58 protein-coding genes and 1 pseudogene (1 of these 59 running past the window's edge) are annotated in these 57,671 nt (G+C 44.4%); 51 read left to right on the forward strand and 8 right to left on the reverse strand.

Annotated features, from left to right (window positions below; translation table 11 throughout):
- From srlA to CI597_RS06390, 8 genes are all read left to right on the forward strand, one after another.
- Nucleotides 1–437 (forward strand): PTS glucitol/sorbitol transporter subunit IIC (srlA, locus tag CI597_RS06355; protein WP_143266063.1); only part of this gene is annotated, 437 nt, incomplete at its 5' end.
- Between the two features lie 18 nt (nucleotides 438–455).
- Nucleotides 456–1,448, forward strand: coding sequence for a PTS glucitol/sorbitol transporter subunit IIB (srlE, locus tag CI597_RS06360; RefSeq protein WP_024729212.1), 993 nt, complete (start codon nucleotides 456–458; stop codon nucleotides 1,446–1,448).
- 38 nt (nucleotides 1,449–1,486) lie between these two features.
- Nucleotides 1,487–1,855: a PTS glucitol/sorbitol transporter subunit IIA gene (locus CI597_RS06365; RefSeq protein ID WP_024729213.1), complete on the forward strand. Its 369-nt coding sequence runs from the start codon at nucleotides 1,487–1,489 to the stop codon at nucleotides 1,853–1,855.
- Between the two features lie 41 nt (nucleotides 1,856–1,896).
- Complete coding sequence (locus tag CI597_RS06370) at nucleotides 1,897–3,216, forward strand: NAD(P)H-dependent oxidoreductase (RefSeq protein WP_095142898.1); 1,320 nt, start codon at nucleotides 1,897–1,899, stop codon at nucleotides 3,214–3,216.
- Nucleotides 3,217–3,313: 97 nt separating this feature from the next.
- Nucleotides 3,314–4,150 carry a class II fructose-bisphosphate aldolase gene (locus CI597_RS06375; protein ID WP_024729215.1) on the forward strand — a complete coding sequence of 279 codons (837 nt, stop codon included), beginning with the start codon at nucleotides 3,314–3,316 and terminating at the stop codon, nucleotides 4,148–4,150.
- A gap of 29 nt (nucleotides 4,151–4,179) precedes the next feature.
- Nucleotides 4,180–4,701, forward strand: a complete 522-nt coding sequence (locus tag CI597_RS06380; protein WP_024729216.1) for a YjbQ family protein — start codon at nucleotides 4,180–4,182, stop codon at nucleotides 4,699–4,701.
- An 11-nt stretch (nucleotides 4,702–4,712) separates the two neighbouring features.
- Nucleotides 4,713–5,408 carry a triose-phosphate isomerase gene (locus CI597_RS06385; protein ID WP_330675580.1) on the forward strand — a complete coding sequence of 232 codons (696 nt, stop codon included), beginning with the start codon at nucleotides 4,713–4,715 and terminating at the stop codon, nucleotides 5,406–5,408.
- 157 nt (nucleotides 5,409–5,565) lie between these two features.
- Nucleotides 5,566–6,270 (forward strand): ComF family protein, encoded by a 705-nt coding sequence (locus CI597_RS06390; RefSeq protein WP_024729218.1) that lies wholly within the window; start codon nucleotides 5,566–5,568, stop codon nucleotides 6,268–6,270.
- 246 nt (nucleotides 6,271–6,516) lie between these two features.
- On the opposite strand, the gene CI597_RS18110 is transcribed toward CI597_RS06390, so the two are convergent.
- Entirely contained in the window at nucleotides 6,517–9,888 is a 3,372-nt protein-coding gene (locus CI597_RS18110; protein WP_024729219.1) for a leucine-rich repeat protein, read from the reverse strand.
- 353 nt (nucleotides 9,889–10,241) lie between these two features.
- A complete protein-coding gene (locus CI597_RS06400) occupies nucleotides 10,242–10,847 on the reverse strand; it encodes a recombinase family protein (RefSeq protein ID WP_024729220.1) in 606 nt (201 codons plus the stop codon).
- Between the two features lie 85 nt (nucleotides 10,848–10,932).
- Here CI597_RS06400 and CI597_RS06405 point away from each other — a divergent pair, with 85 nt between their 5' ends.
- The 8 genes and pseudogenes from CI597_RS06405 to rhuM all read left to right on the forward strand — a co-directional run.
- The gene (locus tag CI597_RS06405) at nucleotides 10,933–11,340 is read left to right on the forward strand and encodes a YbhB/YbcL family Raf kinase inhibitor-like protein (protein WP_024729221.1); all 408 of its coding nucleotides are present in this window, start codon (nucleotides 10,933–10,935) and stop codon (nucleotides 11,338–11,340) included.
- 6 nt (nucleotides 11,341–11,346) lie between these two features.
- Nucleotides 11,347–11,532, forward strand: coding sequence for an aromatic acid exporter family protein (locus CI597_RS19365; RefSeq protein WP_235824565.1), 186 nt, complete (start codon nucleotides 11,347–11,349; stop codon nucleotides 11,530–11,532).
- A 436-nt stretch (nucleotides 11,533–11,968) separates the two neighbouring features.
- Entirely contained in the window at nucleotides 11,969–13,021 is a 1,053-nt protein-coding gene (gene mutY / locus CI597_RS06415) for an A/G-specific adenine glycosylase (RefSeq protein ID WP_024729222.1), read from the forward strand.
- Nucleotides 13,022–13,071: 50 nt separating this feature from the next.
- Complete coding sequence (locus tag CI597_RS06420; RefSeq protein WP_024729223.1) at nucleotides 13,072–13,887, forward strand: MetQ/NlpA family ABC transporter substrate-binding protein; 816 nt, start codon at nucleotides 13,072–13,074, stop codon at nucleotides 13,885–13,887.
- Nucleotides 13,888–13,926: 39 nt separating this feature from the next.
- On the forward strand, nucleotides 13,927–14,724 hold the full coding sequence (locus CI597_RS06425; RefSeq protein ID WP_024729224.1) for a basic amino acid ABC transporter substrate-binding protein: 798 nt from the start codon (nucleotides 13,927–13,929) through the stop codon (nucleotides 14,722–14,724).
- A 25-nt stretch (nucleotides 14,725–14,749) separates the two neighbouring features.
- Nucleotides 14,750–15,427 (forward strand): amino acid ABC transporter permease, encoded by a 678-nt coding sequence (locus CI597_RS06430; protein WP_024729225.1) that lies wholly within the window; start codon nucleotides 14,750–14,752, stop codon nucleotides 15,425–15,427.
- Nucleotides 15,414–16,136: an amino acid ABC transporter ATP-binding protein gene (locus CI597_RS06435; protein ID WP_024729226.1), complete on the forward strand. Its 723-nt coding sequence runs from the start codon at nucleotides 15,414–15,416 to the stop codon at nucleotides 16,134–16,136. Before CI597_RS06430 ends, CI597_RS06435 begins: the two co-directional genes overlap by 14 nt.
- 259 nt (nucleotides 16,137–16,395) lie before the next feature.
- Nucleotides 16,396–16,578: pseudogene (rhuM, locus tag CI597_RS19370) on the forward strand (RhuM family protein); the annotation flags it as partial.
- 79 nt (nucleotides 16,579–16,657) lie between these two features.
- Here the strand turns inward: rhuM and gdhA are convergent.
- Complete coding sequence (gdhA, locus tag CI597_RS06445; RefSeq protein WP_024729227.1) at nucleotides 16,658–17,992, reverse strand: NADP-specific glutamate dehydrogenase; 1,335 nt, start codon at nucleotides 17,990–17,992, stop codon at nucleotides 16,658–16,660.
- A gap of 236 nt (nucleotides 17,993–18,228) precedes the next feature.
- On the opposite strand from gdhA, the gene CI597_RS06450 reads away from it, so the two are divergent.
- The 19 genes from CI597_RS06450 to CI597_RS06540 all read left to right on the forward strand — a co-directional run bounded on the left by CI597_RS06450 (nucleotide 18,229) and on the right by CI597_RS06540 (nucleotide 37,172).
- Nucleotides 18,229–18,969: a glycosyltransferase gene (locus tag CI597_RS06450; RefSeq protein ID WP_024729228.1), complete on the forward strand. Its 741-nt coding sequence runs from the start codon at nucleotides 18,229–18,231 to the stop codon at nucleotides 18,967–18,969.
- A complete protein-coding gene (locus CI597_RS06455; protein ID WP_024729229.1) occupies nucleotides 18,944–21,502 on the forward strand; it encodes a YfhO family protein in 2,559 nt (852 codons plus the stop codon). The genes CI597_RS06450 and CI597_RS06455 overlap by 26 nt, the downstream gene beginning before the upstream one ends.
- A 244-nt stretch (nucleotides 21,503–21,746) precedes the next feature.
- On the forward strand, nucleotides 21,747–22,622 hold the full coding sequence (locus tag CI597_RS06460) for a DUF1002 domain-containing protein (protein ID WP_024729230.1): 876 nt from the start codon (nucleotides 21,747–21,749) through the stop codon (nucleotides 22,620–22,622).
- Nucleotides 22,623–22,685: 63 nt separating this feature from the next.
- Nucleotides 22,686–22,952, forward strand: a complete 267-nt coding sequence (locus tag CI597_RS06465; RefSeq protein ID WP_024729231.1) for a pro-sigmaK processing inhibitor BofA family protein — start codon at nucleotides 22,686–22,688, stop codon at nucleotides 22,950–22,952.
- 208 nt (nucleotides 22,953–23,160) lie between these two features.
- The gene (locus CI597_RS06470) at nucleotides 23,161–25,236 is read left to right on the forward strand and encodes a BglG family transcription antiterminator (protein ID WP_235824566.1); all 2,076 of its coding nucleotides are present in this window, start codon (nucleotides 23,161–23,163) and stop codon (nucleotides 25,234–25,236) included.
- Complete coding sequence (locus CI597_RS06475; protein ID WP_024729233.1) at nucleotides 25,230–25,505, forward strand: PTS sugar transporter subunit IIB; 276 nt, start codon at nucleotides 25,230–25,232, stop codon at nucleotides 25,503–25,505. The genes CI597_RS06470 and CI597_RS06475 overlap by 7 nt, the downstream gene beginning before the upstream one ends.
- 25 nt (nucleotides 25,506–25,530) lie before the next feature.
- Nucleotides 25,531–26,811, forward strand: a complete 1,281-nt coding sequence (locus tag CI597_RS06480) for a PTS ascorbate transporter subunit IIC (RefSeq protein WP_095142899.1) — start codon at nucleotides 25,531–25,533, stop codon at nucleotides 26,809–26,811.
- Nucleotides 26,812–27,528, forward strand: a complete 717-nt coding sequence (locus tag CI597_RS06485) for a tryptophan synthase subunit alpha (protein WP_095142900.1) — start codon at nucleotides 26,812–26,814, stop codon at nucleotides 27,526–27,528. It abuts the gene before it with no gap.
- Between the two features lie 37 nt (nucleotides 27,529–27,565).
- On the forward strand, nucleotides 27,566–28,063 hold the full coding sequence (locus CI597_RS06490; protein ID WP_024729236.1) for an A24 family peptidase: 498 nt from the start codon (nucleotides 27,566–27,568) through the stop codon (nucleotides 28,061–28,063).
- A complete protein-coding gene (locus CI597_RS06495; RefSeq protein ID WP_024729237.1) occupies nucleotides 28,060–28,917 on the forward strand; it encodes a hypothetical protein in 858 nt (285 codons plus the stop codon). The genes CI597_RS06490 and CI597_RS06495 overlap by 4 nt, the downstream gene beginning before the upstream one ends.
- Nucleotides 28,896–30,128 carry a CpaF family protein gene (locus CI597_RS06500; RefSeq protein WP_024729238.1) on the forward strand — a complete coding sequence of 411 codons (1,233 nt, stop codon included), beginning with the start codon at nucleotides 28,896–28,898 and terminating at the stop codon, nucleotides 30,126–30,128. The genes CI597_RS06495 and CI597_RS06500 overlap by 22 nt, the downstream gene beginning before the upstream one ends.
- Nucleotides 30,073–30,852, forward strand: coding sequence for a type II secretion system F family protein (locus tag CI597_RS06505; protein ID WP_024729239.1), 780 nt, complete (start codon nucleotides 30,073–30,075; stop codon nucleotides 30,850–30,852). The genes CI597_RS06500 and CI597_RS06505 overlap by 56 nt, the downstream gene beginning before the upstream one ends.
- A 2-nt stretch (nucleotides 30,853–30,854) precedes the next feature.
- Nucleotides 30,855–32,156, forward strand: coding sequence for a type II secretion system F family protein (locus CI597_RS06510; protein WP_024729240.1), 1,302 nt, complete (start codon nucleotides 30,855–30,857; stop codon nucleotides 32,154–32,156).
- A gap of 15 nt (nucleotides 32,157–32,171) precedes the next feature.
- Complete coding sequence (locus tag CI597_RS06515; RefSeq protein ID WP_081723925.1) at nucleotides 32,172–32,333, forward strand: Flp1 family type IVb pilin; 162 nt, start codon at nucleotides 32,172–32,174, stop codon at nucleotides 32,331–32,333.
- Nucleotides 32,330–33,790, forward strand: a complete 1,461-nt coding sequence (locus CI597_RS06520; RefSeq protein ID WP_024729241.1) for a DUF5702 domain-containing protein — start codon at nucleotides 32,330–32,332, stop codon at nucleotides 33,788–33,790. Before CI597_RS06515 ends, CI597_RS06520 begins: the two co-directional genes overlap by 4 nt.
- 27 nt (nucleotides 33,791–33,817) lie before the next feature.
- The gene (locus tag CI597_RS06525; RefSeq protein ID WP_024729242.1) at nucleotides 33,818–34,669 is read left to right on the forward strand and encodes a pilus assembly protein TadE; all 852 of its coding nucleotides are present in this window, start codon (nucleotides 33,818–33,820) and stop codon (nucleotides 34,667–34,669) included.
- Nucleotides 34,648–35,055, forward strand: coding sequence for a hypothetical protein (locus CI597_RS06530; protein WP_024729243.1), 408 nt, complete (start codon nucleotides 34,648–34,650; stop codon nucleotides 35,053–35,055). Before CI597_RS06525 ends, CI597_RS06530 begins: the two co-directional genes overlap by 22 nt.
- Nucleotides 35,048–36,202, forward strand: a complete 1,155-nt coding sequence (locus CI597_RS06535) for a DUF6382 domain-containing protein (RefSeq protein ID WP_024729244.1) — start codon at nucleotides 35,048–35,050, stop codon at nucleotides 36,200–36,202. Before CI597_RS06530 ends, CI597_RS06535 begins: the two co-directional genes overlap by 8 nt.
- A 40-nt stretch (nucleotides 36,203–36,242) precedes the next feature.
- Nucleotides 36,243–37,172, forward strand: coding sequence for a rhomboid family intramembrane serine protease (locus tag CI597_RS06540; protein WP_024729245.1), 930 nt, complete (start codon nucleotides 36,243–36,245; stop codon nucleotides 37,170–37,172).
- Here the strand turns inward: CI597_RS06540 and CI597_RS06545 are convergent.
- On the reverse strand, nucleotides 37,138–37,818 hold the full coding sequence (locus CI597_RS06545; RefSeq protein WP_024729246.1) for a sensor histidine kinase: 681 nt from the start codon (nucleotides 37,816–37,818) through the stop codon (nucleotides 37,138–37,140). The genes CI597_RS06540 and CI597_RS06545 overlap by 35 nt on opposite strands.
- 166 nt (nucleotides 37,819–37,984) lie before the next feature.
- On the opposite strand from CI597_RS06545, the gene dnaX reads away from it, so the two are divergent.
- The 13 genes from dnaX to CI597_RS06610 all read left to right on the forward strand — a co-directional run bounded on the left by dnaX (nucleotide 37,985) and on the right by CI597_RS06610 (nucleotide 50,354).
- Entirely contained in the window at nucleotides 37,985–39,583 is a 1,599-nt protein-coding gene (gene dnaX / locus CI597_RS06550) for a DNA polymerase III subunit gamma/tau (RefSeq protein WP_024729247.1), read from the forward strand.
- Nucleotides 39,584–39,612: 29 nt separating this feature from the next.
- Nucleotides 39,613–39,966, forward strand: coding sequence for a YbaB/EbfC family nucleoid-associated protein (locus tag CI597_RS06555; RefSeq protein ID WP_024729248.1), 354 nt, complete (start codon nucleotides 39,613–39,615; stop codon nucleotides 39,964–39,966).
- Between the two features lie 15 nt (nucleotides 39,967–39,981).
- Nucleotides 39,982–40,578 (forward strand): recombination mediator RecR, encoded by a 597-nt coding sequence (gene recR / locus CI597_RS06560; protein WP_024729249.1) that lies wholly within the window; start codon nucleotides 39,982–39,984, stop codon nucleotides 40,576–40,578.
- 822 nt (nucleotides 40,579–41,400) lie between these two features.
- Nucleotides 41,401–41,817: an HIT family protein gene (locus CI597_RS06565; RefSeq protein ID WP_024729250.1), complete on the forward strand. Its 417-nt coding sequence runs from the start codon at nucleotides 41,401–41,403 to the stop codon at nucleotides 41,815–41,817.
- 4 nt (nucleotides 41,818–41,821) lie between these two features.
- Entirely contained in the window at nucleotides 41,822–42,421 is a 600-nt protein-coding gene (locus tag CI597_RS06570) for a flavin reductase family protein (protein WP_024729251.1), read from the forward strand.
- Entirely contained in the window at nucleotides 42,399–42,908 is a 510-nt protein-coding gene (locus tag CI597_RS06575) for a shikimate kinase (protein ID WP_024729252.1), read from the forward strand. The genes CI597_RS06570 and CI597_RS06575 overlap by 23 nt, the downstream gene beginning before the upstream one ends.
- A gap of 182 nt (nucleotides 42,909–43,090) precedes the next feature.
- The gene (locus CI597_RS06580) at nucleotides 43,091–44,386 is read left to right on the forward strand and encodes a UDP-N-acetylglucosamine 1-carboxyvinyltransferase (RefSeq protein ID WP_024729253.1); all 1,296 of its coding nucleotides are present in this window, start codon (nucleotides 43,091–43,093) and stop codon (nucleotides 44,384–44,386) included.
- An 18-nt stretch (nucleotides 44,387–44,404) separates the two neighbouring features.
- Entirely contained in the window at nucleotides 44,405–45,043 is a 639-nt protein-coding gene (locus tag CI597_RS06585) for a phosphate-starvation-inducible PsiE family protein (RefSeq protein ID WP_024729254.1), read from the forward strand.
- 82 nt (nucleotides 45,044–45,125) lie between these two features.
- Nucleotides 45,126–46,316: a methionine adenosyltransferase gene (gene metK, locus CI597_RS06590; protein ID WP_024729255.1), complete on the forward strand. Its 1,191-nt coding sequence runs from the start codon at nucleotides 45,126–45,128 to the stop codon at nucleotides 46,314–46,316.
- A 9-nt stretch (nucleotides 46,317–46,325) separates the two neighbouring features.
- A complete protein-coding gene (gene ade, locus CI597_RS06595) occupies nucleotides 46,326–47,996 on the forward strand; it encodes an adenine deaminase (RefSeq protein ID WP_330607072.1) in 1,671 nt (556 codons plus the stop codon).
- Nucleotide 47,997: 1 nt separating this feature from the next.
- Nucleotides 47,998–48,861, forward strand: coding sequence for a polysaccharide deacetylase family protein (locus CI597_RS06600; RefSeq protein ID WP_024729257.1), 864 nt, complete (start codon nucleotides 47,998–48,000; stop codon nucleotides 48,859–48,861).
- A 186-nt stretch (nucleotides 48,862–49,047) separates the two neighbouring features.
- Nucleotides 49,048–49,575, forward strand: a complete 528-nt coding sequence (locus CI597_RS06605) for an N-acetylmuramoyl-L-alanine amidase (protein ID WP_024729258.1) — start codon at nucleotides 49,048–49,050, stop codon at nucleotides 49,573–49,575.
- 95 nt (nucleotides 49,576–49,670) lie between these two features.
- Nucleotides 49,671–50,354, forward strand: a complete 684-nt coding sequence (locus CI597_RS06610) for an AraC family transcriptional regulator (protein ID WP_024729259.1) — start codon at nucleotides 49,671–49,673, stop codon at nucleotides 50,352–50,354.
- Nucleotides 50,355–50,403: 49 nt separating this feature from the next.
- On the opposite strand, the gene CI597_RS06615 is transcribed toward CI597_RS06610, so the two are convergent.
- Nucleotides 50,404–51,447, reverse strand: coding sequence for a ribonucleotide-diphosphate reductase subunit beta (locus CI597_RS06615; protein WP_009290011.1), 1,044 nt, complete (start codon nucleotides 51,445–51,447; stop codon nucleotides 50,404–50,406).
- Nucleotides 51,448–51,468: 21 nt separating this feature from the next.
- Entirely contained in the window at nucleotides 51,469–53,760 is a 2,292-nt protein-coding gene (locus CI597_RS06620; protein WP_024729260.1) for a ribonucleoside-diphosphate reductase subunit alpha, read from the reverse strand.
- 335 nt (nucleotides 53,761–54,095) lie between these two features.
- On the opposite strand from CI597_RS06620, the gene CI597_RS06630 reads away from it, so the two are divergent.
- Nucleotides 54,096–55,652: an alpha-glucoside-specific PTS transporter subunit IIBC gene (locus CI597_RS06630; protein WP_024729261.1), complete on the forward strand. Its 1,557-nt coding sequence runs from the start codon at nucleotides 54,096–54,098 to the stop codon at nucleotides 55,650–55,652.
- Between the two features lie 29 nt (nucleotides 55,653–55,681).
- Nucleotides 55,682–56,164 carry a hypothetical protein gene (locus tag CI597_RS06635; RefSeq protein ID WP_024729262.1) on the forward strand — a complete coding sequence of 161 codons (483 nt, stop codon included), beginning with the start codon at nucleotides 55,682–55,684 and terminating at the stop codon, nucleotides 56,162–56,164.
- Between the two features lie 128 nt (nucleotides 56,165–56,292).
- Here the strand turns inward: CI597_RS06635 and CI597_RS06640 are convergent, their stop codons facing one another.
- Nucleotides 56,293–56,532 (reverse strand): hypothetical protein, encoded by a 240-nt coding sequence (locus CI597_RS06640; protein WP_024729263.1) that lies wholly within the window; start codon nucleotides 56,530–56,532, stop codon nucleotides 56,293–56,295.
- A gap of 128 nt (nucleotides 56,533–56,660) precedes the next feature.
- Complete coding sequence (locus tag CI597_RS19025) at nucleotides 56,661–56,873, reverse strand: hypothetical protein (RefSeq protein WP_024729264.1); 213 nt, start codon at nucleotides 56,871–56,873, stop codon at nucleotides 56,661–56,663.
- Between the two features lie 299 nt (nucleotides 56,874–57,172).
- On the opposite strand from CI597_RS19025, the gene CI597_RS06650 reads away from it, so the two are divergent.
- Nucleotides 57,173–57,671: the 5' end (the start) of a 6-phospho-alpha-glucosidase gene (locus CI597_RS06650; RefSeq protein ID WP_024729266.1), read on the forward strand. The gene runs 836 nt beyond the window's last position; only the first 499 of its 1,335 coding nucleotides appear in the window; it begins with the start codon at nucleotides 57,173–57,175; its stop codon lies beyond the right edge, outside the window.

Here is a 57,671-nt window from a genome sequence, read left to right on the forward strand (position 1 = left end):
TCATCCCGCTGGTTGTCTGCCTGATGACAGCCGTTAACTCAGTGATCAAGCTGATCGGAGAGGAGAGGGTGGAACGCTTCGCACAGAAGCTGACCAGATTTGCAGTACTTCGCTATACACTGCTTCCGATCATCGCGGTGCTCTTCTTGGGAAACCCGATGTGCTATACCTTCGGACGTTTCGTAGATGAAAAATATAAACCTGCTTATTATGACTCCTGTGTAAGTTTTGTACATCCTGTTACCGGACTTTTTCCACATGCAAACCCCGGCGAACTGTTCGTATACACCGGTATCTCAGCCGGTATCACGAAGCTCGGCCTGTCTATCGGAGGACTTGCCGTGAGATACTTTATCGTCGGTGTGATCGTTATTCTGATCCGCGGATTGCTGACAGAGCAGATCTACTTCAGAATGACCGGAAAAGCAAGCAAGTAACGGAAAGGGGGATCCAGTATGTATAAAACAATTACAATCAAGGCCGGAGACGGCGGATGGGGTGGACCATTAACAATCACCGCAACTGAAAAATGCCACAAGATCTTAAGTGTAACCGGCGGAGGAATCCACCCGGTAGCTCAGAAGATCGCAGATATGACCGGCGGAGAAGCGTTAGACGGATTTAAGACAACGGCGCCGGACGAAGAAGTGCTGGTAGCGGTAGTAGACTGCGGAGGAACCGCAAGATGCGGCGTTTATCCGAAAAAAGGTATCTTTACCGTCAACCTGATGCCGGTAGGGCAGGCAGGACCGCTCGCACAGTTTATCACTCCCGAGATTTACGTCTCTGCAGTAACAGAGAAAAATATCTTTGAATCTGATTATAAAGGAGACGCAGCTTCGACAAAACCGGCTGCAGCAGATGAACCGAAAAGCAAAGACCGGGCGAAAGAAGAGATCGCCGCTGCAAACAGCGGCAAAAAAGAAGGAATCATCGTCAAGATCGGAAAAGGCGTTGGAAACGTAGTCAGCAAGTTTTTCCAGGCCGGCCGTGAGACCATCGAGATGATCATCAAAAACGTGCTTCCATTCATGGCATTTACAAGTACCCTTCTGGGTATCATCAGTGCCAGCGGACTTGGAAATGTCATCGCAAAGACGATCTCCCCACTGTGCAGTACCCTGCCTGGAATGCTTGGTATCTCTTTCGTGTGTGCCCTGCCGTTCTTATCCCCGATTTTGGGGCCTGGAGCCGTTATCGCACAGGTAGTCGGAACTCTTTTGGGAGCACAGTTTGCTCTTGGAAACATCCCGCCGCAGTATGCACTGCCGGCATTGTTTGCTATCGATGCACAGGTTGGTGCCGACTTCGTACCGGTTGGACTGAGTCTCGGAGAATCAGAACCGCAGACCATTGAGATGGGTGTTCCGGCAGTGCTGTTCTCAAGGATCGTAACCGGACCTTTGGCCGTATTGATCGCATTTGCATTCAGTATTGGAATGTATTAAGAAATATAGAACCAAAAATGGAGGGTAGAGACGAACATATGAAATATCAGTCAACCATCACAGGCTTAGGGCCGGACGCATTAGCGTTTCTCTCGGATGCCGATATGAACTTTATCATTATCTTTAATGAAGATGCTCCGCCGGAACTTGCTGAACTGTCAGTTTTACATACAAAGGCGGAACTTACAGAAGAACCTGCGGCAGGAGATACCATGACGATCTGCGGCAAAGATTTTAAGATCAGCGCTGTGGGCAGTGAAGCACCGCATACCTTAAAGGAACTTGGACATTGTACATTAAGCTTTAAGGGCGGAACCGAGGCAGAACGCCCGGGATGCATTATGCTGGAAGGCAATGCACTGCTGCCGGAGGACTTGAAAGCCGGCGGCACAATTGAAATCAGGTAACAATCTAACAATCATACATAGAATTTAAGGAGATTGATGTTATGTTAAACATGGACCAAAAACTTATCAAAAGACAGGAAGATGGACAGATTATTAAAACCGGTATCGTAGGAGCCGGCCAGATGGGACGCGGAATGGTAACCCAGATGGTTTTGATGAACGGTATGATGCCGGCCATCGTTTCCGACATTAAAGTAGAAAACGCAGTCAATGCATTCAAATATGCAGGTGTAAAAGATGATGATATTGCAGTGGCAAAAACTCTTGCTGATGCAAACGCAGCTATGGAAGCAGGGAAATATGTAGCTTGTGAAGATGCAAACTTCGTATCCCAGGCGAACTTAGTAGAGTGTGCCATCGACGCAACTGGAGTGCCGGATGTAGGTGCAAAAGTCGCAACTGACGCAATGAAGAACAAAAAGCATGTGGTTATGCTGAACGTTGAGACTGACGTAGTCATCGGACCTTACTTAAAGAAGATGGCAGAAAAAGAAGGGGTTATCTATACAGGTTCCGCAGGAGATGAGCCGGGAGCTGTCATGGAACTTTACAGCTTTGCGAAAGCCATGGGAATGAATGTAGAAGTCATGGGTAAAGGAAAGAACAATAAACTGGACTATGACTGTAACCCGGATACCGTATTAGAAGAAGCAACCAGAAGAGTCATGAGCCCCAAGATGCTCTGCGCATTCAAAGACGGAACAAAGACGATGGTAGAGATGACCGCAATGTCCAACTACACAGGACTGGTACCGGATGTGATCGGAGGACACGGACCACAGACTTCTCCGGGAACCGAAGGCATCAAAGAGTTAAATGATATCCTGAAGCTTAAAAAAGACGGCGGAATCTTAAACAAACATGGAGTTGTAGAGTATGTAAACGGAGTTGCTCCTGGAGTGTTCGTAACCGTATCCACACCGAACGAAGAGATCGCATACCAGATGGCATACCACAGCATGGGACCTGGACCGCTCTGGACCTTATACCGTCCATACCACTTATGTAACTTAGAGACACCGCTTACGGTAGCGAAAGCAGTTATCGACGGAGAAGTGACCTGTGTACCGATCGACGGATTAGTATCAGAGTGTATCACAAGAGCGAAGATCGACCTGAAAGCAGGCCAGACTATCGACGGAATCGGAGGATTCACAACACACGGATCTATCGCGGAAGCAAAAGAATCTGATGCGAAGGGATACGTACCGTTTGGACTTGTGACAAACAAGGCAGTGATGAAGAGAGATGTGAAGAAGGGTGAACTTTTGACATACGATGATGTGGAATTAGATAAGTCTACGCTGATCTACCAGCTGAGAAAAGAGCAGGACGCAATGTACGGAAGAAACGTTTTATAGTTTAACAGCTAGGAACAGAAAGAAGATGTCCCGGAGGTCTGTGTTCGTTTGACGGACCTGACCTTTGAGACATTCTCAATTAAGGAGGAAAGAGAAGATGCTTGTAACTTCAAAGGAACTGTTTAAAAAAGCGCAGGAAGGGAAATTCGCGATCCCTGCACCAAACTTTATTGATCTTGAGTCTCTCCGCTGGCATGTGGAAACAGCCGAAAGACATAATCTCCCGCTGATCCTTGCACTGGCTGAGGCACATATCGGAGAAAACATTACATTAGAAGACGCTGCTTTGGTAGGAAAGAAATATGCCGAGGAAGCAAAAGTACCGGTTGTACTTCATCTTGATCACGGAACTACACCGGAAGTGATCAAAAAGGCAATCGATCTTGGATTTTCATCTGTCATGATTGACGCTTCACAGGATACTTTTGAAGAAAATGTAAGAAAAACTAAGGAAATCATTGACTATGCACATCCAAAAGGAGTGGTAGTTGAAGCAGAGATTGGTCATGTAGGAGCCGGTGAAAACTATGAGAACCATGAGACATCAGATTCTCAGTATACAACGGTAGAAGAGGCAAAGAAGTTTGCCGAGGAGACAGGCGTGGATTCACTTGCAATCTCCATCGGTACAGCACATGGAATGTACAAAGGCATTCCGGAAATTAATTTTGACAGACTGAAAGAAATCGCCGCGGCTGTTGACACTCCGCTTGTCCTTCACGGAGGATCTTCTTCAGGAGATGAAAACTTAAACCGCTGTGCAACAAATGGAATTACGAAAATCAATATCTTCTCTGACCTGTTAGTGGCGGCAAAAGAGGAGATTGACAATAATAAACCGGAAACGTATCTGGATGTAAAGGCATTGTCAAAACAGGGAATGCAGAAATGTCTGGAACACTATTATGCAGTATTTGAAACAAGGGAAGCTTAATTTCCAAGCTGTAAGGAGGAAAATCAATTATGACCGTATATAAAGAACAAATCAGCCTGAACTCTCATGGCACGACACCGACTTACCTGGATATCACCCCTCAGGTAAAGGAAGCAATCAAAAACAGCGGGATCAAGAGCGGAACCTGCACCGTCATCTCACCTCATACAACCTGTTCTGTTTTCTTTGAAGAATTTGTACACGATTACAATGAGGCAGGAGATGAGTTCCTTCAGGAAGACTTAAACAATGTACTTGAAAAGATTATTCCGAACCAGGATTCTAAAGAGCTCTACATTTATCCGGGAGAAAAACATTATGAGGCCGTGGAGGCATGGCCGAACGCTGCAGAATATCTTCCGGACGGGGACAGAAAAGCCCTCTGGAACTGTGATGCTCATCTGAAGGCTACTATGCTCGGCTCCAGCCAGGTATTTGACGTAGAAGACGGAAAATTAGGCGTCGGTTCCACCGGATATGTTTACTTTGTAGACTTTGACCGCACACGTGCCCGCACAAGAAAATGCAAGATCATTGTAATGGGTGAATAAGAAGGGATGGCATGAGCATGAAGAAAGAATTGAGAGTACCATTTTTAATTGTCAATCCGAAAGCATATATTTATGGAGAAGAATCCTTAGAGCTTGCAAAAGTCTGTGACCAGCTTGCTGAGGAATATGACATTGATATTATTTTTACAGGACAGCATGTGGACTTAAAACAGATCGCACAGGAGACGAAGAACCTGATCGTTACAACACAGCATATGGACGGATTAGTTCCGGGAAGAGGAATGGGATTCATCCTTCCGGATGCGCTGAAAGCAGCCGGAGTGGACGGTGTGATCTTAAACCACGCAGAGCATCCGCTTTCTATGTGTGACCTGGATAAGACCATCAAACGTGCAAATGAACTGGATATGATCACGATTGTGTGCTCAGATTCAGTGGAACAGACAAGGGCGGTTGCAGAGCTTGGACCTGATGTTATGATCTGTGAACCTACCAGCCTGATCGGAACAGGAAGCACAAGTGATGACGCATACATAGAAGCTACAAATGAAGCAGTGAAGTCAGTAAATCCTGATATCAAGATCATTCAGGCTGCCGGAGTCAGCACAGGGGATGACGTATACAGAGTCGTAGTGGGTGGAGCTCACGGAAGCGGCGGAACAAGCGGAATCCTGAATGCTCCTAGCAGAAAAGGAAAGATTGAAGAAATGCTTCAGGCGCTTGTAAAGGCGAAAAAAGAAATCTAAGAATCAAATATAATACCATCATGAATAAATCCTCAGAAAAGTTCCGTATCCTGAAAAGATACGGGACTTTTTTGAGCATGCAAGGAATTGTTTTTTTATAAGATTTGCGGTATGATCCATATATAAGGAATCGTCCTGCTTTCGGAAAGGATTTTTTATGTTATCTTTATTCCTGTCTTGCTTATTTCCGAGGCGCTGCCCGATCTGTCAACATATCTTAAAAAACCAGCAAAGTCTTATTTGTCCAAAATGCTGTCAGAGAGTCGTCTTTGTGCAGGAGCCGGCCTGTTTTTGCTGTGGAAAACCGCTTGAAAAAGACGAAACGGAATACTGCAGTGACTGCAGAAAGCATCCGAAGACATTTCAAAAAGGGATGGCACTGTGCGTATACAATGATGAAGTGAGGGATTCCCTTGCGGCGATCAAATATCAAAATCATAAGGAGTATGCAGACTTTTATATTATGGAAATAAAAAAGAGGAAATTAAAGCGGCTGAGAGATTTGGGAATTGATCTGATACTGCCTGTTCCGCTCCACAAGAGAAAAAAGAGACAGCGGGGATTTAACCAGGCGATGCTGTTTGCAGAAGGCATTGGAGAAATGCTCCATGTACCGGTCAGGGACTGCGTGCTGTTTAGAACCAAATATACAAAGCCTCTGAAGTCGTTAAATCCAAGGGAGCGTCTGGTATCTATGGAACACAGTTTCTGGGCTTCGGATGAGGTGAAAGGAAAGAGAATCCTCTTGGTAGATGATATTTATACCACAGGGGCCACTGCGGAAAGCTGTACGAGAGCTTTGAAAGCGGCAGGTGCAGAAAATGTGTGGGTGTTTTGTGTGGCAATCGGATATGGAATATAAAGGGCTAAAGCAGACGATATAAATCCTGATTGGATTCTATGATCCAGTCTATGTGAGCCACGCAGATTGCTATTTTTAATATCCTTATAGATACTATATATTTAAGTAGTTTTATGATTTAAAAATCACTCATTTTACCACAATGGACTTTCACTATAGAATACGGGCATGTCCGTCATACTGAAATAAAGCTCGTACAAAACATATAGTCTGTACGAGCCGATTAAAGCCCTCCCACAACGGTTATCAGCTTTTACGTGATTTCCTTACCGCAAATGAGCCAGCAAGCAGACCAAGAGAAACTATCATCAGCGCAAGCCATGCCGTTATATTGGCGGTATCGCCAGTCTCAGGGTTGTCAGATGCTGTCAGCTTATCCGTATTTGCTGGTTTCTTATCTGTATCAGTGCCAGTTGGCTTCTTGTTGGTGTCCGTTGCTGGCTTTTGTGTTTCTTTTTCCTTGATGGTAACAGTAATCGCCTTTGTGACGGAAGCTCCCTGACTATCTGTTGCCTTGTAAATTACTTTGTATGTTCCAGCTTTTGAAGTATCTACGTTATTGCTAATAACCTCAATGCTCTTTGTAATATCTCCGTCCTCTTTGTCTGTAGCCGTAACGTTCGCCTTTGCGTCGAATTTATCACCAATGGTTAAAACTACATCATTTGCTTTGATGGTAGGAATGCCATTCCATTTTGCATATAAAGTAATATCTTGCGTAATCGGTGTCTTAAAATCAAATACCTTTGTACATTCTTTATTCGTATACCACCCAACAAAGCGATAACCTTCTCGAGTTGTTTCAGGTTCACTAATTTCCTTGTTGTATTCAGCATTTGTTTCGTTTACTTTAGAACCGCCATTTGTATCAAAGATTACCTGATGAATCGGGCATACTATACTTTCCCCATTAACAACCTCATAATGATCGTTATCATCTGGTGTAAATGTCCATTTATAGGCAGTTCCAGCCTGTACCGTTTGAGTTCCATTTTCCCACGTAAATGTTCCAGTGACTGTTTTTCCAATCTTATTTTTCATTGTTCCACTGAGTTGAACATCTGACAATGTCTTTCCACTTTCAATGAAATTAAATGTAGGATATCCTTTTGGACTACCCTTAATAATTCTATAACGACGTGATACATAACAATAAGTCTTTGTATAGTTATTATATCCATTCACAACGAATGAGTAGACACCTAATTCTTTTGGAGCGATTGCTTTTAAAGCATCTGTAGTCAGTTCCGTATTTTTAACTTTAGTTAAGTGTGTACCACTAAAGGCTGTTCCCTCCTCAACTGCATGAAAATGAGCAGTAAATTGTGTGATCGTGTTAGTAGTGGTTTCACCCTTGGTATATAAGGTAGTTAAATCTCTCGTAGTAGGAACAATGCCTTCACCAGTATATTCATACTCTTGACGCTCATCAAAGGTGTCTAATGGGTTCTCATCTCCCTCAAGATACATATCTACCTCAACCATACCCTTTTCATAACAAGTGACATATAATATAATTGTATCTTCTGGTTTCCAATTCGTACCAACAGTAGTGAAACGATAGTTTGGATTCTTTAGTTGCATTTTTACACGAATACTATGAGGATTCCCCTTTTCATCAACAGTTGGATGAGTTGGTAAAGTATCAGTAGTAATTTGGTTATCACTAACATCATTTACATAGGTATATTCCACATCGCCGTCTGCTCCCATACCAGGTTTAAGTGTAATCTTTGACTTAGAAGTATCTGCTTCATAAGTACCAGATTCTCCATGTTTCTCTTTTACCGGATAGAATCCTAAAATATCACTAATCTTAGGTGCTGTCCCATCTTCATTTAATGAATATACAATATATGGCCGACCGTCTTCTGTTTCATCTGGTGAACCATAGATAATTCTCATAGGAGTTACTTCTATATTGACCGTTAGGGTTCCAGTACTGCCATGGTCATCTGTAGCAGTGGCAGTGATGGTAGTTTTACCAACCTTATTTGCCTTTAGCTTTTTACCCTCAATAGAGACAATGGTTCTATCGCTGGATTCCCAGTTGGAAAGAGTGACATCAGCAATGGTCGGAAGCGCCTTAGTAGAGCCATACTCCATGGAAACATCATCCGTTTTCAGTTCGATCCACTTGGCGTAGTAGGTTTCGCCTGTTGTTGGCATGGTAACTTTATCGCCCCAATCGTTGTTTGTGCCGTCTTTGGTGTACCAGCCCTTAAAGATGCTACCCGATTTAGAAGGGACGGCCAGCTTTCCTTGTTCAAATACTGTATCGTCAGCAAAAGTACCGCCATTGGTAACCGCAAGAGCAGTTTTAGTTGTATCAAAGCCATTTGATGTCGAATCTAAATTACCAGAATTCTGTAGCATTAATGCAATTAAAGATTTATTGCCCAAATAAATCACGCTGTTCGACGACATTCCTTTAAATATCTGATTATTGGCATTTATTCCTTGAGGAATATTCTTTACTGACGACGGGATGTAGGCAGCTACCAGTGAAGAAGCTCCGTAAAACGCTTTAGAACCGAATGTAGTGAGTTGATTGGGCAGTATCACTTTTTCTAAACTTGAACATCCTTCAAATGCTGAGTTCTCAATTTGAATAACAGAATCAGGAATAAAAAGAGAAGACAGTTTCGAACAGTTTTTAAATGTATCTTTGTTTATTTTTATAAAGTTTGAATTATCAGGAAGCGCAATCTTTGTAAGGTCGCTGCAGTTCATAAAAGCCTGAGCTCCTATCGTTGTTATCGTATTTGGCAACTGTATTTCTTTTAACGACTTACACTCCTGAAATGCTGAAGTCCCGATTTCAGTAATAGCTCCCTTGAAAACTATCTCCTCAATATTTGTTTTGCCAAAGGCATAGGTGGGAATCGAAGTAACCCTACTCGGAACAGAAAGACTTCCTGACAAAGAACTATTATAAAAAGCTTGTTCTTCAATAGTTTCTAAATTTTCAGGAAGATTAATTGAAGCAATAGCAGAGCCATAAAAAGAATCCTTACCTATCCTAAGAAGTGAAGAAGGCAAACTTACTAGTTTCAGATTTTTATAGTTTTTGAAAGACTTCGCTCCTACAGATGTAACTCCACTTTCAATTACAACTTTTTCAATTTGGTTAGAATAGGCATCCCACTCTGGTGCACCGCTGTTGATATTATTAGGATATCCAGTATACGCATCTCCCATAGGACCAGAACCAGAAATAATAAGAGTATACATGTTTTCGCTTGAAGTAGATGAGTCAAGTCTCCACGTCACAGTATTCGTATATCCATTTATAGAATATGGTCCACAATTTCCGCGTATAGTATCATTGGACTGTGGTGTAATCTCTGCTTCTGGTTCAGTTTCCGCAATACTACGGTTCATTATTTCAGAACTGCTCTCTGTTTTTGTGTTCACATCATCTTCGCCCGTTGTGTCTGTATTTTTGGTATCGTCCGTTGTTGCACCAGTCGTATCATCTGTCGTAGAGTCAGCTACATTTTCCTGCGCTATGGTATCATCATTTTCCTGTGCGAAAGCAAGATTAGACTGTACACCAAATAACATACATAAGACAAGCACACAGGCAAGTATGCTTTTTAATTTTTTTAGCTTCATCTTATTTATCTCCTTTTTTATTTTTCATATTTGTGGAGGTCTTGAACCAGACAGGGCAAATCCTGCATCTCCATGAGCCGTTGTTTCTCTGGTTCGCTCTCCCGATTTCTCATTATGAAAAATCTTCGTTTTGCCGTTATCTCGTTTTCCCCCCTCCCCTCAATGTAGATTTATGATATTCACATCAGGATAAATGGATTGAATGATTTGAAGTACACACGGCACAAAAAGCAGACTTTTTGTGCCGTGTGTGTTATCATTTAGTACAGGATAATTTTGGATAAAAATAGCGGTTTTAAACTTAAATCAGTACAAAAAAACAAAGTTTAGAAGTGGTGTAGAAAGTCTACTTTTTATGCCTTTTGTTGTTGGTAACGGGCTATCCACCTCGCAAACGTAGTGTGATGAGTGTTTAGTCGTCGTCCACCCTCACGCATACTGATTTCCCCAGTTTCCCACAGTTGATAAATTTCTTCAAATTGCTCTGGGAAATCATGCTTTGGTCGTCCAAATTGTACGCCTTTTTCCTTTGCGATACGTATTCCTTCCGCTTGCCTTTGCTTCGTATTCTCTCTTTCTATCTGGGCGACATAGGAAAGTATCTGCAATACCAAATCTGCTATGAATTTTCCTGTAACGCCATTCACTTGATTTCTGGTATCAAGCAGAGGGAAATCCAATACAATCAGTTCAATGTCTTTTACTCTTGTTAGATAACGCCATTGCTCCAGTATTTCATCATAATCACGTCCCAGACGGTCTATGGACTTAATATAAAGCTCGTCGCCTGCTTTCAGTTTCCTCACCAGCCTTTGATAATTCTTGCGTATAAAATCCTTTCCTGATTGTTTATCAATATACATCTGCTTCTTTGTCAGTCCAATTTCCTGCATGGCTTCCACCTGCCTTGCGATATTCTGGTCTTTGCTTGAAACTCGGATATATGCGTATTTCGCCATAATAAATTCCTCCTTTGTTATTATCCACAAAGGAGATTATAATCAAGGTAGTAGGATAAAAGATGAATAAATAGCAGGGGAGAGCGTGCAGACTTACAAAAAATGCACGCTGTTAAAAATCTATCCTACAATCTTCCAGTTACTATCCTTAGATAAAGACGCATATCCAGTTACAGGCTTTATCTGGGTACATTGGATTGGTGCAAATTTGACAAGGCATGAATTGAAAGAAAATGAAAGTCAAACGGCAGTTGACTTTATTCAAAGTGCAAATAGTTGGATAAGTGTACAGGGAAATCAACAATCAATAGAGTTATCAAGTTGTTATGGTGGTATGACACCACCTGATAAGTCACATACATATGAGTTGCATATTTATGCGTTAGATAAAATCCTTGATTTGAAGAACGGTTTCTTTCTCAATGAGCTGTATGAAAGTATGGAAGGACACATACTAGATGAAGCAATTCTAAAAGGAATATATGAAAAGTAAAATATTATGATTGGATTAAGAGCTATCAAAACAGTAATTTCTGTATTCCTGTGTTTTGTGATAGACGGTTTAAGGGGGGATAGTGTTTCATTTTATGCTGTCATTGCTTCAATATTATGTATGCAATCAGATATGGAAAGTACCCTTATTGTAGCCAAAATCGAGAAATCGCTACAATTATCGGAGGAATAGAGGGAATGTGCTTTTTGATAGTAGAAAGAATGTTCAGACCTATAAGTTCCGAAATTATAAGAGAATTAATTTTGTCTATTACCCTTATGCCAATTATCTATTTATCAGTGGTCTTAAAGCAACAGAAAGGAACTTTTTTAATGTGTGTCGTATTTTTGTGTGTTACAGTAACTCACAATACCGATACAAGTCCCCTAGCATTTGCTATAAATAGAATTGTTGATACATCACTTGGGATAAGTGTTTTTCTATACGGTAAAATGTTTGAAAATATAATAATTATGCGGATAATCGAAAATAAGATATAAAATTTCATTTAATACAATTTAATGTTTTGAAACCTTTCCATAAATCTCAAGGTAGAAATCTGCCTGGTTCCCTGATATAATAAAACGTCAGGATTGCTGACCATTTTATTGCTAGAAGGGACTTTGTAATGGAATTGACAAAAGAAATCGGAGAAGCACTGCTTTTCTGGTATGACCATAATGCAAGAATCCTGCCCTGGCGGGCGGACAAGAATCCATACCGCATCTGGGTTTCTGAGATTATGCTCCAGCAGACCAGAGTGGAGGCAGTGAAGCCCTATTTTGACCACTTTATGGAGGAACTGCCGGAGGTAAAGGATCTGGCAGAAGTGGATGAAGAAAAACTTATGAAACTGTGGGAGGGGCTGGGCTATTATAACCGGGCCAGAAACTTAAAAACCGCGGCTCAAACCATCGTAAAACAGTATGATGGAAAACTTCCGGATGACTATGATAAACTGCTTTCGTTAAAAGGGATCGGTATGTACACGGCGGGAGCCATCGCCTCTATCGCTTATGACATCAGAGTTCCGGCCGTTGACGGAAATGTGCTGCGTGTTATGGCAAGGCTGCTGGGAGATGATTCCGATATCCTGAAAGAAAAAACGAAAAAAGAGATGGCAGAGAAAGTCATGGAGATCATGCCGGATCAAAGGGCCGGAGATTTTAATCAGGCGCTGATCGAACTGGGGGCCATTGTCTGTGTGCCTAACGGAGAGCCGAAATGTTGTGACTGTCCATGGGACACAGTTTGTACCGCATACAGAGAGGATCTGATCGACAAGCTGCCGGTGAAGAAGCCGAAAAAGAAACGGATGATAGAAAAGAGGACCGTGTTCGTCATCGAGACGGACGGCATGGTAGCTCTTCATAAAAGAGAAGAGAAAGGTCTTTTGGCGGGACTGTGGGAATTTCCCAATATACTCGGGAAGTGCAGTCAGGATCTGGTGAAAGAAACATTGGACGGCTGGGGCATGACTGACTGTGCTTATGAATTTACGCATGAGGGGAAACATATTTTCAGCCACATTGAATGGCAGATGAGAGGAGTTTTGGTTTCTCTGAAAGAACCGGTGGAGTCAGAGGAACTTACATGGGTCAGCAAGAAGGATTTAGAAGAGGAATATGCCATTCCATCGGCATTTGAAATGTTTAGGGAGTCTTTACAATCTGCCTATTAAAGGGTACAATTACAGAAGCTATATATTATTTTAAAGTAAGGAGAGCAGCAATGAAAAAATTAATAGCAGTTGCGCTGTCTGCAGTTGTCTGTTTTGGAGTGCTGGCCGGGTGCGGCAGCTCCAAAAATGAGGACAAGACAATCGTAGTCGGTGCGAGTCCATCACCACACGCAGACATCTTGAAGGTTGCAGCAAAGGAACTGGAAAAGGACGGCTACAAGCTGGAGATCAAAGAGTATTCAGACTATGTACAGCCGAATAACGCATTGGGATCAGGAGATCTTGACGCCAACTACTTCCAGCACATCACCTATCTGAAGAATTTTGCAAAGGAACACAAGCTGGATTTGGTTTCCGCTGGAATGATCCACTATGAACCGTTCGGTATTTTCCCGGGGAAAGCAAAATCACTGAAAGATGTGAAAAAGGGTGCAGTGATCGCAGTTCCTAATGATACTACAAATGAGGCAAGAGCATTATTACTTTTGGAAGCACAGGGTCTGATCAAGCTCAAAGACGGAGCAGCCCTTACGGCAACCAAAAAAGATATTGTGAAAAATCCGAAAAATATTGAGATCAAAGAACTGGAAGCAGCACAGCTGCCGCGTTCTTTAAAGGATGTGGATTTTGCAGTCATCAACGGAAACTATGCTTTACAGGCCGGTATGACAGTAAATAAGGATGCCTTGGCAGTGGAAGACGAAGAGTCTGTGGGCGGAGCAAAGACCTACGGAAATGTCGTTGCAGTGAAGAAAGGCAATGAAGACAAAGACTCTATCAAGGCTCTGATCAAAGCACTAAAGAGCGACGCAGTAAAGAAGTATATGGAGAAAGAATACAAAGGTGCAGTCGTACCATTGTTCTAGAACCATTGCGATTAAATCAAGTTTAAGAAGGAGAAGATCATGAGAAAAATTTTAACCGTAGCACTGGCTGGTGTATTGGCAGCAACAATGCTGTTTGCAGGATGCAGCAAAAAAGAAGAGAGCAAAATACCGGAAAAGATCATTGTAGGAACCAATGCGGAATTCCCTCCGTTTGAGTACGTTGACGACAATAAAAAGGTTGACGGCTTCGACATTGCGCTTATGAAAGAAATTGCGAAGCGCATGGATAAGAAGATCGAGATACAGAATATGGAATTCAAATCTTTGATCGGTTCTATGGAGTCCAAGACCATCAACGTAGTTGCAGCGGGAATGACAAAAACAGAGGAACGCCAGAATGCAGTAGATTTCTCAGACAGTTACTATACATCCAATCAGGCTATCATCGTAAAAAAAGACAGCAAGATTACAAAACTGTCTCAGCTGGACGGAAAGAAAATCGGTGTTCAGGAAGGAACTACAGGAGACCTTATTTCATCCGGAGATAAATTCGGTGAGCCGGGAAAAGAAAAAGTTATTGTAAAGAAGGCAAAGGTAAAAAGATTTAAAAAAGGTGTAGATGCAGTCATGGATCTGAAAAACGGATCAGTGGATGCAGTTGTCATCGATGAAAAGCCTGCTCAGGAATTTGTAAAGAACAACAGCAAGAAGCTGAAATTAGTCATTGACTCTGCGGGAGCAGAATACTACTGCCTGGCACTTCCGAAAGGAAACGAAGAGTTTAAGAAAGAGATCAACAAACAGTTAAAGGCAATCAAGGAAGATGGAACTTACGATAAGCTCAAAGCAAAATACATCGATAATTCCGATAAGTAGTTTACAGGAAAGGTAAGATATTGACATGTTAGATTCATATTATCGGGCTTTTATAGCAGAGCAGCGGTACCTGATGTACCTGGACGGACTAAAAATGACTCTGCTGGTATCTCTGCTGGCGATTATCCTGGGTGTAGCGCTGGGAACCATTCTTGCACTGATGCGCATGACAGCAGAGCGGAGAGGGAAAAGTACATTATTATCTAAAATAGCATATGTATATATTGATATTATCAGAGGAACCCCTACGGTTACGCAGCTGCTGATCATGTATTTTGTAGTTCTGAAAGGGGTAGACGGACTGATCGTCGGTACGGTGACGTTCGGGCTGAACAGTGCAGCGTATGTCGCAGAAATCATCAGGGCAGGAATCCTTGCAGTAGATCATGGACAGATGGAAGGCGGACGCTCTCTGGGCCTGTCTTATGGACAAACAATGAAAGATATCATCCTTCCGCAGGCGGTAAAAAATATTCTTCCCGCATTGGGAAATGAGTTTATTGTCCTGATCAAGGAAACAGCTATATTGGGATACGTATCCATCGTTGACCTGACGAAGGTTGCGGATTTTGTTACTTCACGAACATATGAAGCGTTTGCTCCTCTGATCGGAACAGCCATTATTTATTATCTGGTTGTAAAGGTTCTCACTCTTGTATTAGGGGTTGTGGAAAGGAGGCTGAGACAGAGTGATAAACGTTAAAGATTTACACAAATATTTCGGCTCTCTGGAAGTCCTGAAAGGCATCAACTGCCACATTGAGAAGGGAGAATGTGTCTGTATCATAGGTGCGTCCGGCTCCGGAAAGAGTACATTCTTACGGTGTCTCAACCTTTTAGAGACACCTACAAAAGGTGACATTACCATTGACGGTATGAACATCATGGAGAAGGGGGTTGATGTGGATGAACTCCGCCGGAAGGTAGGCATGGTGTTTCAGCATTTTAACCTTTTTCCTCACCTGTCTATTCTTGATAATGTGACGTTAGCCCCGATTCGTCACAAGATGATGACGCCAGACGAGGCTAAGAAGAAGGCCATGGAGCTGCTAAACCGCGTAGGCGTCGGCGACAAGGCGGACAACTATCCGGTGCAGCTGTCTGGAGGACAGAAACAGCGTGTGGCCATCGCCAGATCACTGGCTCTGTCACCGGATATCATGCTGTTTGATGAGCCTACTTCAGCCCTTGACCCTGAAATGGTCGGAGAAGTTCTTGAGGTTATGAAACAGCTTGCAAAGGAAGGGATGACCATGGCGGTTGTCACCCATGAGATGGGGTTTGCAAGAGAGGTGGCTGACAGAGTCCTGTTTATGGACGGCGGAGTCATTCTGGAAGCCGGGACACCGGAACAGATTTTTGACTATCCGAAAGAAGACAGGACGAAAGAATTTTTGAGTAAGGTATTATGACATGTTCCACACGATTTCCGTTCGGTTCTTAGAATGCCTCACTCCAATCGTGTAGAAAATGGACATATTATCTGCTGGAGCAGGCTGCTTAGAAATCAAAGGTGCCACCTGCGATAGTTTTTCTAATACTAAGCTGATCTTTATACGGCAAAAGTGTTTTAAGGCAGAAAGATTAAGACGTTATTTATAAAAAACATGTTGCAAATTTCGGAGCAACATGTTTTTTCTTTAGAAAATTATTTCTGGCTGCTGGAGCTATTTACAAAATAAACTTCATTTTGCTGCACATGGGCATACTGCTGCAGAAGTGATTTATGAACGTGCCGATGCAAACAAGCCGTTTATGGGTTTAACCTCATTTTCCGGAGAGATACCAATTAAAAAAGATATTGGTATTGCTAAGAATTACCTGAGACAAGACGAACTGAAAGTACTTAAAAATCCAGAGAATAAATGAAATAAAATACCGGAAACCAGTCACAGTTCCCGGTATTTTTTAGTTGCATTAAATTGTATGTATTCTACACGATTCCCTGTGCTGTCATCGCATCAACGACTTTTTCAAATCCTGCGATATTTGCACCGGCCACATAGTTTCCTTCCATGCCGTAGCGTTTTGCCGCGTCGTCTAAGTTGTGGAAGATATTTACCATGATGTTCTGTAATTTGCCGTCCACTTCCTCGAATGACCAGCTTAAACGTTCGCTGTTCTGGGACATTTCCAGTGCAGATGTAGCAACACCGCCGGCATTGGCAGCTTTTCCTGGAGCAAATAAGATATTGTTTGCCTGAAGGTATTCTGTTGCCTCCAGGGTGGTAGGCATGTTTGCACCCTCTGCGACTGCGAAACATCCGTTTGCAGCCAATGTTTTTGCATCTTCGATATCTAATTCATTCTGAGTTGCACATGGCAGGGCAACATCACAAGGAATGGTCCATACGCCTCTTCCTTCGTGGTATTCTGCGCTTGGACGGGCCTTAGCATATTCGGTAAGGCGGGCACGCTTCACTTCTTTTACATCCTTTAATAAATCTACATCGATTCCGTCTTTGTCATAAATCCAGCCTGTGGAATCAGAGACAGTTACGACTTTGGCACCTAACTGCTGTGCTTTCTGGGCAGCGTAGATTGCAACGTTTCCGGAACCGGAAATACATATGGTGGCATCTTTGAGAGATTTGCCGTTGCATTTGAGCATTTCGTCTGTCAGATAGAGGAGTCCGTATCCGGTAGCTTCTGTACGTGCCAGAGATCCGCCGTAAGATAATCCTTTTCCTGTGAGCACACCTTCGTATACTCCGCGGATTCTTTTATACTGTCCAAACATATATCCGATCTCGCGGGCGCCCGTACCAATATCTCCGGCAGGGACGTCTGTGTCGGCACCGATATATTTACAGAGTTCCGTCATGAAGCTCTGGCAGAATGCCATAACTTCTCTGTCTGATTTTCCTTTAGGATCAAAATCAGCTCCGCCTTTTCCTCCGCCGATCGGAAGACCGGTAAGGGAATTTTTAAAGATCTGTTCAAAACCTAAGAACTTAATGATTCCAAGATTTACAGACGGATGAAGTCTCAGTCCGCCTTTGTAAGGTCCGATGGCACTGTTGAACTGAACGCGGTAACCGGTGTTTACCTGTACCTGTCCATTATCGTCTACCCAAGGCACGCGGAATTTGAACTGGCGCTCCGGATTGACAAGACGCTCTAACAGAGCCTCTTTTCTAAACTTCTCCTCATTGGCCTCTACGACTGCGCGAAGAGATTCCAGTACTTCTTTGACTGCCTGATGGAACTCCGGTTCAGCCGGATTCTGGGCAACCACTTTCTCAATTACTTCATCTACATATGACATTGTGTATCCTCCTTGAAACAATACTTCAGTATTTTGTTTTGCTTGGACTTTTATCGATAACATTATACAGGATAAAATCTCATAAGACAATAGTAAATTACTGCTTTAATGTGTTGAAGTAAGAACGGGAAATGCATGAGGAAAAGATTTCATGTTTTTTCGGGGTATGATATAATGAGCGCAGAACGCCGACGGGGAACTGCTGGGGATGCGGCGGTATAAAGAAAGGAAACATAATGAAAAATTCAGTTGTCATTGCTTATTATAATGGGAAAGAATATATAAAGGAACAGGCGGAATCGATCTTAGGACAGCTTGGAGCAGAAGATGAGCTGATCATTTCCGTGGATTCCGATCAGGACGGTTCCGGGGAACTGCTCAGGGAGATGGCTGAAAATGACGGCCGTTTAAAACTGATCAGAGGCCCGGGCCAGGGAGTGGTAAAAAATTTTCAGAACGGTCTGCTTCACTGCACGGGAGATCTGGTTTTTTTGGCCGACCAGGATGATGTCTGGCTGCCCCAAAAGGTTGAGAAAGTGACAGCCTGCTTTAAAGACCCGGATGTCACGGTGGCAGTCCACAATGCGCAGATTTCTAATGAGGGATTAAAACCTCTGGATGAGACGACATTTCAGTGGAGGGACAGCGGTCCGGGATTTTGGAAGAACATAAAAAAGAATTCCTATATAGGATGCTGTATGGCATTTCGGCGGGATATCTTAAACCGCATTCTTCCTGTTCCGGATTCCATTTGGATTCATGACCAGTGGATCGGGCTTCTCGCTGAACAGCTTGGGAACCCGGTATTTTTAGAAGACGTTCTTTTACTGTACCGCAGGCACGGCGGAAATGTTACCGAACTTACACACGGCAGTGTCATATCCATGTTAAAAAAGCGATATGATATGATTATGGGAATTAACCGTCGGATCAGGAGGTGGAAGAGAGAAGATGCCAAAAAGAAGAAATTTTTATAGACGGAATAAATATTTAATATGGGCATTCCTTGCGCCGTTTTTCATCCTCGAAGGAATTGCAGTCATAATGAAAGTAGAACCCTTTGGGAACAACTCCTTTCTGATCGTGGATGCACTGCATCAGTATCTTCCATTTTTTGCGGATTATCATGAGAAGCTCAGGTCTTTGGACAGCCTGTTTTATTCTTTTCATGGCGGCCTCGGCTTCAACTTTTTGGGGCTGTGGGCGTATTATCTTTCCAGTCCGCTGAACCTTATTATTGTACTTTTTCCGAAAGAAATGCTGAACATGGTTCTCAGTCATCTCTATATTATAAAGATTGCCCTGTGCGGGCTGAGTGCGGCATATTATTTCAGATCCAGAGATAAAAAAAGGCAGGATATGAGCATCACTGCATTTGGAATTTGTTATGCCCTGAGCAGTTATATCGTGGGGTACAGCTGGAATATCATGTGGCTGGAAGTCATGATGATGCTTCCGCTGATCCTTGCGGGCATAGACCGGCTGATAAAGAAGCGGGACGGAAGGCTTTACTGTGCTGCCCTGTTTTTCTCCCTGCTCTGTAATTTTTACATGTCTTTCATGACATGTCTGTTTCTCATACTGTGGTATTTAATGTATGACCATAAAAAAGTGAAAGACTTTTTTGTAAACGGTCTGAAATTTGCAGGATATTCTGTTTTGTCGGCAATGATGGCGGGGGCCGTCCTGCTTCCGGCATATTTGGGAATAATGAAAACCTCATCTGCAAAATGGGATTTTCCTAAAGAACTTTGGTATGGGAATTTTGCGGATCTCTACTGCCGGCATTTCCTGGGGACTGCGCCGATTACCAACTCTGTCAACGACGGGGAGATTAATCTCTACTGCGGGATATTGACACTGATCTTCGTGCTGTTCTATTTCATGGCCTCACGGATTTCTTGGAAGACAAAAATAAAACGTGCAATGCTTCTGATACTTTTGTTTTTCAGCTTTAATATGCCGTTCCTTGGCTATATATGGCACGGATTTCACAATCAGTACGGAATACCAAACCGGTTTGCATATTTATATATTTTTCTTCTGCTCATTATGGCCTATGACGGACTACTGGTCATCAAGAGGGAAGGAAGAGAACAGGCATGGAAGCTCTGTATTGCCTGCGGCATCTTCTGTATGTCAGTTGGGATCTCAGGCCTCCTGAATACAAAAGCCTTTGACCGCAAAGTTTTGGCACTGACAACGGCAGCGATTTTCGTGTATCTCCTGGTATTTGCTGTGTACGACAGAAAAACGCTGTCCAGAAAAGGGATGATTGCCATATGCTCGGTTCTGCTGGCCATAGAAACAGCCGGGATGGCAGTCTACGGCTTTTCTGAGAACGGCCAGGTGCTGGTCACTGAATATTTCGGGGATACAAAAGATATCCAGAAGGTAAAGGACAAATACAAAACAGGTCCGGACCGGCGAATGGAACTGGTCAAGGGCAAAATGCTCGATGAGAGCATCTGGCATACATTAAACGGAGTCACCATGTTTGGGTCCACGGCCCTCGGCAGTGTAGTGGATATCATGGACGACCTGGGATTTTATACGGGAATCAATGAGTACCTGTATGAGGGGGCAACCCCTTTTACCAATAATCTTCTCGGAGTGAAGTATAATTTGTTAAGGACATCGGATACGAATACCACAGAATTTCAATATCTGGACCGCATCGGCAATGTAAATGTATATGAGAACCCATATTCTACGGCGGTTGGATACGGTATGAAAGAGTCAGCGTACAAATGGAAGTATGACGACGTTAATCCGTTCCTCGTACAGAACAGACTGTCCGGTGATGCGTTCGGGGGAAATGATATTTTTCACATGATCAAGACAGAACAGCCAAAAACCAACGCCTGCAAGATTACTCAGAGCAATGATGGGGAGTATGTCTTTGAAAATACCGCAAGTCTTTCCGACAACATGGTATTTGAGATCCCGGTCACAGAAGACGGAAAGCTTTATTTTCATTTCGACGGAAGCCAGGTGGAAGATACCGCCATTTACCGCAACAATGAGATATATATAAGCGGCAGGCTGAATGCACAGTGCATTTATCTGGGAGATTTAAAAAAGGGTGATCGTATCACTGTGAACATGAAACTGAAAGAAGATGACCTTATGTCGGGCGTGGTGAGAGTCACTCTGGCATCTTTAGACGAGGATTCCATGAAAGACCTGTACGGGAAAATGCAGGAACAGGCATTTCATCTGAGAGAGTCTTCAAGCGGCATGCTGAAAGGCTCTGTAAATATGTCAGAGGCAGGACCGGTATTTTTCTCAATCCCGTATGATAAGGGCTGGAAGGTTCTTGTGGACGGAAAAGAGACAGATGCAAAGTCAATCGGAAATGCATTTCTATGTGTGGATGTGTCTGGAGGAAAGCATGAGATTGAGCTTAAATACTGTCCTGAAGGATTTAAAGAAGGGGTCATTTTAACAGCCCTGGGATGGATTGTGTTTGCAGTGATCTGCATCAGGAAACGAAAAAAATCCGCCTAGACGGAGAGGAGGCCGGGAACCGTAAAGCTCCCGGCCGGTTATGAAAAAATTTTAAAAGCCTAGCAATCAAATTTGTTTAATTACTATGATTTTAGTATAAGCGGAAAATGTGAGCGGAATTTGATAAGATTATGAACAAACTGTGAACAAAAGTGTAAGAAAAAAATAAGCTTTTTATTGCTATTTATAAGGGACCGATATGTTAAACTAAACAGGTAAGAATAATTTACGGAGGAAAATTAAGATGGGAAAAAGAAAAGTTTTATTCAGGGCGGCAGCTCTGGCTTTGGCTGCGGTCATGACATTTTCATGGGGGCCGTCTAAGTTTGTTAAAGCGGACAGTATAGACAGCGATCAGTATCTGGCATTAGGGGCAGATCTCAGTTCAAAAGAAAAACAGACAGTACTGGAACTGCTCGGTGTGAGCGACACAAGCAGTTATACGTTGATTACAGTTACAAATAAAGAGGAACATGAATATCTGGGCGATTATCTTTCAAGCAAGGTCATAGGCAGCAGGGCGTTATCGTCTGTCACAGTCAAAAAGACCGACGGCGGAAGCGGTGTCAATGTTACCACAGAAAATATTACATACTGTACGGAAGGGATGTATAAGAATGCCCTTGTCACTGCGGGGATTAAAGACGCAGAGGTGAAGGTGGCCGGGCCGTTTAAAATATCCGGAACAGCGGCACTGGTGGGCGTCATGAAGTCCTATGAGGAAATGACCGGAAAAAAGATTCCCGAAAAGAGCAAGGATGCTGCAACTGACGAATTGATCACAACAGGTGAGGTATCTGAGAGCATCGGAAAAGAAGATGCGGAAAAACTGATCGCCGATGTAAAACAGAAGGTTGCTGAGGACAGTTTAAAGACTCCGGCAGAAATCGGAAAAGCCATCGATGAGTCTGCAAAGGATTTGGAAATCAATCTTTCCGATGCAGACCGCCAGAAGATTCAGGAGCTGATGGATAAGATATCAGACCTTAATTTAAATGTGGATCAGCTGAAGGAACAGGCAAAAGATATTTATAACAAACTCAACGACAGCGGATTTTTTGATAAGGTGAAAAGCTGGTTTTCAGGATTCGTAGATACCATTAAAGGAATTTTCAGCTAATCATAGAAAAGTGGATTAACCCTCTTTATGTCTACATATATTGGACATAAGGAGGGATTTTTTATGGATCAGAATCAGATGCTTTTATACATAATGGTGGTGGGCTGCGGCCTCTGTGTGCTTTACGGAATCTTAAAGAGGCCGTCCTACCTCCTGGTCTTGCTGGCGAGAGGAGGGTTCTGCTCGGCTCTTGTATTTTTTATCCACATCTATTGTCAGAAAAATGGAATTCATGCACCTGTGGATTTAAACATAGCTTCCATCGGAACAGGAGCACTCCTGGGCCTGCCCGGCGTCGTGGTGCTTTATGTGCTGGGATGCATCGTGTGAGTTTTTTACCACTATTTTCGTCACGCTTTGAAATGCGTTCCTCCAATAGTGATAAAAAACTATTAATCTAAGTTATATTCTATTTATTAAAAACTGCACGTTTCAGTGCAGTTTTTTGGTGTTCAGACATCTGCAGTCCATCTTGAAAATATTTGGTTTTGCACGGCCTTTCATACAATCTTATAATGGTTTTAAGGAGGGAGAAAGGGTGAATAATCGATTAAAAACTATTTTCTTGTTCTTAATACAAAATGACGATCAATACATCACGGTGAAAGATCTTTCGCGGAGATTTTCCATCAGTATGAGGACCGCTTACAATGACTTGAATCAGATCAGCGACTTTCTTTGTGAAAACGGTTTTATTAATCTGGACAGAGAAAAAAGCAAAGGAATTATACTGCGTTTGGACAATCAAGAAAAAAGGAGACTTCAGAAAATGATCTGGAGCGGGGAGGACCAAAATATTTCTCCCAGGGAGCGGAGCATTAAGATCACTCGTTACCTTTTAGAATCTCTTGATTATATTACCATCGATGAGATTTCCAATCACTTTCAATATTCAAGGAATACGATCGTCAATGACTTGAAAAAAGTAAAGAGCTGGATGGGCAGACATGAGCTTAAACTGGTAACTTATCCATACAGGGGGATCTGCATTGAAGGGGAAGAACATTCCGTAAGAGCTGCGTGGACTGCGTGCCTTACAGAAGAAAGACAGGGGAAAAATCTGATCAATGAGCTGAATTTATGGGGCACCATCATAGGAAAAGACGAAGCGGTAAAGCTGATCCAAACCGTCTCTGACCTGGAAGAAGAACTTCACACAAGGCTGTCCGATGAAGCTTACGGCCGGATTGTCTTTTCTCTCGGATTTTCTGTATATAGGATTCGAAATGGCAGAGAAATAGAGGAAGACTTCCTCTATCCAGGCCTGGAGGAATCAAATGAATTTCAGATCATTGCAAGAAGGGGAAGGGGACTTGAGAAAAAATTCGGTGTTTATTTTTCAGAAAAGGAAAAGGCATATCTTTCATCACTTTTTATAGCAAGCAGCCTGCAGGATGAAAAGAATTTCGGCAAGATTGTGAACCAGTGGCTGCCTCTTCAGATCATAGTCAGAAAATTGATCAAAGCCATGGAAGCAGAACTTGATGCAGAACTGATGCAGGACCGGCAGCTGTTTTATGGGCTGCTGGCACATTTGAGGCCTGCGTATTACAGAATCCTCTGCGGCATGCCTGTTGACAATCCGATGTATGAGTATGTCATGGAAAATTTTAGATTCATTCATGAAAAAGTAATGGACCAGATTTGTCTGGCAGAGCAGGACCTGGGAATTTTATTTCCCGAAGAAGAGGTCTCGTTTCTGACGATCTGTTTTGCGGCAGCACTGGAGAGGCAGAAGAAGAAAAAGAAAAGGCTTCCCCGGGTTATGGTGGTATGCAGTACGGGGACAAGCACATCACAGATGCTTTTATCCCAGCTGAAAAGCAGATTTCAAATTTCCCTGCTGGGGGCTTTTCCGGCCAGAAAGGTGGATGACATTTTAAGGAGTCAGAAAGTCGATCTGATCATTTCTACGGTGGAATTAATCCGGGACAATGTAAAAATTATAAAAGTCAGTCCGGTTCTGAGTAAAAATGACATGGACCGGCTGAGCGAACAGCTCGGTTCCATCGACACAAAAATCAGCGTACATGAAATTTTGGAAATTATGAAACGTCATGGAATGATCAGGGATGAAGCAGGACTGAAAAGAGAACTGGAACAGTATTTTAAATCCGAAACCACAGAGTTAATTACGGAAGGAAAGGACAGAGATCCAATGTTGATAGAAGTGTTAAACGAAGACTTGATTGAAACAAATGCAGAAATAAAAACCAGAGATGAAGCGGTGAGGGAGAGCGGACGGCTATTATGCAGCCAGGGGTTTGCAGAGGAGAGCTATATAGATGCGATGATCCAAAATGTGAAGGAAAACGGTACCTATATCGTGATTGCACCCGGAATCGCCATGCCTCACGCAAGGCCTGAATGCGGTGCAAAAAAGATCGGGATCAGCCTTATGACATTGAAAGAGCCGGTCGTATTCGGCCATAAGGTCAATGATCCTGTGAGAATTGTCATAGGCCTTTGCGCAGTCGATCACCAGACACATCTGACAGCACTCTCGGAGCTGGTAGAGATATTAAATGACAGGGAGAAAATAGAGTTGATCTTAAAGGCCGGATCGCCCAAAGAGATTATGGATGTTGTAAAGAAAGGAGCAGCCTTATGTTAAATATAGTGACAGTGTGCGGAGCAGGAGTCGGAAGCAGCATGATGATGCGTCTGTATGCGCAGCAGAGTCTGTCGGAAGAAGGGATTGAAGCAAATGTGGAGGCGGCAGACATCGGTTCTGTCAATCCCGATACCTTTGACATTGTGATCACCACATCTGATTTTGCAGACCTTCTTCATGCTTCCAGAGCGAAAATCGTGAGGATCGATAATATGATGGACAAGTCTTATCTGAAAGAACAGCTTTTAAGAACAATAAAAGAAATATAGACAGTGATTAGAGAAAGGATAAAATATGGATATATTAATGTACCTGATCAACAACGTCTTTAATCAGGCGGTGTTTGTCATAGGAATGGTCGTTTTTCTGGGAATGCTCGTACAAAAAACGGAGATGTCTAAAATCGTTGCAAGCACCGTTAAGACAATGATTGGATTTTTGCTGATCAATACAGGAGGACAGACGCTTGGGGCTGCACTGCTTCCTCTTCAGCCCATGCTCATAAGAGTCTTCCGTCTCCAGGTAAAAGTACAGGATCTGGGAGCCGCACAGGCAGAAAGCCTTGGGGACATAGGCAGTGAGATGGCCCTGATCTTTGCCCTTGGATTTCTGATGAATATTTTGCTGGCGAGAATTACGAAATTTAAGTATGTACATCTTTCTGCCCATGTCTCATTTTTCTTTTCCGGGCTGATTGCGGCGGCATTAAAATTTGGGACAAATTTAAGCTTTATACCATTAGTTCTCATAGGAGCCGTCCTGTTAGGGTGCTATATGACCTTTACATGTGCCTACGTGGCACCTCTGATGAAAAATATCAAGGGAGGGGAAGGATTTACCCTGGCACATTCCAGTTCCTGCGGTATCTGGCTGGCTGCAAAGATCGGCAGACTTGTGGGAAACAAAGAAAAGGATCTGGAGGATATTAAAATACCGAAGAAATTAAATTTCCTGAGAGAAATGACGATTGCACTTACTGTCGTAATGACCTTGATGTTTTTCGTAATCTCTCTGATCAGCGGTCCGGGATGGGTTGTGCAGCAGGTCAGTCAAGGCAGAGATATCATCAGTTTTTCCCTGCTGAACGGTTTACAGTTTGGACTCTGGATTACGGTGATCATCACCGGTGTGAGAATGCTTTTGTCAGAAATCATCCCTGCATTCCATGGAATTGCAGATAAGGTAATTCCGAACGCAGTTCCCGGACTGGATGTGCCGCTGCTGTTTCCCAATTATCCAACTTCCGTTATTTTTGGATTTTTGGTGAGCCTGGCCGCAGGATTTATCGGCATGGGGATTTTAGGAGCAGTCAATTATCCGGTCGTTGTGTTTCCGGCTCTGATCCCTACATTCTTTACAGGGGCGGTTACGGCTATTTTTGGAAACTCCACAGGCGGGATCCGGGGTGCGTTTGCAGGTTCATTTTTGAACGGATTGATTCTGATCATAGGCCAGGCACTCCTGCTTCCAATGATCGGAACTTATGCTCCGATCATGAGAATATTAAGTGAGACTGACTATTGTTTATACGGACCGCTTTTAGGAGGACTTTTAAAACTTCTGGGAGGCATTTAGATGAAAGATCTTGTATTGTATATGACCATTGGCTATCCTGATGAAAATACTTTTTTTCAAATGCTGGATATGCTGGATGAGGAAAAAGTTCCTGTTTTGGAGCTGGGAATTCCGGTCGGGAATCCGTTTCTGGACGGTGATCTGATCAGGCAAAGCCACAAGCAGGTGCTCGATTCAGGAATTGGCAGGGAAAAGATCGTAAGGTGGCTGCAGAAAATACGGAGAGAGTATAAATTCCGTATCATACTAATGACGTATAAGGAGGGTATGGAAAAGTTTTGTTTATCTGAACTGGACAGAAAATTATACGACGGCATTTTATGTGTGGATGAAGTGATAAGGGCAGATAGCGGGATGAAACCGGTTCAGATATATAATGAAACTATGACGGAAGTTCAAATGCTCGGACTACTGGCTGAGAATGCAAACTTTGCATATGTCATGAGCGGAAATGGGAAGACCGGATCTTTTTCGCGCCCGCCGGACGGATATATACGGACTGTTCATTTTTTAAAAAAAAATACAGCCCTGCCTGTCTATGTGGGATTTGGCATAAAGACGCTAAAAGACGTGAAGGCTGTGTGCAGCCATGGGGCAGACGGGGTGATCATCGGATCTCATTTTATGAGAATCATGAGAGAAAAAGGATGCCTGGAATGTAAAGAATATATAAAAATAATAAACAATTATTTACAAAAAACTGCTTTACAATCATAAAGAATAATTGTAAAATAATACCATAGGAGGGAGGCCTATGGTATTATTATTTTATCTCACAGCCGCGGTTATATGGGATTTCACCACATTCCGGATACCGAATTATTTTATTTTGTTTGGACTGATTCTTGGAGCTTTGCTCCTGCCGTTTCGCGGCTATGGCATACAGGAAGTCCTGCTGGGGTGTCTGTGCCCTGCTGTTTTTTTATATCCGCTGTTTTGCATGGGTGTCCTTGGTGCGGGAGATATCAAGCTCTTTGCTGTCACAGGACTGTTCCTCGGCGGATTAAACATATATCTTGTGGCGGTATCATTTGCAGCCGGAGGTGTTCTTTCTCTGTTTCAGATGTTATCTGACAGAAGTCTGATTCCGCGTCTTGTCTGTTTCTATTTCTATCTGCTCCGCTGTATCCATGAAAGAAAGTTTATGACGTATCCATCTTATTCCCCTCAGAAAGAGAAAAATCAAATTCATTTTACCACGGCAGTGATGATCGGGTATCTGATGCTGTGTGCATGGAAGGAGTGCCTATGAGCCATATTTTTATCGGCATCTATGATGAAGACGCTGTTTATGGAAAACGGCTGATGGAGTATATCAACCGGCAGAAAGAGTATCCTCTCACAGCGGCGGCGTTTGCTTCTTTAGAAGCACTCACAGAATTTACCGGCAGTCAGGATGTGAAAGGTTTAATTCTTGAGGAGGGAACACAGATCGATAGTAAAGTACCGGTTTATTACTTAAAGAAAGATTCCACACAGGAGGCATGCCGGTATGGAAGTGCAAAGGAGATCGTGAAGGAGGCCTATGCAGCTTTCAGGCCGAAAGGTCTGAGTTCAGGCGGTGTCACGGGTGTCTACTCTCCTTCCGATAATCTGAAGCGGACCGGATTTGCACTTGAGACCGCCGAAAAACTCAATGCATTGTTTTTAGGCATGGAGTCCTTTGGTTATGCCGTTTATAACAGGAGCATGGAGGACCTTTTGTTTGCGGTAAAGGCCAGGAGAGAGGGCATCATTGATTATGCATACAGTCTGACCGCCGGCACTGACGGAGTCCAAAGGATAGACTCTGCCCGATGTTTTCTGGACTATAAGGACATGTCCGGGGAAGATTACCGATGGTTTTTTCAGCAGCTGGGGGAAGCAGGCATATCCGCCGTATTAGATATGAGTACCGCCTGTATTTATGATTTTGAACTGTTCTCATTGTGTGACTGTCTGTATCTTCCTGTTTGGGAAGAAGATATAGAGGATTCCCGGTTTTTGGGGTTTAAAGAGCTTTCAAAACAGCACCCTGTACTTTCAACACTGCACTGGAAGGAGGTATATTTATCAAAGACACAGAACCGAGCAGACAGGACGAGATGTCCTGCAGAGAAATATTAAAAGAAAGAGTTCTTCAGAGGGCTGACCTCATCTGCGATATAAGCGACAGACAGCTCCTGGAACTGATAGAAGAAGAACTGCAGCGGATGTCGGAAGAAGGGTATCTGCCGCTGAAGTACAAGTTCGAACTGCTGAAAGAGGTTTATAACTCTCTGCGCAGACTTGATATTCTCCAGGAGCTGCTGGACGATACTTCGATCACGGAGATCATGATCAACGGATATGAAAATGTATTTGTTGAGATCGGCGGAAAGCTCAGGAGATGTCATAAGAAGTTTTCTTCCGAAGAGAAGCTGTATCAGGTGATCCAGCAGATCGTGGCAGGGGCCAACCGTATCGTCAATGAGACGAATCCCATAGTGGATGCCAGGCTCCCCGACGGTTCAAGGGTGAATGTAATGCTGCCGCCGGTCTCCTTAAACGGTGCCGCTATGACGATCAGAAAGTTTGCGGGGGAACCTATGACGATGGAATGGCTGAGGGGAAAAGGAGCCTTTACGCATTTTACGGAGCAGTTTCTTGAGATACTTGTGAAGGCCAGATATAACATTTTTATTTCAGGAGGCACCGGAAGCGGAAAGACAACATTGCTGAACGGAATGTCAAACTGTATTCCAAAAGATGAACGGATCATCACGATAGAGGACTCGGCCGAACTTAAACTCAATGGTATTGAAAACCTGGTTCGTCTGGAGATGAGAAATGCTAATATTGCCGGGGAGAACCAGATTACGATTGCACAGCTGATTAAGGCAGCGCTCAGGTCAAGACCCGACCGGATCATCGTGGGGGAAGTGCGCGGTGAGGAAGCTTTGTCGATGCTGAATGCCATGAACACTGGACATGACGGCTCCATTTCGACGGGACACTCAAACGGCCCGGAAGATATGCTCAGGCGCCTGGAAACAATGGTTCTCATGGGAGTAGATATGCCGGTCTCAGCCATAAGGGGACAGATCGCATCTGCCATTGATATTATCATTCATCTCGGCAGAGTCAGAGACGGCAGCAGAAAGCTGATGGAGATCGATGAGATTCTTGGAATTCACAACGGTCAGGTGAAGCTTGCAAAACTGTTTACGTATGATCAGGAAAAAGGGCTCTGTTTTGCCGGATCACTTAACAATACGAAAAAACTTAGGGAGTATGGTCAGTATGAGGCTTATAAAGAACTATTATCTCAGCAGAATCAAGGAGGTAAACATCCTTGAAGTGTTTGATATACGAAAGGCTGCGTTCAAAGCGGCACAGGGAATGATTTTGTTTTTTATAGTATGCTATCTCTTTTATGACCGGATCTGGCTCGGGCTCCTCTATGCCGTGTTTTGCTTCCCATATATGCTGTACCAGGCCAGAGAGGAGAGAAAGCTGCGGATCAGACAGGCCAGGCTGGAATTCAAAGAGATGCTGCTCTCCGTCTATAACAGTCTGAGCGCGGGATACTCCCTGGAAAACGCTGTGAGGGCCGCAAGAGATGATTTGAAAACAGTCAATGGAGATAAGAAAAGTGTGCTGGAACAGGAACTCTCTCTGGTGTGCGCGGGACTGGAGGTGAATCAGCCTATCGAAGTGTTGATGGACAAGATGGCTTTAAGGCTTGGTGTGGATGAAGCAGTGCAGTTTGCACAGGTGCTGTGGATAATTAAGAGAAACGGAGGGAATCTGATCCAGATCATTAAAAAGTCGGTGGAGCATATGAACCAGAAGATACAGGTGAAAGAAGAAATCCTTACGATGGTGTCTTCCAAAAGGATGGAACAGAAAATCATGTCTGTGATGCCGTTTTTTGTCCTTTTGTATGTGCGTCTCATGAACCCGGGATATTTTCAGGTTCTGTATGACTCGCCGGGAGGCGTGATATTGTCGACGGTTTGTCTGATTGTTTTAGTCACTGCAGGAATGTGGGCAAAAAGGATTGTGGAAATCGAGGTGTAACATTGATAGAAAAATGGGTCCGTCATCTGCCGGAAACAGCTGTCAGGAACAGGAGGGAGTGCATCCGCAGCTACTTCTGCGGCAGCAGGGAGGAACAGGAGAAAGAGGTTTGGCGTTCACTTTTCGAACAGTGGAGGAGGGTATTTCTCGCAGCCTTTATATTTGTTGGGGTCATCTTTTTAGCGGCAGGGGCAGAATGGCTGGGAAGAAAAGATATTGTCATCCACAGGGATAAAGACGGAGAAGAACTGAACCAGGAACTAAATATTGATACAGGCAAAGAAAAAGAGTCCTATGATCTGACCATTCATCCGAAGGCATATACCAAAAAAGAAGAAAGGGAAGCCTTTCAGAAGGCAAAAAGCTATCTGGAAAAACATATGAAAGGTGACAATCCGTCTTTAAATGAAGTGAAAAGCCCGCTTGATTTCCCAGGGCAGATTCCGGGAAGTCAGATAAAAGTCAGCTGGGATACAGGGGATCTGAGTCTGATCGATGAGGCAGGCAATGTATTTAACGGAGATTTAAAAAATCCTGTGATCATAAAAGTGAGAGCGTCTCTCTCATACGGAGAGCGCAGAGAAATAATCATGACACCGGTCCGCCTGGTTCCCGGACAGGCCGGCAAAAAGGGATCAAAAATTGCCGGAATTAAAAAGGAATTAGAACAAATTGAAAAAGAAAATGCAGGGAAAGAAACATTTCGTATTCCGTCAAGTATAAACGGCAGTGAGATTACAGAGGCGGACAAGGGGAAAAGCCGTCTCCCGATACTGGCTGCAATGGGTATCCTCTGTCTCGGGCTCCTGTGGTACACAGAGGAAGAAAGACAGAAGCAGAAGAAGGCTAATTCAATGAAAGAGACGATGGAGGAGTATCCTATGATTATCAGCCGGTTTGTTTTGCTCCTGGGAGCCGGAATGACGGTTCAGGGAGCAGTCCATTCCATCGGATCTTCTTATGACGGGGATCACCCCAAGTTTGTTTACCGGCAGTTTCAGGAGGCAGATAGAAAGATCGCTCTCGGGATGTCCCAGACGCAGGCTCTCAGTGAACTTGGAAGCAGCATTCAGCTGCCATGCTATAAAAAGCTGTCGGTCCTGCTTTCCCAGAGTCTGCTCAGAGGAACAAGGGATCTTTTAAGCAGACTTGAGGAGGAAGAGACAGCGGCGTTTTCAGAGCGGAAGGAAACGGCCCGGCGAAAAGGGGAGGAGGCCAGCACTAAGCTGCTGATGCCGATGATCCTTATGCTGATCGTTATTCTCACCCTGCTGATGGTGCCTGCATTTTTATCATTTTCGTAGAAAGGAGAGTTTGCTATGAAGGAGTTTATGAAAGATGAAAGAGGAATGGGTGTGGTAGAAGTGATTTTGATCATCGTCGTTCTCATAGGGCTTGTCATTATTTTTCAAACTCAGATCAAGAAAGTGGTACAGAACATTTTCAAAACGATCACATCCAAGACGGGTCAGGTTCAATGAAAACAAATACGAGGGGGAGTGTGACTGTATATGCAAGTCTTATGTTTCTCGTAGTTTTACTGCTGCTTAGCATGTGTCTGGAAGGAGCTTATCTCTATCTGGGAAAAGGGAAGGCCCAGGGAGCTTACATGGCGGCCCTCGCAGGTGCCAGAGGAAATTATCAAAAAGAGCTGGAGCAGCAATATCATCTGTTCGGATTGGATGTGCGGTATGGAAAACAGCTGGACGAGAAACTTGCGGAGGCATTGAAATACAATCTGACAGAGAGCAGGGATCCGTTTTCTTTTTATCCTGGCTCTGTGAGAACCTCTCATAAAGTTTCGCTGGCAGACAGAAGAGGTGAGATCCTGAGAGAACAGATCGCAGAATTCATGAAATACGACCTTGGGAAAGACGGCATCAGGCTGTTGACGGATAACGTGTTTAAGATGCCGAAAGAAGACGATGCCTCCCGGGCAAGAGAAGTCATCAATGAGGCAGACAGAGAAGCCAAAGAGGAGGAAGAAGCGGAGGAGACAGGAAAAAAGACGGAAACAAAAACGCCGGTGAGATCAAAAGATCCGAGGAAAGGGCTGGTCAAGATTTTGCGGGAGGGCACGGTGACTGTTGTACTGGGAAAAGAGGCGGAAGTATCCGAACAAAATGTACCGATCGTCTACGGACACAGGGACACGAAGAAGGAAAAGAATCCTGATTTCTATCAGGCGGAATCAGTAAGTCAGTCATTAAAAGGCCGGGGACAGTATGCATCTTCACCGGGGATAAAAACAGAACTTATGGGGACAGCCTACGGGGTAAAATATTTCAGGAACTATACATCAAAAGAAAAGAAGAAGGGCCTGCAGTATGAAACAGAATATCTGATTGCCGGAAAGGAGTCGGAAAAAGAAAATCTTGGTTCGGTGTTTTCTAAGATTCTCTTGATGAGATTCCTGCCAAACTTGATCTATGTTCAGGGAGATACTGTAAAACAGGGGCAGGCAGAGGCACTTGCGGTCTCGATCCTCGGAATTACCGGGCTCGTACCTGTTGTCAAGCTGGCAAAGCATCTGCTTCTGGCAGCGCTGGCCTATGGAGAATCAATTCTTGATCTGAGGAATCTTTCGGAAGGAAAACAGGTGCCTCTGTGGAAATCCAAAGACACATGGCAGATGGAATTTGCGGGTCTTTCCTCACTTACCGGCAGAAGAAAGTCTGTAAAGAAAGGACTGTCTTATAAAGATTATCTTCAGGTATTATTATTCCTCCAGACTGAAAAACAGGAAAAATATCTGCGGATGATGGATGTGATCGAGGACAATATAAAGAGGAAAGTCCCCGGGTTCTCTCTGAAGGATTGTTACGTTTCCTTTGAAGCAGAGACAAACATGAGTCTGAATCCGTTCAGATTCGGGGGAATCAATCTTCCGGTCATGGGACGGTATCAATGGCCAATGAAAGAAATATCACAATATTAATGTCTAAACGGGAGGAGGGGAGCAGAGATGTTCTTGGATTGTAAAAGAAAACATTTCTCCAAGCCAACAGCCAACAATTTAAAAATATCAATTGAATACAGACGATCCAAAGGGACATCTCTGCTCTCCTCCTCCGGTGGGAGCATGACGCTGGAAGCCAGCCTTCTGATCCCGGTTTTTGTATTTTTATTCCTGGCGCTGGCCTCGGTCGGGGAAAACCTGTGGATTCACGGTCAGGTATATCACGGAGTTACAGAGGCTGCAAAGGAGGAAGCGGTATATGAGTATATGCTGGCCAAAAAGAACATCTCTTCAATGAGGACCGTGCTGCTGAAACAGAAGTTTCTGACTGCTGTGGATCAAAAAAGGCTGAATAGCTCCTCACTTGCGGGAGGTGCACAGGGTATTTTGTTTACAGACTCGCGGTTTCAGGAAGACCGCGAAATCTATGAGATCAGGGCGCGCTACCGAATTGTGTACCGTCTTCCTTTTCTTCCGCCGTTTACAGGAGACTATGAGCAGAAGATCAGACAAAAAGCTATGACCGGATATGCTGAGGGACAGAGAGGAGCTGGCAGCGGGGAAGTATATATAACGCCCTATGAGAGTGTATACCACAAAGACATAAACTGTACGCATCTTTCACTGTCCATTGTTTCTGATTCGGATGTGCAGAAGTACAGAGACGGAAAGACCAGATACCGGGAATGTGAACGCTGCACAAAATACCATAAAGGGGATATATCCATTTTATTTATTGCGAAAGAGGGAGACGCTTATCACACGGACTTAGGATGCAGCGGCTTAAAAAGAACAGTCAGTAAGAAAAAGAAAAGTGAGGCAGAGGGGATGAAGCCATGCGAAAGATGCGGGAAATAGATGGATATATGACATTAGAGGCGAGCCTTATCGTACCTGTTATCTGTTTTTTACTTGTACTTCTGTTTTCGTTTTTCTTTTATATTATGGATCTGGGTATTGTATCTGGTACTGTAAAAGAAGCAGGATTGTATTCGGAGAAGCAAAAATATGGAACAGATTTGAGGCGGGATCTGGAAAGAAAGATCATGATGGGGCGGATCAGTTCATTCAGCGTATCTGAGACAAAGGAAAAGAGAAAGATCAAAGTACAGGCTGAAATTGGAGTGCCGGTGGCGGGAAGTGTGGAATTCTTTGGGCTGCGACTGTTTAAGATTACGGAACAGCAGGAATTTATGCTTCCAAAAGAGACAGAAAAGATCAGGAGGTGGAGCTTGATTGAATGAACAGTGGGTCCGGGAAGGGTTTGATCATTACTATGTTGTGCCTAAAACAGGCGGGGAAGTTTATGAAGAGCAGGTCCTTCTGTCAAATATGATCGCGGGGATCCTTCCCTGTGAACTTCGGAGGACGGAAAATGAAGAGGCATATTATTTTCATCTTGTTTCATCTGATTTATATATTGACCAGATTGGAAAGCTGGATGCGGGAAAATTTTTTATGGATCTGATCACGACGATAGAAGAAGCGGAGGATCACCTGCTGAATCCGGATCAATTTATTCTGACACCGAGGCATGTGTATGTTTTCGGCGGGAAGCCGGCTCTCTGCTATGTGCCGGGAAACGGATCAGACATCACAGAGCAGCTCATGGAGTTTGTACAGTCCTGTATTGATCAGCTGGATTATGGAAGCCGGAGCCAGGTCACTTTTTTTTACGAACTGCATAACAGGCTGAGAAAATCCCCAGTCTCCCTGGAAGGGCTGAAACAATTTATGAATCCTGAACCGGTATTGATTGAGCGGGCAAAGGAGTTTCCGGGAACAGAAGAATTCATAAAAGATGAACCTTTTGAGAGCAAGAAAGATAAAAGAGGCAGGATGCAGGTCTGTTCTGCCATGCTGTATATTCCGCTTCTTTTCTCTGCCGCATATTTTGCGGTCAGAGCATGGAATGAGGGAATGACCTATTCGAATCTCAGAGGGATTGTGATCGCAGGGTTTCTGATTATGCTAAACACAGGATGCCTGTGGGCAGAAGTAAAAAACAGCAGAAAAATCAGAGTGAAGCCGAAAGAAGATGAGAAACAGCCTGCGGATGAGACCGTGATGATGTGTGATGAAACCGTGCTTTTAGTCCGGGATAAAGGACCTGTTTTAAAGCCTTCGGGAGAGGAACATACGGAAATAGAATTAAACAGCGCTGAGTTCACTGCAGGGAGGCAGGAAGAAGCAGTTGATCTCTATCTGCCCCAGCCCGGAGTAAGCCGGAGGCACTTTCAGATATTGACAGAGAATGGGGGATACATACTCAGGGATCTGGGATCGAGAAACGGAACATTTTTGAATGGTGAAAGAGTGTGGAAGGAAACGGAACTAAAGAGCGGAGATGTGATAAAAGCAGGTACAGAACAATTTGAATTTATGATATAATTCCAATAAAGTTGAAAAGGCTTCTATTGGAGGAAATGTCATGTATCAGAGAATATTAAACTTGCTAAATATCAGAGGATATCAAAAAGAAATGACTCCTTTGGGCCCATGTTATGTAAAAGAAGAGCTTAGTAGAAAAAAAGGAGTGTTTATTGCTTACGAGCATAAACCGGACGGAAGCCTTTATACTGCAGAGGAAACGGGCTCATTGAATGAGGAACTGAAGCAGTATATTGGGCCGAAGGCATCGATTCTTGTATTGATTCTTTCAGAACAGGGCGGATCCATATGGACGGACCCTGACAGGTCTTTTGAAGAATTATATGATCCTGTCTGCATGATACTTTCAGCTTCAGACAGCAAGGGCCGGTTATCGGCTCCGTCAGAGGAGTTCCGTTTCAGAAAACTGAAAGATTACCGGGCTACGGCTGTTATATTGATGATCAATATTTTCATGTATCTGTGGTCGGCGGCCAGCACAGAGATCCTTAATTGGGGAGCGCTTACATGGATGCATGCATTCAAACAGGGGGAGCTTTACCGTTTGGTTACCAGCAACTTTCTGCACAATGGATTTGATCATCTGTTTAACAATATGATCGTCTTTGTTTTGATTGGAAGCAGACTGGAACGGAGCTTCGGCAGGGCCAGATATGTGGTTTTATACATGGGAGCCGGGTTATGCGGAAGCATCGCCTCCGCTGTATACTATATGAATATAGGAGAAATGGTGGCATCTGTCGGGGCATCGGGAGCTATTTTCGGACTCATTGGTGCGATGCTTTGGATCTTGATCAAAAACCGGGGTTATCAAAAAGAATTTTACGGAGGAGGAGTCGCACTTATGATCGCGGGAAGCCTGTATCACGGCTTCTCTACCATGGGAGTTGACAATGCAGCCCATATTGGGGGCTGCATCGGGGGATTCCTTTTGGCTATCTTGCTGTATCGGCGAGACAGGGGAAAATAAGGGTGAAGGTGGTGCCCTGATTTAAGGCCGAATCCATATGGATAGAGATGTCCAATTCCCTGGCAATCTCACTGACTACGGATAGGCCAATGCCGTTTCCTTTGGGCACAAAAGAGACGCCGCGGTAAAAGGCGCGGGACTGCTGTTCTTTTGTCATGCCGATTCCGGTGTCAGAAAGACTGCAGACAATATAATCGCCTTCCCGGCTTAAATGGACAGAAATCAGAGGCTCTCTTGAGGCCTCTTTTTTTCTGCTGATTGCGTTGACACCATTAGAGATTAAGTTGTTGAAGATTTGAAGGAATTTAGTCTTGGCGCCCTTGACATAATAGGGGGAGAAATCCTCTGTCTGGACAGAAAAGCGGATTTTACACTCGTTTAGCCTGGAATTCCATGAACACCTGATCTCTTCCAGGAGGGCTTTTAAGTCCACGGGCTCCAGTGCGGCTGAGGCATCGGATACAGGGGAGAGCATTTGGCGGACCATGTCAAAGACAGAGGAAAAATCAGCTTTCATTCCGGACCAGTAAATGTCCTTTAAGAGCTCCGGGTGTGTCTGCTCTATGTACTGAAGCTGGCTGTAAATTAAAGTCAGAGAGTTTTTTAATTCATGAGAAAATGTTGTCAATTCATTTTGATTCTTCATATTCACGCTTCTTTCTATTACAAATTTTATACATCGGCAACTATAAGTTTATATGGGAGATCGTGTAAAAGGCAACGGTAAACAGGGGCAAAAGTTCGACGATTTTTTTCCTTTTCCATTTTCAGAGGTTATGATACAATAAGGAAATGATGCAGGAGGAAAGAATATGTCATATATGGCTTTATACCGAAAGTTCCGGCCGTCGGCCTTTGATGAGGTCAAGGGGCAGGATCATATCGTCACGACGCTGAAGAACCAGCTGGAAGCCGGGCGTATCGGCCATGCCTATCTGTTCTGCGGAACCAGGGGGACCGGAAAGACGTCGGTTGCAAAGCTGCTTGCAAAAGCAGTAAACTGTGAGCACCCGGAGGACGGAAATCCGTGCGGGGTCTGCGAAAGCTGCAGGGAAATCCAGGAAGGCAGTTCTATGAATGTGATGGAGATTGACGCGGCGTCAAACAACGGTGTTGACAATATCCGCGATATCAAAGAACAGGTGCAGTATTCTCCGGCTTCAGGAAAATATAAAGTGTTTATTATCGACGAGGTGCATATGCTTTCCATGGGGGCATTTAATGCCCTGTTAAAGACTTTGGAAGAGCCGCCGGAATATGTGATCTTTATTCTGGCTACTACAGAGGTACACAAGATACCCATAACGATCCTTTCCCGATGCCAGAGATATGATTTTCACCGGATCACAGCAGATATTATTGCTGACCGGCTCATGGAACTGATGTTGGAAGAACACGTGGAGGCGGAAGAAAAAGCGCTGAGATATGTGGCCAGGATGGCGGACGGTTCCATGCGTGATGCGCTGAGTCTTTTGGACCAATGTATTGCATTTTATCTTGGGAAAAAACTGACCTATGAAAATGTGCTTGAAGTTTTAGGGACAGTAGATATCAGTGTATATGAAAGACTTCTGGACAGCATTCTTGTAAATGACGTGACGGAAGTCATCGGGATCGTCGGAAAGGTTGTGGAGCAGGGAAGAGAACTTTCCCAGTTCATCACAGATTTCATCTGGTATTTGAGAAATCTTCTGCTGGCAGGCAAAGGTGATGCGTCCATGGAGGCTCTGGAAGTTTCTGCGGAGCAGCTCAGCCTGATGCAGAAAAAAGCAGCACAGGTGGAAGAAGAGACTGTGATCCGGTATATCCGCATACTGTCGGATCTGCTGAACCAGATCCGGTTTGCCACATCAAAAAGAGTGCTGGCCGAGGTGGCATTAATCAAGATGTGCCGGCCGCAGATGGAGACCGACCTCTCCAGTGTGCTCGAGCGAATGCGCATGCTGGAAGATTCGCTTGAACAGATAAAATCCCGGGGAATCTCCCTGGCACCTGAGACTGCCTCAGAAGAACCCGTTCAGCAGCCTGAGGAGCCGGCAAAGACGCCGGAGCAAATACTGGAAGAGAGGCTTCCGAAAGCCAGAGCCCAGGAACTCAAGGAGATCATTAAGCACTGGAAGCAGGTGAAGCTTGCACAGCCGCCGATGATAAAGAATCTCCTTTCGAAGGGAATCCTGACTGCGGATGAATCGACAGAAGTTCTGAGACTTATGTTCAAACCGGAAGGCAGCATGAACATGGGGAAGGATTACTTTCAGAGACATCCCGAAAAGATAGAGGCACTGGAAGCAGAACTGGCGAAGAGATCAGGGTTCCAGGTAAAGATAGAGATCGGTGAACTGGAGTCTGAGAAAAACGAAGACACCATTAATCTGGATTGTATCCACATGGATGTGACAATAGAAGAGTAAAAAGAATTTTATTTCAGGAGGTATTTAAAATGGCAAAAAGAGGCGGATTTCCGGGTATGGGCGGAAATATGAACAACTTGATGAAACAGGCGCAGAAGATGCAGAAGCAGATGGAAGAAACCACAAAACAATTAGAAGAGACTGAATATGAAGCCACAGCCGGAGGCGGAGTTGTAAAGGTTGTTGTTTCAGGCAAAAAGGAAGTGGTATCCGTAAGTCTGGATGAGGAAGTGGTTGATCCGGATGATATTGAGATGCTGGAGGACCTGATCGTGGCAGCCGCCAATGAAGCGCTTCGCAAGATGGAAGAAGATTCACAGAGCAAAATGGGGAAAATCACCGGAGGTCTCGGAGGAGGCATGGGAGGCGGATTTCCTTTCTAAGGATGGATAGCGGATATGGATTATTACAGCAGCCAGATCACGAAGTTGATTGAAGAATTGGGGAAGCTTCCCGGAATCGGCCCCAAGTCGGCCGGGAGGCTTGCTTTCCACATTATAAATATGCCGCTTGACCAGGTGAAGCATTTGTCTGAGAGCATCCTGGATGCAAAGGAAAATGTCCACTACTGCAGAGAGTGCTGTACCCTGACGGATCAGGACATCTGTCCGATCTGTTCCAGCAGCAAGCGTGATCACAGTACTATTATGGTGGTGGAGAGTACCAGGGATCTGATGGCCTATGAGAAAACAGGAAAATACGAGGGCATTTACCATGTCCTGCACGGAGCAATATCTCCGATGCTTGGAATCGGACCTTCAGATATCCGGCTGAAAGAATTGATGGCCAGACTTCAGGGGGATGTGAAAGAGCTGATCATTGCTACCAACTCAAGCCTGGAAGGAGAGACCACGGCAATGTATATAAGCAAGCTTGTGAAGCCGACAGGCATCAAAGTCAGCAAAATTGCCAGCGGAGTTCCGGTGGGCGGAGATTTGGAATATATTGATGAGGTTACCCTTCTTCGGGCACTGGAGGGAAGAACTGAATTATGAAATGAAAAAGAGCAGCCGGGCAGGCTGCTCTTTTTCTGTAAGTAACTTTAAAACAATAAGGAGAGGATTTTCATCCTCAAGAGGGGTAGGATTTGAAAGTATTTAAAAATGTTTAACTACTTTACATTTCTTATTCTACTGGATAATTGTGACCAAACCGTGAAGAAACTGTGGATAAATTAAAAAAAGAGGTTAAATTATCAGAATCTTTTGAAAAAAATAATGAGAAAACAAAAAAACACTGTATACATATTGAAATTGCTTGACAATATAAAACCCATTTTTTATAATAATAACATAAAGAGGAACAAGGGAACGGATACCTAGAAAGAATCGATGGGAGGCGATATTGTTTGGATATTATGTCGAAAGACATAGAAGACATTCTATATACAGAGAGTAATAAATTTCATACAGTGAGCCTTCAGAATATAGAATAAATATGTCCAGTATAGATTTTATACACAGGTCGGAGAGACAGGACAGGTAGAACGTCATACGAAGAATCAGACGTATATAGAAGAGAACGGAAATAAAAGAAATGAAAGATCAAGAAGTTTGATGTTTGAGTCGCAGAGACTCAGAGTTCGGATTGATTGAGAGATTGAAGGGAATACAGAAGTTGTGTATGGCATGTATGAAATAGGGCGGATCGAAGAGAAGCCTCCGATCAATAACAATTAAATAATCTAAAAGGTGAGTCGCAGAGACTCACCTTTTTTAGTTAAGCGAATATTATAGTAATAATTTCACACTTCATTTTTGGATTCTTGAAAAAGGCCTATAAATAAGATACAATACTTACCAAAGGAGATGAAGATCATGAAAAAACAGGATTGTATATTTTGCAGGATAATCAGCGGAGAGATTCCGTCAACAACCATTTATGAAAATTCAAAATTTAAGGTGATCATGGATATCGCTCCGGCCAACAAGGGGCATGTACTCATATTGCCGAAAGAACACTATGATAATATTTACGATATAGATACGGCCACAGCCGGAGAACTGTTTGAACTTGCAGCTATGACTGCGAGGGCTTTAAAGTCGGTTCTTGGCTGCGACGGAATGAACATTTTACAAAACAATGGAACTGTGGCTGGTCAGACTGTCTTCCATTTTCATATGCATATCATCCCGAGATTCGAGGATGATACCGTGAATATAGGATGGAAAGAACTGAGCTATGAAGACGGAGAGATGGAACAGCTCAGGGAAGCCATACGGAAGGAAATGTAAGGGCATGTCAAAGATATCCTGGAAACCGGGCAATATGATATATCCCCTGCCGGCAGTGATGGTAAGCTGCGGCGCAGAGGGCGAGCCTGACAATATCATTACTGTGGCATGGACGGGTACGATCTGTACAAATCCGCCGATGACCTATATTTCACTGAGACCCCAGAGACATTCCTACCATATGATTGAAAAGAGCGGTGAGTTTGTCATCAACCTTACCACGGCAGAACTTGCCAAAGCGACAGACTTCTGCGGCGTGCGCTCCGGAAGGGACCTGGATAAGTTTAAAGAGACGGGACTCACGAGGGAACACGGTACACTCTCATATGCGCCGTATATCAAGGAGAGCCCCGTGAACATCGAATGCCGGGTAGAAAAGATCAATCCTTTGGGCTCCCACCATATGTTTACGGCCAGAGTTGTAAACATTCTCGCAGATGATACTTATATGGAAGAAAACGGACGGTTTGCCCTCGAAAAGACCAATCCTCTGATCTATTCACATGGAGGATATTTTGAGACGGGCAGACAGATCGGAAGTTTTGGATACTCCGTAAAGAAGAAAAAAAGGAAGAAAAGAAATGACAAGCCAAAAAGGAAATAACTATATTTTAATCGGGATGCCCGGGGCCGGCAAGAGCACCATCGGAGTTCTGCTCGCCAAGGCATTGGGAGCCGAGTTTATCGATACGGATCTGGTGATCCAGCAGAAGACCGGAAAGCTTTTAAGAGATATTATCAGCCAGGAAGGAAACGAAGCATTTAAAAAGATCGAGGAGGAGGTCAACGCATCTGTCGAAGCAGAAAACTCTGTGATTGCACCGGGGGGAAGCGCCATTTACAGCCCCAAAGCGATGGAACATTTTAAAAATATTGGTACAGTCATCTATCTGAAGCTCGATTATGAGACGGTTGCCCAACGCCTCGGGGACCTTGCGGCAAGGGGTGTGGTGCTGGATAACGGGCAGACACTCAGTGACTTATACCATGAAAGAATACCTCTCTATGAAAAATATGCAGACATCACGGTAGATGCCGATGATTTAAAGATCGGGGAAGCCTTAGAAAAAGTGTTGGAAAACTTAATGTAGTGTGATATACTGATAAATATGCGAGTAAGCGGCATGGAACTTTTGGACTTATGAAGGCTTTGATTGCCTGTCCAAGGGTTATGTATGAAAAAGATACGCTTATTTTTCAGAAGAATGGATAGAGTATTGATAGAGAATGAATGATTCGATTGATTGAATAGAGTTTTATATAGAGGTGTATGATGGAACAATATATCATTAAAGGCGGAAACCCACTGGTAGGGGAAGTTGTCATTGGAGGTGCGAAGAATGCTGCACTGCCCATTTTAGCAGCAGCAGTTATGACAGACGGGACGTGTACTATTGAGAATATGCCCGATGTCAGGGATACAAATGTTCTGCTCCAGGCCATGGAAGGCATTGGAGCCACAGTTAATAGATTAGGGAAACATGAAGTAGTTATCAGCGGAAGCGGAATGAATGTGGACTGCGATGTGGATAACGAGTATATCCGGAAGATCAGGGCTTCTTATTATCTGATCGGGGCTCTTCTCGGGAAGTATAAAAGGGCCAGAGTAGCCCTGCCGGGCGGATGTGAGATCGGAAGCCGTCCGATTGACCAGCATATTAAAGGATTTAAGGCGCTGGGAGCCACGATTGAGATTGAAAACGGCATGATCACAGCGACTGCCGATGAGTTGATCGGCTGTCACATTTATATGGATGTGGTATCTGTCGGTGCGACTATTAACGTCATGATGGCAGCGGCTTTGGCAAAGGGAAATACAACCATTGAAAATGTGGCAAAAGAACCGCATGTAGTTGATGTAGCCAATTTTTTGAACAGCATGGGAGCCAGCATACGCGGAGCCGGCACTGATGTGATCAAGATCAAAGGCGTAGAAAAGCTTGGAAATTGTGAATACTCCATTATCCCGGACCAGATTGAGGCGGGGACATTCATGACTGCGGCCGTGGCTACAAAGGGTGATATTACGATCAAAAATGTTATTCCAAAGCATCTGGAAGCCATCAGCGCGAAGCTGGAGGAGATCGGTGCGCAGGTAGATGAGTTTGACGATGCGGTCAGAGTTGTAGCGACAAAAAGGCTCGATTCCACCCAGATCAAAACTCTCCCGTATCCAGGGTTTCCGACGGATATGCAGCCTCAGATGGCAGTGTCACTGGCTCTGTCCAACGGAACTAGCATCGTTTCAGAGAGCATTTTTGAAAACCGTTTCCGGTATGTAGATGAACTGACAAAGATGGGTGCCCGTATCCAGGTGGACGGCAGAACGGCCATCATTACCGGAGTCAAATTGTTTACCGGGGCAGATGTCTCAGCACCCGATCTGCGTGCAGGGGCAGCGCTGGTCATTGCAGGCCTTGCGGCCGACGGTTATACTACGGTCAGCGATATCGGATATATCTACCGGGGCTATGAAGGTTTTGAAAAGAAAATTCAAAATCTTGGCGGAGATATCCAGCTGGTAAACAGCGAGAAAGAAATCGCCAGATTTAAACTTCGTATTGTATAGATAAAGGGGGAATTGCCGATGCGACAATACCTGAAGAATGAAGTTTTTAAAATATCCAAGTGGATAGAATTTTATTTATCTGCGCTGATTGCCATAGCGGTTATCGGCGGCGGGATCTGGATGATCAAAGATCTGATCACTATTTTATCATCCAATCCGGATTCCAATGCTGTCTATCAGTTTGTACTCAATGCATTTAATCTTGTGATCTGCGTGGAATTCATCAAGATGCTTTGCAAGCATACTGCGTCAACACTGGTAGAAGTGCTGATGTTTGCGATTGCAAGACAGATGATTGCGCAGCATACCAGTCCGGTGGAAAATCTGCTCTGTATTTTTTCAATCGCGGTCCTCTTTATTATAAGAAAGTATTTTCTGGACCGTTTTGAGGACATTGACAAGACAGTATTTCTGCCAAACCAGAAGATTGCCAAAGTAAATGAGCTGGTCCATGTGAACATTCCGGAGGAATACAAAGGAGAGTCCATAGGGGAAGCAGTACTCAAGGGCATCGATCTGGAAAAGGAAGAAGTAAAGTGCGGGCATTGTTATTATTTTCCGGGCGGGGCAATCCGCGTATCTAAAGTTGCCGCAGGGCAGGTGAAGGAAGTGGAAGTCATCCGCAGCAGGAATGTAAATATCATGCCGAATTTATGATTTTAGATTGAAGCAGGTCCGATCAGTTCGGGCCTTTTTCGATATATATAGTTGCTGTTCAGCAGAGCGAAAGGAGCACATAATGGAAAAAATATTATTTACATCAGAATCCGTGACTGAAGGACATCCGGACAAAGTCTGTGACCAGATTTCAGATGCTATTTTAGATGAACTGTTAAAACAAGACCCGATGAGCAGGGTAGCATGTGAGACTTGTACCACAACGGGACTCGTTATGGTCATGGGCGAGATCACAACCAATGCCTATGTGGATATCCAGAAAATAGTAAGACAGACTTTGACGGATATCGGATATACGAGAGCCAAATATGGATTTGACGCGAGTACCTGCGGTGTCATCACGGCCATCGATGAACAGTCCAAAGATATTGCCCTTGGTGTGGACAAGGCCCTGGAGGCAAAGGAATCCGATATGTCCGATGAGGAACTGGATGCCATCGGAGCAGGTGACCAGGGCATGATGTTTGGATTTGCTACAAATGAGACGGAGGAATATATGCCCTATCCGATCTCTCTTGCTCATAAGCTGTCCAAGAGACTTACGCAGGTACGTAAAGACGGGGTTCTTCCTTATCTAAGGCCGGACGGAAAGACACAGGTCAGTGTGGAATATGATGAAAACGGAAATCCTTTCCGTCTGGAAGCTGTAGTCTTATCTGCACAGCATGATCCGGAAGTGGATCAGGAGCAGATTCACGAAGATGTGAAAAGAGAGATCTTTGATAAGGTTCTTCCGAAAGAAATGGTGGATGATCAAACAAAATTTTTCATCAATCCGACAGGACGTTTTGTCATCGGGGGGCCGCAGGGTGACGCGGGACTCACGGGAAGAAAAATCATCGTAGATACCTACGGCGGATATGCACGGCACGGCGGCGGAGCTTTTTCAGGCAAGGACTGTACCAAGGTAGACCGTTCGGCTGCTTACGCTGCGCGCTATGTGGCAAAGAATATCGTAGCTTCCGGACTGGCTGACAAATGTGAGATCCAGCTGTCTTATGCGATCGGTGTTGCACATCCGACTTCCATCAATGTGGATACGTTCGGCACCGGAAAAATATCCAGCGAAGATCTCGTGGAACTGATCAGGAAAAACTTTGATCTGAGACCGGCAGGCATCATCAAGATGCTGGATCTGAGAAGGCCGATCTACCGTCAGACGTCCAACTACGGACATTTCGGAAGAAATGACCTGGATCTGCCGTGGGAACGCCTGGATAAGGCAGAGATGCTGAGAGAACAGGCCAAATAAGAGGATAGGATGATGTCATACGACCTTGTGTTTAAAAACGGAACCATTGTAGATGTAAAGACAAAGACAAGTTACAGGGCAGACCTGGCTGTGTCAGGGGGAGTGATCGCAGAGATCGGCAGTCTTGACGGAGAAAGAGTAGTGGACTGCAGCGGAAAGGTGCTCTGTCCGGGATTCATAGACGCCCATGTCCATATTGAGTCCAGCATGGCATCGCCGGCTTCATTTGCAGATGCAGTGCTGCCCCATGGGACTACGACGGTAATCGCCGATCCTCATGAGATGGTCAATGTCAGGGGAAATGAAGCTATGAAATATCTTCTGGATGCATCAGAGGATCTGCCGGTTTCCGTCTATGTGATGCTCCCGTCCTCCATTCCTTCTACACCATTTGAAACTAATGGGGCGGATTTCACGTCTAAAGATATAGAGGCGTGGATTGAACATCCGAGAGTGCTCGGCCTGGGAGAGGTCATGTGTTATCCGGATGTTCTTGCAGGAAGAAAGGAGATTATGGATAAGATCGCTCTCTGCAGGGGAAAAGTGATCGATGGACATGCTCCCGGACTCTCAGGAACCGATTTGTATCAATATATACAGGCTGGGGTCATGACGGACCATGAGTGTACCTCCTTTGAAGAGGCAGAAGAAAAGCGGAGAGCCGGCATGAAGATTCTCATCCGGGAAGGAAGTGCGGCAAGAAATGTGGAGGCGATCGTTTCAGGAATCGTGAAGAAGGGCCTTGACACGGAAGGATTTCTTTTCTGTACAGATGATAAACATCTGGATACAATCGAGCACGAAGGTCATATCAGTTATAATATAAAGAAAAGCATCCGGCTGGGACTGAAACCGGAGGAAGCAGTGGCCATGGGCACCTGGAATACGGCGCGGACATATGGCCTTGCCAGCGTCGGATGCCTGGAAAAGGGATTTGATGCAGACATCGCAGTCTTAGATTCTCTGGAGAATATGAATGTTCTTGAAGTCTATAAAAAGGGTCTTCCTTCCGGATGGTGGTTGGAACACAGGGCGGAACATGAAACGAATTACAGGGGAATGCTGCACACAGTGAATCTGAAACCGTTTACTGAGGAACAGCTGAAACTGCACACAGAAGGAAAAGTGCCGGTGATCGGGCTGGTGCCCGGACAGATCACGACAAGGTACCTAAAAGAAGAGGTGCCTGCTAAAAATGGTCTTTTTTGTCCCGATTCCACATACTCAAAGCTGTGTGTGTTTGAGCGGCACAGAGGTACAGGGAATATTAAGGCCGCTCCGCTGAAAGGGTATGGGATCACAAATGGAGCAGTTGCTACATCTGTTGCCCATGACTCACACAATATTATCGCAGCGGGAGATAATGACAGAGACATTATGAAAGCTGTGGAGATCATACAAGAGATGCAGGGAGGCTATGCTCTGGTGCAGGGCGGGGAAGATATTCTGAGACTTCCGCTTCCGATTGCCGGACTCATGAGTACGCGGCCTGCAAAAGAGATACAGAACCGGCTGGATGCCATGGTACGGAGAGCCAGGGAAATGGGCATATCAGAGGACTGTGATCCTTTTATAACATTGTCATTTATGGCGCTGCCGGTGATACCGGAACTACGCCTGACAGATAAAGGACTGGTGGATGTAAAAAACTTTCAGATGATAAAGGAAAAAGGTGAGTAGAATGAGCAGAAGAAGGAGAACAAGAAGGAAATGGAACAAAGCCGGTATTGCCGGATGGATTCTTTTACTGGCTGTAGTCATAGCCGGGAGTATCTGGTTTGTCCGTTCCGGAAAGACAAAATACACAAGTGTAAATGACGGGATTGGAGAAATGACCGCGAAGGCCAATGAAGGTGTCATGGACAAAGGAACAGGAGACGAATTAAAGGAGTCGCTCTATGTTCCGAGAAAAATTGATAAAACGAAGAAGCTGATCGCATTTTCTTTTGATGACGGTCCGGCCAGAGAGAATACGGACAGGATTGTCAAGGCTTTAGACAAAAATGATGCGAGAGCAACATTTTTTATGCTGGGACAGAATGCCAACCTGTATCCGGAACTGGTAAAGGAAGTCATGGATTCAGGAAATGAAGTGGCAGGACATTCATGGAATCATCCTCAGCTCACAAAGATCGGGACTTCCGGAGTCCGGCTGCAGATGCAGAAGATGAACGCTGCCATCTCCAAGGTGACAGGAGCAGATGTGGGACAGCTTAGACCTCCTTACGGTGCTATCAATGACACGGTGAAAGCCAATGTTGATGCTCCTCTGATTTTATGGAGCATCGATACGCTGGATTGGAAGACACTGAATACAAATGCCACGGTCAACACGATTTTAAAGCAGGCCAAGGACGGAGACATCGTATTGATGCATGATATCCATAAACCTTCGGTGGCGGCAGTGGAAAAGGTTCTTCCTCAGCTGAAGGCAAAGGGATTTGAAGTGTGCACGGTATCTGAGCTCCTGGAAGCCAAGGGAATAAAGGTCGGCAAGGGCGATGTGGTCATTAGTGCAAACCAGATCAACAGGTATGAAAAATAGGTTACATAGAATCAGTGATTCACTCACCCGGGTAAGTGATTGACTGCAGAACTATTGCTTGAGCAGCAGAAAATTTTTATAATAGACCTATCACAAAAGACAGGTGTAGGTTGTAAGATTAAGGCAGGACCTTCTTTATGGTTTTGCCTTTTTCATTGATCCGAAATAAAAAAAGGAGGCAAATGTATGAAAAAAGCAGTAATTTCAGTGGGCCACAGTATTTTGAAAAACGGTATGTGCACTTCAGCCAGCGGTGTTGTGAATGAATACCAGTATAACAAGGCGCTTGCCCCTCTTTTAAAGGTGTACCTGGAGAAGAACGGGTGGAAAGCAGATGTTATTGTATGTCCCGAAAAGAAATTTGCATCTAAGGAAGAGGAAAAATCATATAAACTACCTCTCATCAATCAGGGCGGCTATGATCTGGCTTTGGAACTGCATTTAAATGCCAGCGACGGAACAGGACATGGCGCGGAAGTGTACTACAAGACGGAGACAGGAAAAGCGTATGCACAGAGAGTTCAGAAAAAGCTGGCCGGTGTATTCAGGGACAGGGGAGCGAAAAAAGAGGATCATCTGTATTTTCTGAATGGAACAAAACCGGCGGCTATTCTTGTGGAAAGTTTTTTCTGCGATAATAAGGGTGACTGTGAATTGGGAAAAGATATGAAAAAGGTAGCAAAATTGATAGCAGACGGAATTGCAGGAAAATAGTCTGTGAGGCAGTTCTCTTTTTCGTGCACAGATTAAGAGGAATATTTTTTCATATGGCTGTATTCTTTTGTTGTAGGAGGGAGTTTAGAGATGGAATGGATGAAGCGGCTGAGCTGAGCACCGGAAAGGAAAAGATCGTGGATATAGCACTTAAATATGGCTATGATTCACCGACCGCATTTAACCGGGCATTTCAAAGTGTTCATCACACAGCGCCTTCGGCGGCGAGAAAAAACGGTATCATATTGAAATCCTATCCTCCCATCAGTTTTCAGATCACAATAAAAGGAGATGCAGAGATGAATTACAGAATTGAGACAAAAGAGAGCTTCCGTATTATAGGGCCGTCTGCGCCGATGCACAAAGATGTGGAAAAAAACTTTCAGATGGTGCCCGGACTGTGGACAAAAGCTGCCGCAGACGGATCTGTCCAGAAACTGGTTTCTAAGATTGGAAAAGAACCTCAGGGCATTTTGGGAGTCAGTGCATGTGACGATAAGTCAGAGCAGTGGAAATATCTCATCGCAGTTTCAAGCGATGATCCCACAGAAGAAGGCTGGGATGAATATATGGTTCCGGCTGCCACCTGGGCAATCTTTGAAGGAGAAGGTACCATGCCGGAATCGATCCAGCAGCTGGAAAAGAGGATCGGGACGGAATGGCTGCCGAACTCAGGATATGAGTTTGGGGAAGCGCCGGACATTGAGGTATACTTGAATGCGGACCCTGAAAATGCAAAATATGAAGTTTGGGTTCCGGTAAAGAAGAAAAGTGAATAAACGGTAAATCAAAGATCCGGCAGCTGTAATAACTGCCGGATCTGCATTTTTACAGATCATCCACTAAGGCACTGCTTTTTGCATACGCAGTGCTTTTTGCCTCGAAAAAATCTGTTTTAATCATGTTGGCATTAGAGAACTGGCTGACCCAGGACATGGATTCCGGTTCAGTTTCACTGCCTGGATAGATGGGTTCAAAACCGAGATTTTGGCACCTCAGATTTCCAAGATAACGGATATATTCCTCCACCATTTCTTTTTTGAGACCCTGGATCTCATCGCCGATCACATAATGACCCCAGCGGATTTCCTGCTCACAGCCCTTTTTAATCATCCGGCGGTAGTCATTGATACAGTCAGGATGGAACAGGGAGGGTTCTTCCTTCTTTAATTCCAGCAGAATATTTTTGAACAGCCACAAATGTGTATTTTCATCCCTGTTGATATACCGGATTTCCTGTACAGAACCAGGCATACGGTGATTTCTTCCAAGATTATAAAAAAACATAAAACCGCTGTAAAAGTAAATGCCTTCTAAGATGTAGTTGGCAACGAGTGTTTTTACGAATGTTTCTGTATTTTTATTAGTCTGAAAATCATTATAAAGGTCTCCGATGAATTGATTTCTCTCCAGCAGATGAGGGTCATTCTTCCACTGATACAGGATATCGTTTCTTTCCTGGGGCTCACAGATCGTATCCAGCATATAGCTGTAACTCTGACTGTGGACTGCCTCCTGGAATGCCTGGATCGACAGGCACAGATTGACTTCATTGGCTGTGATATATTCACTGATATTTGGAAGGTTTGCCGTCTGAATGCTGTCCAGGAAGATAAGAAAAGAAAGGATCTTATCATATGCCCGGCGTTCAGGCTCGGAAAGCTGCTTATAATCTTTGATGTCCGTCCCCAGATTGATCTCTTCGGGTATCCAGAAATTATTCATAGCCTGGCGGTACCAGCCGCTGACCCAGGGGTATTTCATATTGTTAAAATCATTCAGGTTTGTTGTATTTCCGTTGATCATCCTGCGCTTTCGGACATCCGTGTCACCGTAAGGATTAAACAGAGGTTTTTTTGTAAGTTCTGTCATTGATTCTCTCTCTTTCTGTAGTTAAGAAGAACAAACTTCGCAATCTTCAACTTCAAGGCTTTTGGACCGCATGTAATAAATTGTTTTGACTCCCTGTTCCCATGCCAGGATATAGAGGTCCAGGACTTTTCGGAACGTGTATTCATTGGTGATATACAGATTCATGCTCTGTGCCTGGTCGATGTGTCTCTGACGGACACCGCATGCTCTCACAGACCAGGTCTGGTCAATATAGTGGGCATTTTTATAATACCAGAACGTCTCCATGGACAGTTCAGGGGCAACTCTTGGGATCAGCCCATATTTCTTCTCTTCCAGAAAGTACCGGTTCATGACAGGATCCAGGCCTGCCGTGGTCCCGGCGATAATACTGGTGCTGCTTGTAGGTGCTGCGGCAAGCAGATAGCCGTTGCGCAGCCCGTGTTTTTTGATCCGGTCCTCAAGTACTTTCCAGCGTCCTTTTGTGAGACCACGCTTTCTGAAATATTCCCCGGTCTGCCAGTCACTGCCCGGGAAATACGGATAATATCCTTTTTCTTGGGAAATTTTTGAACTGGCTTCCAGTGCGGCATAATGGATATCGGAAAATACTCTTTCTGCGAATTTTAAATGTTCTTCGCTCTCCCATTGTATTTTATGCTTTGCCAGCATGTGGTGATAACCGCTGACTCCGAGGCCTACGGGGCGGTATCTTCTGCTGTTGATCTCGGCATAAGGCACAGGAAAAAAGTTCAGGTCGATTACATTGTCCAGGGCCCTCACTGCACTTTCTGTGACATAGGACAGCTGCTCGTAATCGGTGACACAGAGATTCCCGAGGGAGAGGCTTGCCAGATTGCAGACTACAAAGTCTCCTGGTTTTGTGACGTTCACAACGACTTCCTCACCACCGATAATTTCAATTCTCTGTTCTGTCTGTACGGAGGCGCTCATATTCTGGGCGATCTCGGTACAGAGGTTGCTGCAGTAGATGATACCCTTGTGTGGGTTGGGATTTGCACGGTTGACATGATCCCGGTTGAATGTAAATGGCGTTCCGGTCTCTGCTGCACTTTTGATAATCATCCTCACGATATCTTTGATGGGGATCACACGCTTACTGATTCTGTCATCCCGGACACAGTCCAGATATTTTTCTGTCCACTCCGTTCCATAGCAGTCTTCCAGTGCATAACCTTTGACTGTGAGTATGTCGTGGGGGCACATCAGGTACCAGCTGCCTTCAATATTATCTCTTGCCTGTTCCCAGAAATAGTCGGGATAGCAGACTGCAGGGAACACGTCGTGGGCTTTCATTCGTTCATCTCCGTTGTTTGTCCGGAGACTCAGAAATTCGGGAAGGTCTTTGTGCCAGACGTCCAGGTAAACGGCCACGGCACCCTGCCGCATTCCAAGCTGGTCTACGGCCACAGCCGTATCATTTGCAAGCCGTATCCAGCGGATCACACCTCCCGCGGCTCCCTCAAATCCCCGGATCGAGCTTCCGCTGGCCCTCACTTTTCCGAAGTAAAGGCCCATGCCTCCTCCAAATTTGCTTACTTTGGAAAAGCTGTCAATGCTTCGGTATATTCCGTCCAGGCTGTCCGGAACCGTGTCAATGAAACAGGAAGAGAGCTGATGGTAAGGTTTTCTGGCATTGGAAAGAGTCGGAGTGGCCATGGTGACTTGAAGGAGGCTTAACATATCATAAAAACGTTTGACCCACTGATTTCTGTCTTCTGTTTCCTTCATCGCCAGATGCATGGCGATGCCCATGAACATTTCCTGGGGAGTCTCCAGAGGATTCCCCTGCCGGTCCCGGATCACATACCGGCTGAGCAGAAGTTCCAGGCCGGAATAGTGAAACAGGCTGTTTCGCTCCGGCCGGATCCAGGATGAAAACAAACGGATCTCATCTTTAGAGTAATGTTTCAGGATATAATCTCCATATAAATTCTGCTGACTCAAAAATATAATTTTATCACAGAAATTCCGGATATGGTATTCTTCTAAATTGTTTTTAACCACAGATTCGAACTCCAGGATCTTGAGCCTTGCGGCAATATTCTCCCATTTGGGAGCCTCCTGGGAAGTGAGCTCGGCGGCCGCCTTTACAAGCAGAAGGAGTTTCTCATGATCCTCCATATTTTCCTTCAGAAAACTCTGAAACTTCTCGTTCAGGATATTTAAGTCATATTCTTTCTGCAGAAACTCATTTTGTATGGATTTAAGAAGGTTTCCAATCGGAAATTCCTCTGTCCGGAATGCTTCCAGTATCGTCTGTCTTACAATGACAGCGTTTTCGGAGCCCTGTGCTCTTGTTATGTTTTTCATATGAATTGTTCACCTTTCAACTATATGTAGGATGCTAAAAATTATATTAACACAATATATTGATCTTGACAACGCATATCAAGAATAAAACTGATGCAAAGAGACACGGGAATATATTCCTCCTGGGAAATTTCACGGGAATTGTGCAGCTTCATTGTTTGATAGCCCCTCTCCCTAAAGCCTTTGTATATATTGATTACATTTTCAAGGTCTGTTAGGATGGATTTGTTGAAAATAACAACACAGTAAAGATCAGAAGATTCCGTCTGATGTGTTGTGCTCAATACCCAGGCGCCGGGCTTTGAGTCCAGTTGACGAAGAAAGGATGAAAAATTATGATGCAGAAAATTCAAAAATTCGGCGGGGCGATGTTTACTCCGGTTCTCTTGTTCGCCTTCGCGGGAATTGTCATAGGGATCGGAACCCTGTTTACCACAGAGACTATTATGGGCAGTCTTGCTGCTCCGTCCAGCATGTGGTACAAATGCTGGAATGTGATATTACAGGGCGGCTGGACCGTATTTAACCAGCTCCCTCTCCTGTTTGTTGTCGGACTTCCAATTGGCATGGCGAAAAAACAGAATGCCCGGTGCTGTATGGAAGCTTTGGTTTTATATCTCACATTTCACTATTTCCTGAGCACGATCCTTTCCCAGTGGGGAGGAGTCTTCGGGGTTGACTTCGCACAGGAAGTCGGCGGCACAAGCGGTCTCACAATGATCGCAAATATAAAAACCCTGGATATGGGTATGATGGGCGCACTCGCTATCGCGGGAATCGTCATTTACTTACATAACCGTTTCTTTGACACGGAACTTCCGGAATGGCTGGGTACGTTCAGCGGCTCCACCTTCGTATTCATGGTCGGATTTTTCGTGATGATTCCGGTGGCAGTCCTCGCAGCATTATTATGGCCCAAAATCCAGATTGGTATGTTTGCATTCCAGGGATTTGTCAAAGGAGCGGGAGCTCTCGGAATATGGGTCTTCGTCTTTTTAGAGAGAGCCCTGATTCCTTTTGGCCTGCACCATATCTTATATTCACCGTTTTATTACGACAATGTGGTGGTACCCGGAGGACTTTATGCCTACTGGGCAACCAAGCTGCCTGAGATCGCAGCGTCCGGTGCATCTTTAAAATCGTTGGTTCCTATGGCCGGATTCACATCCACTGGGTTCTCAAAAATCTTCGGATGTCCGGGGATCGCACTGGCTTTTTACTCAACTGCGAAGAAAGAGAAGAAAAAGAAGATCCTGGGTCTGCTAATTCCGATCACACTGACCGCGATTTTCTGCGGCGTGACAGAGCCGATCGAGTTTACCTTCCTGTTCGTGGCGCCTGTACTCTTTGTAGTCCACGCACTGCTGGCGGCCACCTTATCCACTACCATGTATCTGGCAGGAATCGTAGGAATCCACTCCGGCGGAGCGATCGAAATGGCTTCTTTAAACTGGATTCCTCTGATGGGAAATCACTGGAAACAGTATCTGCTCCTGCTGGTCATCGGCCTTGTATTTACCGGAATTTATTTTGTGGTATTTAAATTTCTGATTCAGAAATTTGATTTCAAGACACCGGGTCGGGAAGATGATGATGAGATTAAATTTGGTTCCAAGAAAGAGTTCAGGGAGAAGAAAGGTTCTAAGCAGGACCAGAAAATAGAGTTTGCGCAGCTGATCCTTGAAGGCCTGGGAGGAAAGGATAACATAGAAGATGTGACAAACTGTGCAACCAGGCTCAGGGTCAATGTAAAAGATGAAAAGCTTTGTAAGGACGACCCTTATTTTAAATCCATAGGAGCCCATGGCTGCTCAGTAAATGGAAAGTCATTCCAGGTTATTATCGGCCTGAAAGTAGCGGGCGTCCGGGACGATTTTGAGAGTTTACTGTAGTAGGTTGAATTAAGAAAGCAGGGAAAAAGATGATGAATGTAAAAAGCAGCAGATTAGACAGGTATTACAATATCGCCAGGGTCCTCCTTTGCCTGACACCGTTCGTGTGCCTTGCGTACCTTTCCATGGGAGCGGCCAGAGTGGGAGGCTCAGTCTCAGCCGCGATCGGGGAGGACCCTAAGCTTGCGGTGATGTTTCTGGTGTCTATGATCAATCCGTTTATCGCATACCTCATGACGTTTATGCAGAAGAAATTACACATGGATGCTGCCTATGCAGTTGTCAATCTCACCCTGCTCATTGCGGCAGAAATCATGCTTCAGAACATCTGGTATATCCTGCTCCTTGGGTTTATACTGTATAAGACAACCCGGGAGAGCGGACTGACCGTCAGGGAGAGCTTTAAAAAAGTTTGGAGGAATCAGTTTCTGAGTGTTATTTCAGGGAGCCTTGTCGTGATCGCGCTGTGCTCTGTCTGCCTGTTTGCAACCATAAGAATTGCGCTGCATTAAGCAGAAAATGGACGTAATTTCTACCGGATAAGTATCCATCTAACAATAGTTTTTTACCACTATTGTAGGAGCGCATTTTAAAGCGCGACGGAAATAGTGGTAAAAAACTCATTGAATGAAATATCTGTTTACATATCTCCGATAGAGAAGTTCACCAGGCGAAAATAGTCTTTTACATCCGGAATCGTCAGACGGAGGCACAGAGGGCCGCCGTTTTTTCTGTATTCCTGATATAAACCTTTCTGGATCATGCGGCTGTTCCATATATCCAGAGGCTTACCGCCGTCAGTCCAAAGAATCACCGGCCCGCTGCAATGGTCTGCAAGGCACAGAAATTCATCCAGGTTAAAAATATAAAGTTTTATCATTGATCTGCCCTCCTTTCATAGATTACAGTTTTTAGGAGAGAAAGAATCGGGGCCCTGTTTCTGTTCTGCTTATCTGTAATATCATTATAACGAAAAAATACAGATAAAAATATAAGATTACTGCTGCTTTATATCACTATCCTGCCATTTGCGTCGGTATTCTTTTGGTGAACATCCCATGGTTTCCCGAATGCGTGTGCGATCTGAGAGACCGTCAGTTTTTCAGAATAATGCTCCTGAACGTACTGCATTATGGATTTTATTTTTTTTGAGTCCAGAGATTTTGTGGCGTGCAGGACATTGGAATTGACCAGACCGCCGGAACCGGCAGGAAAGCTCATTTTTCCGCCCGGAGTGTAATATTCCAGAGTTTCTTTTTGGATATAAAATAATCCGGCCTCCTTATGCAGTGCCAGGGGATCTGACCGCCGATACAGCGGTCAAACTCTACATAGGAACAGGTATATGGAAAATCCGGGCTAAAATCCGGGAAATGTGAAAATTCACAGCTTTTGTTCTGTGTCACGGAACCAATGACCGCTCCCTAAACCCGGCAAATCTATTGTCACCGGATGCTTTTGGGGTGTACTATTTGGTCAGTGAAGAAAACAACAAAGCAAATGCTAGGAGGATGTTGATTATGACAAAGAAGAAATATGCAGTTACAGTGGCAGGAGGAGGCAGCACATTTACACCGGGTATCGCTCTGATGCTCTTAGAGCACATGGACCGTTTTCCAATCAGAAAAATCATGTTTTACGACAATGACGCCGAGAGACAGGAAGTAGTGGCACAGGCATGCCGGATTTACCTGAAAGAGCATGCACCGGAAATTGAATTTGGATATACGACGGACCCGGAGACTGCATTTACAGACATTGATTTCGTACTGGCACATATCCGGGTAGGGAAATATGCCATGAGAGAGCTGGATGAAAAAATTCCGTTAAAATACGGGGTGCTCGGACAGGAAACCTGCGGACCGGGAGGAATTGCTTACGGAATGCGTTCCATAGGCGGCGTTATCGAGATTTTAGATTATATGGAACAGTATTCTCCGAATGCCTGGATGCTGAACTACTCAAATCCGGCAGCCATCGTTGCGGAGGCTACCAGGAGGCTGCGTCCTGATTCCAAGA

The organism is Anaerostipes hominis (ex Lee et al. 2021) (genome assembly GCF_002270485.1).
Lineage (GTDB): Bacteria > Bacillota > Clostridia > Lachnospirales > Lachnospiraceae > Anaerostipes > Anaerostipes hominis.

What these genes read in the sequence shown, in the direction of transcription:
- dnaX (WP_024729247.1), top strand. Translation starts at nt 37,985, where the DNA reads ATGTCATATATGGCTTTATACCGAAAGTTCCGGCCGTCGGCCTTTGAT.
- CI597_RS06475 (WP_024729233.1), top strand. Translation starts at nt 25,230, where the DNA reads ATGTTAAATATAGTGACAGTGTGCGGAGCAGGAGTCGGAAGCAGCATG.
- srlE (WP_024729212.1), top strand. Translation starts at nt 456, where the DNA reads ATGTATAAAACAATTACAATCAAGGCCGGAGACGGCGGATGGGGTGGA.
- CI597_RS06430 (WP_024729225.1), top strand. Translation starts at nt 14,750, where the DNA reads ATGTTAGATTCATATTATCGGGCTTTTATAGCAGAGCAGCGGTACCTG.
- recR (WP_024729249.1), top strand. Translation starts at nt 39,982, where the DNA reads ATGGATTATTACAGCAGCCAGATCACGAAGTTGATTGAAGAATTGGGG.
- CI597_RS06500 (WP_024729238.1), top strand. Translation starts at nt 28,896, where the DNA reads ATGTCCTGCAGAGAAATATTAAAAGAAAGAGTTCTTCAGAGGGCTGAC.
- CI597_RS06640 (WP_024729263.1), bottom strand. Translation starts at nt 56,532, where the DNA reads ATGATAAAACTTTATATTTTTAACCTGGATGAATTTCTGTGCCTTGCA.
- CI597_RS06450 (WP_024729228.1), top strand. Translation starts at nt 18,229, where the DNA reads ATGAAAAATTCAGTTGTCATTGCTTATTATAATGGGAAAGAATATATA.
- CI597_RS18110 (WP_024729219.1), bottom strand. Translation starts at nt 9,888, where the DNA reads ATGAAGCTAAAAAAATTAAAAAGCATACTTGCCTGTGTGCTTGTCTTA.
- CI597_RS06605 (WP_024729258.1), top strand. Translation starts at nt 49,048, where the DNA reads ATGAAAAAAGCAGTAATTTCAGTGGGCCACAGTATTTTGAAAAACGGT.
- CI597_RS06540 (WP_024729245.1), top strand. Translation starts at nt 36,243, where the DNA reads ATGTATCAGAGAATATTAAACTTGCTAAATATCAGAGGATATCAAAAA.
- metK (WP_024729255.1), top strand. Translation starts at nt 45,126, where the DNA reads ATGGAAAAAATATTATTTACATCAGAATCCGTGACTGAAGGACATCCG.
- mutY (WP_024729222.1), top strand. Translation starts at nt 11,969, where the DNA reads ATGGAATTGACAAAAGAAATCGGAGAAGCACTGCTTTTCTGGTATGAC.
- CI597_RS06630 (WP_024729261.1), top strand. Translation starts at nt 54,096, where the DNA reads ATGATGCAGAAAATTCAAAAATTCGGCGGGGCGATGTTTACTCCGGTT.
- CI597_RS06385 (WP_330675580.1), top strand. Translation starts at nt 4,713, where the DNA reads ATGAGCATGAAGAAAGAATTGAGAGTACCATTTTTAATTGTCAATCCG.
- CI597_RS06530 (WP_024729243.1), top strand. Translation starts at nt 34,648, where the DNA reads ATGCGAAAGATGCGGGAAATAGATGGATATATGACATTAGAGGCGAGC.
- CI597_RS06505 (WP_024729239.1), top strand. Translation starts at nt 30,073, where the DNA reads ATGAGGCTTATAAAGAACTATTATCTCAGCAGAATCAAGGAGGTAAAC.
- CI597_RS06390 (WP_024729218.1), top strand. Translation starts at nt 5,566, where the DNA reads ATGTTATCTTTATTCCTGTCTTGCTTATTTCCGAGGCGCTGCCCGATC.
- CI597_RS06545 (WP_024729246.1), bottom strand. Translation starts at nt 37,818, where the DNA reads ATGAAGAATCAAAATGAATTGACAACATTTTCTCATGAATTAAAAAAC.
- ade (WP_330607072.1), top strand. Translation starts at nt 46,326, where the DNA reads ATGATGTCATACGACCTTGTGTTTAAAAACGGAACCATTGTAGATGTA.
- CI597_RS06635 (WP_024729262.1), top strand. Translation starts at nt 55,682, where the DNA reads ATGATGAATGTAAAAAGCAGCAGATTAGACAGGTATTACAATATCGCC.
- CI597_RS06380 (WP_024729216.1), top strand. Translation starts at nt 4,180, where the DNA reads ATGACCGTATATAAAGAACAAATCAGCCTGAACTCTCATGGCACGACA.
- CI597_RS06615 (WP_009290011.1), bottom strand. Translation starts at nt 51,447, where the DNA reads ATGACAGAACTTACAAAAAAACCTCTGTTTAATCCTTACGGTGACACG.
- CI597_RS06580 (WP_024729253.1), top strand. Translation starts at nt 43,091, where the DNA reads ATGGAACAATATATCATTAAAGGCGGAAACCCACTGGTAGGGGAAGTT.
- CI597_RS06455 (WP_024729229.1), top strand. Translation starts at nt 18,944, where the DNA reads ATGCCAAAAAGAAGAAATTTTTATAGACGGAATAAATATTTAATATGG.
- CI597_RS06515 (WP_081723925.1), top strand. Translation starts at nt 32,172, where the DNA reads ATGAAGGAGTTTATGAAAGATGAAAGAGGAATGGGTGTGGTAGAAGTG.
- CI597_RS06610 (WP_024729259.1), top strand. Translation starts at nt 49,671, where the DNA reads ATGGATGAAGCGGCTGAGCTGAGCACCGGAAAGGAAAAGATCGTGGAT.
- CI597_RS06600 (WP_024729257.1), top strand. Translation starts at nt 47,998, where the DNA reads ATGAGCAGAAGAAGGAGAACAAGAAGGAAATGGAACAAAGCCGGTATT.
- CI597_RS06490 (WP_024729236.1), top strand. Translation starts at nt 27,566, where the DNA reads ATGGTATTATTATTTTATCTCACAGCCGCGGTTATATGGGATTTCACC.
- CI597_RS06400 (WP_024729220.1), bottom strand. Translation starts at nt 10,847, where the DNA reads ATGGCGAAATACGCATATATCCGAGTTTCAAGCAAAGACCAGAATATC.
- CI597_RS06565 (WP_024729250.1), top strand. Translation starts at nt 41,401, where the DNA reads ATGAAAAAACAGGATTGTATATTTTGCAGGATAATCAGCGGAGAGATT.
- CI597_RS06575 (WP_024729252.1), top strand. Translation starts at nt 42,399, where the DNA reads ATGACAAGCCAAAAAGGAAATAACTATATTTTAATCGGGATGCCCGGG.
- CI597_RS06485 (WP_095142900.1), top strand. Translation starts at nt 26,812, where the DNA reads ATGAAAGATCTTGTATTGTATATGACCATTGGCTATCCTGATGAAAAT.
- CI597_RS06620 (WP_024729260.1), bottom strand. Translation starts at nt 53,760, where the DNA reads ATGAAAAACATAACAAGAGCACAGGGCTCCGAAAACGCTGTCATTGTA.
- CI597_RS19025 (WP_024729264.1), bottom strand. Translation starts at nt 56,873, where the DNA reads ATGAGCTTTCCTGCCGGTTCCGGCGGTCTGGTCAATTCCAATGTCCTG.
- CI597_RS19365 (WP_235824565.1), top strand. Translation starts at nt 11,347, where the DNA reads ATGATTGGATTAAGAGCTATCAAAACAGTAATTTCTGTATTCCTGTGT.
- CI597_RS06520 (WP_024729241.1), top strand. Translation starts at nt 32,330, where the DNA reads ATGAAAACAAATACGAGGGGGAGTGTGACTGTATATGCAAGTCTTATG.
- CI597_RS06460 (WP_024729230.1), top strand. Translation starts at nt 21,747, where the DNA reads ATGGGAAAAAGAAAAGTTTTATTCAGGGCGGCAGCTCTGGCTTTGGCT.
- CI597_RS06465 (WP_024729231.1), top strand. Translation starts at nt 22,686, where the DNA reads ATGGATCAGAATCAGATGCTTTTATACATAATGGTGGTGGGCTGCGGC.
- CI597_RS06570 (WP_024729251.1), top strand. Translation starts at nt 41,822, where the DNA reads ATGTCAAAGATATCCTGGAAACCGGGCAATATGATATATCCCCTGCCG.
- gdhA (WP_024729227.1), bottom strand. Translation starts at nt 17,992, where the DNA reads ATGTCATATGTAGATGAAGTAATTGAGAAAGTGGTTGCCCAGAATCCG.
- CI597_RS06525 (WP_024729242.1), top strand. Translation starts at nt 33,818, where the DNA reads ATGTTCTTGGATTGTAAAAGAAAACATTTCTCCAAGCCAACAGCCAAC.
- CI597_RS06375 (WP_024729215.1), top strand. Translation starts at nt 3,314, where the DNA reads ATGCTTGTAACTTCAAAGGAACTGTTTAAAAAAGCGCAGGAAGGGAAA.
- CI597_RS06420 (WP_024729223.1), top strand. Translation starts at nt 13,072, where the DNA reads ATGAAAAAATTAATAGCAGTTGCGCTGTCTGCAGTTGTCTGTTTTGGA.
- CI597_RS06370 (WP_095142898.1), top strand. Translation starts at nt 1,897, where the DNA reads ATGTTAAACATGGACCAAAAACTTATCAAAAGACAGGAAGATGGACAG.
- CI597_RS06480 (WP_095142899.1), top strand. Translation starts at nt 25,531, where the DNA reads ATGGATATATTAATGTACCTGATCAACAACGTCTTTAATCAGGCGGTG.
- CI597_RS06365 (WP_024729213.1), top strand. Translation starts at nt 1,487, where the DNA reads ATGAAATATCAGTCAACCATCACAGGCTTAGGGCCGGACGCATTAGCG.
- CI597_RS06585 (WP_024729254.1), top strand. Translation starts at nt 44,405, where the DNA reads ATGCGACAATACCTGAAGAATGAAGTTTTTAAAATATCCAAGTGGATA.
- CI597_RS06425 (WP_024729224.1), top strand. Translation starts at nt 13,927, where the DNA reads ATGAGAAAAATTTTAACCGTAGCACTGGCTGGTGTATTGGCAGCAACA.
- CI597_RS06495 (WP_024729237.1), top strand. Translation starts at nt 28,060, where the DNA reads ATGAGCCATATTTTTATCGGCATCTATGATGAAGACGCTGTTTATGGA.
- CI597_RS06555 (WP_024729248.1), top strand. Translation starts at nt 39,613, where the DNA reads ATGGCAAAAAGAGGCGGATTTCCGGGTATGGGCGGAAATATGAACAAC.